Genomic DNA, 57,212 nt, shown 5'->3' on the forward strand with positions numbered 1-57,212 from the left:
CCCTAACCCCCGAGCAGCGCGCCGCCGCTCTCGAGAAGGCAGCCAAGGCGCGTAAGGAACGTGCTGAGGTGAAAAGCCGCCTCAAGCGGAACGCGATTTCCCTGTCCGAGGTGCTCCAGGCGGGGCAGACCGACGACGTCATCGGCAAGATGAAGGTCTCCGCCCTGCTCGAGTCGCTCCCGGGCGTGGGTAAGGTACGCGCCAAGCAGCTCATGGAGCGCCTGGGCATCGCCGAGTCCCGCCGTGTGCGGGGTCTCGGGGCCAACCAGCGCGCTGCTCTGATCCGAGAGTTCGGCGGCGCCGAGGGCTGATCTCGGCTCCGGTCGAGCGACGTCGAACGGGGGTACGGAGTGACCGGCAAGTCCAGGGCCGCTGGAGCCGAGGCCCATCAGGAAGCCGTGCCCAGCGAGTCCCGGGCTCACGGCGGTGGCTCCTCGCCTCGTAAGCCGCGTCTGACGGTCCTCTCCGGTCCGTCGGGTGTCGGCAAGTCCACGGTCGTCGCCGAGCTCCGGCGGTCACACCCCGAGGTGTGGCTGTCGGTCTCGGTGACCACCAGGAAGCCCCGCCCGGGGGAGAGGCACGGCGTCGAGTACTACTTCGTCGATGACGCCGAGTTCGATCGCATGATCGCCTCGGGCGAGCTCCTGGAGTGGGCCGAGTTCGCGGGCCACCGCTACGGTACGCCCCGCACTCCCGTGCTGCAGCGGCTGGCGGCCGGCGTGCCGGCGCTCCTGGAGATCGATCTCCAGGGGGCCCGGCAGGTGCGGGCCGCCATGCCTGATGCCCTGCTCGTCTTCCTGGCTCCGCCCAGCTGGGAGGAGCTGGAGCGCCGGCTGCGCGGCAGGGGCACCGAGCCCGCCGACGTGATCGAGCGCCGGCTCCAGGCCGGGCGGATCGAGATGGCGGCCGAGAAGGAGTTCGACGTCACTTTGGTGAACACGGACGTCAAAGATGTGTGCCGCCGGCTGATAGCCTTGATGACAAATTCGCCGAGCTAGGGGAATCGCAACGTGGCAAGCAGCGCAGGCTACGCGGAAGGCATAACCAACCCGCCGATCGACACGCTTCTCGACGTCGTCGACAGCAAGTACAGCCTCGTGATCATGGCCGCCAAGCGGGCGCGCCAGATCAACGCCTACTACTCGCAGCTTGGTGAGGGCCTGCTGGAGTACGTCGGCCCGCTGGTGGAGACGCACGCCCAGGAGAAGCCGCTCTCCATCGCGCTGCGGGAGATCGCGGAAGGCCTGATCAAGGCCGAGCCGGCCGAGTCGTCCTGAGCGACGCCTTGGACGATCAGCCGGGAGGGCGCGCGTGACCTCCGTGGTGCTCGGCGTGAGCGCCGGGATCGCCGCCTACAAGGCGTGTGAGCTCCTCCGTCTGTTCACCGAGTCCGGCCACGACGTGCGGGTCGTGCCGACCAGGGACGCCCTCCGGTTCGTCGGTGAGCCCGCATGGGCCGCGCTGTCCGGCAACCCGGTGGCGACCGAGGTGTGGCAGTCCGTGCACGAGGTGCCGCACGTCCGGATCGGCAAGGAGGCCGACCTCGTGGTGGTCGCCCCGGCCACGGCCGATCTCCTCGCCAAGGCGGCCCACGGCCTCGCCGACGACCTGCTCACCGCCACCCTGCTCACCGCCCGGTGTCCCGTCGTGTTCGCCCCGGCGATGCACACCGAGATGTGGGAGCACCCGGCCACCCGGGCGAACGTGGCGCTGCTGCGCGAGCGGGGGGCGATCGTCATCGAGCCCGCGGTCGGCAGGCTCACCGGCGCCGACACCGGGCCGGGCCGGCTGCCCGAGCCCACCGAGATCTTCGAGGTCTGCCGCCGGGTGCTCGCCGGGCGCGGTACCGACCTCGCCGGGCGGCACGTGGTCGTCTCGGCCGGCGGCACGCGCGAGGCGATCGACCCGGTCCGCTTCATCGGCAACCGTTCCTCCGGGCTGCAGGGCTACGCCCTCGCCCGTACCGCGGTCGCCCGCGGGGCCGAGGTCACCCTCGTGGCGGCGAACGTCGCGCTGCCCGACCCGGCCGGGGCGAAGATCGTGCGGGTCGAGTCCGCGCTCGAGCTCCGTGAGGCGGTGCTCGCCGCCGCCGAGCAGGCGGACGCCGTGGTGATGGCCGCCGCGGTCGCCGACTTCCGCCCGGAGCGGCGGAGCGACGTCAAGATCAAGAAGACCTCGGCGGAGCCCGAGCCGATCCGGCTGGTCAAGAACCCGGACGTCCTCGCCGAGCTCGTGGCGCAGCGGCGCGCCCGGCGGGAGGCCGGCGGACCGGCCGGCCCGCGGGTGATCGTGGGCTTCGCCGCCGAGACCGACGACGTGCTGGCCAACGGGCGGGCCAAGCTGGAGCGCAAGGGGTGCGACCTGCTGGTGGTCAACCAGGTGGGGGAGAACCTCGGCTTCGGCACGCCCGACAACGCCGCCGTGGTGCTCGCCGCGGACGGCGGGATGGTGGAGGTCCCCCGCGGCCCCAAGGAGGACCTCGCCGATGTGATCTGGGACCTGGTCGCCGAGCGCCTCGGCTGACCGGTCCACCGCGGCGCCGTTCCCGGCCTCCCCGGCCCCTGGATGAGCGGTCGGGGCGAGCGGCCGGTGGGCCCGGCGTCCCGGCCACCGGTTCCGGGCCGGTCCCGGTCCGGCGTTTCCGGGCCGCCACGATGCGGAACGGCTTCGCAGTGCCGTACCTGGTACGGCTAGACTCGCGTGGAGCATCAAAGCGGTCGCCGGGAAGGAGGGCCGGCCCCCGGCCCGGCGTGGCAGGCCGCTTCGCAACGTCAGCAGCCGCTGCATGAGGAGCCACTGAGTTGTCCCGTCGCCTGTTCACCTCCGAGTCGGTTACCGAGGGCCACCCGGACAAGATGGCCGACCAGATCAGTGATGCGATTCTCGACGCCATGCTCCGGGACGACCCGAAGAGCCGGGTCGCCGTCGAGACGTTGATCACCACCGGCCTGGTCCACGTCGCCGGCGAGGTGACGACGGAGACCTACGTCGACATCCCGACCATCATCCGGGAGAAGATCCTCGAGATCGGGTACGACGCCTCGCACAAGGGCTTCGACGGCGCGTCGTGCGGTGTCTCCGTGTCGATCGGCTCGCAGTCGCCGGACATCGCCATGGGCGTGGACGACGCCTACGAGGTCCGCACCGGGGAGGCCTTCGACGCGTTCGACCGCCAGGGCGCGGGCGACCAGGGTCTCATGTTCGGGTACGCCTGCCGGGAGACCCCGGAGCTCATGCCGCTGCCGATCATGCTCGCCCACCGGATGGCGAAGCGGCTGGCCGACGTGCGGAAGAACGGCACCATCCCGTACCTGCGCCCGGACGGCAAGACGCAGGTCACGATCGAGTACGACGGCGACCGCCCGGTCCGGCTCGACACCGTGGTCGTCTCCACCCAGCACGCGGCCGAGATCGACCTGCGGGAGATGCTCGCCCCGGACATCCGCGAGCACGTCGTCGACCCGGTGCTGGCCGACCTCGACATCGAGACCGAGGGGTACCGGCTGCTGGTGAACCCCACCGGCCGCTTCGAGATCGGCGGCCCGATGGGCGACGCGGGCCTCACCGGCCGGAAGATCATCATCGACACCTACGGCGGCATGGCCCGGCACGGCGGCGGCGCGTTCTCCGGCAAGGACCCGTCCAAGGTGGACCGCTCGGCCGCCTACGCCATGCGCTGGGTGGCCAAGAACGTGGTGGCGGCGGGGCTCGCCGACCGGTGCGAGGTCCAGGTCGCCTACGCCATCGGCAAGGCCCACCCGGTCGGCCTCTTCGTCGAGACCTTCGGCACCGAGAAGGTCCCGGTGGAGACGATCCAGGAGGCGATCCTCGAGGTGTTCGACCTCCGGCCGGCCGCGATCATCCACCACCTCGACCTGCTCCGGCCGATCTACTCGCAGACCGCCGTGTACGGCCACTTCGGCCGCGAGGGCTTCCCCTGGGAGGAGACCAACCGCGTCGACGACCTCCGGTCCTACGTCGGCTTCTGAGCCCACCGGCCCGGCCGGCCGGTCCGCACGCGTCCCGGCGGCGCTCGCGTCCACGCGGGCGCCGTCGTCCGCTTCTGGTAGGACGTAGACGTGACCGAGCCGATCAGCGAGCCCAGCCCGCAGGAGGCGCTCCTGCCCGCCGCCGGGCGCGCCGGCGGATCGCCCCGGCCCGGCGGGAAGCCCGGTGGGAAGGGGGCCCGCCAGCCGGCCGAGCGGCTCCCCGTGGCGCGGGTTCTGATCGATTCACCGCTGCCGCACCTGGACCGCCCGTTCGACTACCTCGTCCCCGCGGCGCTGGACGCCGACGCGGTGCCCGGCTGCCGGGTGCGGGTGCGGTTCGCCGGGCAGCCGGCCGACGGGTACCTGCTGGAGCGCGTGGCGCGGAGCGACCACCCCGGGCGGCTCGCCTTCCTGGAGCGCGTGGTCTCCCCGCTGCCGGTGCTCACCCCCGAGATCGCCGGGCTCGCGCGGGCGGTGGCCGACCGGTACGCGGGCACCATGTCCGACGTGCTCCGGCTCGCGATCCCGCCCCGGCACGCCCGGGTGGAGGCCGAGCCGGGCAGCCCCGCGCCCCGGGCCGCCGAAGCGCCGGCGCCGCCGGACTGGCGCACCCCCGGCGACGGGTGGGACGCGTACCCGGCCGGGCCGTCGTTCCTCCGGGCGCTCGCCGAGGGCCGGTCCCCGCGCGCCGTCTGGACCGCCCTCCCCGGCATCGGCCCGGACGGGCCGTCGTGGCCCCTCGCCGTGGCGTCGGCCGTGCGCGCCACCCTGGCCGGCGGCCGCGGCGCGGTCGTGGTGGTGCCGGACGGCAAGGACGTGGCGATGATGGCCCGGGCGCTCGGCGCCACCCCGCACGTGGCGATCACCGCCGACCTGGGGCCGGCCGAGCGCTACCGCCGCTGGCTCAAGCTGCTGCGCGGGGAGGTCCGGGTCGCGGTCGGCACCCGACCGGTCGCCTTCGCCCCGGTGCACCCCCTCGGGCTCGCCGTGATCTGGGACGACGGCGACGACCTGCACGCGGAGCGGCACGCCCCCTACCCGCACACCCGGGAGGTGCTGACGCTGCGCGCCCACCGCGCGCGGGCCGGCCTGCTGGTCGGCGGCTACGCCCGGACCGCCGAGGCCGCCCTGCTCGTGGCGAGCGGCTGGGCCCACCCGCTCGTCCCGGCCCGCGGGGAGCTCCGCGCGCGGGCCCCGCTGATCCGCCCGGCCGGTGACGACGCCGAGCTCGCCCGCGACGAGGCCGCCCGGGCGGCCCGGCTCCCGACCGTCGCCTGGCAGGCCCTCAAACGCGGCCTGGAGCGCGGGCCGGTGCTCGTGCAGGTCCCGCGGCGGGGGTACCTGCCCGCCCTCGCCTGCCTGCGCTGCCGCGCCCCCGCCCGGTGCGGCGGCCCGGCCCAGGGCTCCGGCGCGCCCGGCTCCGGCCCGGTCTGCTCTGGTCCGCTCGCCCTGCGCGGCGGGCACGCCGCGCCGTACTGCCGGTGGTGCGGGCGGATCGCCGGTGACTGGCGCTGCCCCCGGTGCGGCTGCCCCCGGGTGCGCGCCATCGTGGTCGGCGCCCGGCGCACCGCCGAGGAACTCGGGCGGGCGTTCCCCTCGGTGGCGGTGAAGACCTCGGGCCGCGACGGGGTGCTCGCCACGGTCGGCGCCGGCCCGGCGCTCGTCGTCGCCACGCCCGGGGCCGAGCCGGTGCCGGAGGGCGGGTACGCGGCCGCGGTGCTCCTCGACGGGTGGGCCCTGCTCGGGCGGCCCGACCTGCGCGCCGCCGAGGAGACGCTCCGGCGGTGGATGAACGCCGCCGCCCTCGCCCGCCCCCGCGCGGAGATCGTCGTCTGCGCGGACGGGGCCGTCCCCGTGGTCCAGGCCCTGGTGCGCTGGGACCCGGTGACCTTCTCCGAGCGCGAGCTCGGCGAGCGGGCCGAGCTGGGGTTCCCCCCTGCCGCGCGGATGGCCTCGCTCACCGGCCCGGGCGCGGCCGTCCGGGAGATGCTCGCCGAGACCGACCTCCCCGAGGACGCCCAGGTGCTCGGCCCGGTGCCGATCGACGGCGGGCTGGAGCGCGCCGTGATCCGGGTGCCGCGCCGCAGCGGGGCCGCGCTCGCCCGCGCCCTCAAGGCGGCGAGCGGGGCACGCTCGGTACGGAAGGCCACGGATGTGGTGCGTGTGCAGGTAGATCCGCTCGATCTCATCTGACCGATTCGCGATGCCGACGGTGACCCGTTAACGTCTCCCTGTGTCGATCGAATGGGTGAACCGGGCCATTGACAGGCTCCGAGCCTGGGGACGCGAGAAGGGCGTCGAGGTCGACATCGACGAGATACGCCTGCTCTGCGACTACGCCAGCGACTATCTGGACGTGCACCGGCTCGGCGACTTCCGGCCGAGCACCTTCGAGGAGCTCCTGCTGGAGATCTACCCGCGGAAGGTCATCGCCCCGCCGGAGAGCGCGCCGGAGACCATCGCGGCGGCGCGCACCCTGGTCGACTTCCTGCTCGACCAGGGCGAGATCGGCGAGGACGTCGCCGCGCGGATGCGGGAGACCATCGACCGGATCGAGCCGGAGATGCCGCACGCGCTCGCCGACACGAGCAAGTTCGGCATGGCCAAGAGCCTGTTCAGCTCGATCGGCCCGGAGGCGCTGGACGGCCCGATGCCGGGCGAGCTCGCGGCCGAGGAGGGCGGCGCGCCGGACGCCGGCCTGGCGCCCCTCCCGCCGGTGCGGCTCGCCCCCGCCGCCGAGCTGGCCGCGGCGGTCCGGGAGGTCCCGCTGCTGCGCGACGCCTTCCGGGTCGCGGCCTGGCTGACCGAGGGCGGCAGGACCACGACGACGCGCAAGACGCTGCGGGTGCGGGACGCCAAGCAGATCACGGCCGAGCTCGGCATCGCCCGGCCGCAGCTTCCCTGGCGGCTCGCCCTCCACCTCGGCCTGATCCGGCTGGACCGCACCGCGATCGTGCCGGGGGAGGCGTTCCGGCCGCTGCCCGGCCTCCCCGACGACGAGGTGCTCCGGCTGTGGGCGCGCATGGTCGCGTTCCTCGTCGATCCGCCGGTCGCCGTCACCGGGGACGAGGTCGTCGACGACGGGCTCTTCCCCATCCACGACCTGCTCTACCGCATGCAGGCCCCGGTTCCCCAGGACGCCATCGGCGAGTACCTCAAGGAGACGCTCGCGGGGGACCGCCCGATGGGCCCGATCGGCGCGGCGCTCGCCGGGCTGGCCGAGGCAGGAACGGTCCATGTCACCGAGGAGGGGGTCACCCTCACCCCGCACGGCCTGTGGGGGATGCGCGAGCTCTACACCTCCCGGGGCATGGACGCCCCGATCGCGGCCGATCCGTCGGAGGGCGACGCGAGCACGCTGATCGCCGGTCTGGTGACCGACAGCCTCCCCGAGGAGGAGGCCGAGCGGTGCATCCAGGCGTGGCTGGCGCGGCGCGACCCGCAGACGGCCGCCGACGAGCTGCTGTCCGCCGTGGTCGGCGCGCCGGCCGAGGTCCGCGGGGTCGCCGTCTCGATCGTCGACCGGCTCGGGCCCGAGGCCGCCCCCGCGGTGCGGTCGTACCTCGACGACCCCGAGCTGCGGCCGCACGCGATCCACTGGCTCTCCTCCCGCGGCCTGGACGCCCCGCCGCTCACCCACGAGGAGCTGCTGTGGGTGAGCGTCGACATGCTCGCGCTCGCGCTTCCGGCGGCCGAGGCGGACCCCGAGACCTTCGCCGAGAACATCGCGGCCTCCGGCCCCTCGATCGAGCTGATCGAGGAGATGTGGAAGGTCGACCACCCCGACGTGGTCGAGGTGCTGGAGATGCTCAGCGGCACCCTGACCGACCCCGACGCGGCGAAGGCGGCGCGCAAGGCCGCGATGAAGGCCCGCTCCCGCGCCATCCGGCGGCCGCCCGGCGGCCGGGAGTGGAGTAGGTTGCAGGGGTGATCGATCGCGAAGGGCTCAGCTTCCCGCCGGTCGAGCTCGCCCCGGAGGAGGAGCTCGCGCGGGCGGTGCACCGGGTGCCGCTGGTCCGCGACGCGGTCCGCCTGGCCGGGTGGGCCGGCGCCCGCCGCCTCACCGGGGACGGGCGGCCGGCCGGGGCCGACGCGGCGGCCGCGGCCGCCGAGCTCGGCCTGGACCCCGGCGTGCTGCCGCTGGTGTGGGACGTCGCCGCGGGGCAGGGCCTCCTGGCGGCCTCCGGCGGGGAGGCCGGGACCGGCCCCGGGATCGGCGACCCCCTAGAGTTCTGGGACGGCGTGGTCACCGGCCTGCTCCGCCGCGGCGACCTGACCGGTTCACCGGTGATCGACGAGCACCTCGCCGAGACCCTCGCGGCCGTCTACGCGGTGCGCGAGGGCGTCCCGCTCGCCGTGCTCGCCGACGGCCTCCTCCACGCCCACCGGGTGGCGTGCGGGGCGGCCGCGGAGGAGCTGGGCCGGCTGCGCGCGGCCGTCCCGGGCGAGCTCGCCCGGGCGGTCCGCCTGCTGGAGTACTGCGGGATCGCCGAGCGCTCCGGCGACGCGGTACGGCTCACGCCCCTGGGCGTGTGGGCGGTGCGCCGCGACCTGCTCCGCGCCGGCCACGACGCGCCCATCCTGGACCAGGTCGCCGAGTTCGCCGAGGTGACCGCGGCCGAGCTCGTCGACGCCATGCTCGCGGGCAAGGCGCCGCCGAGCGCGGTCCCGCTCTGGCTCGCCCGCCGCGCGCCCGAGGCCGCGGCCCGGGAGCTGATCGCGGTCGCCTCCTCCGGAAACGCTGCCCAGCGCGGGACCGTGGGGACGATCCTGGAGGAGCTCGGCCCGGAGGCCGAGCCGGCCGTGCGCGCGGCGCTCGACGACCCGATGGTCTGGCGGTACGCCGCGGCCTGGCTGGGGGTGCGGGAGCTGCCCGCCCCGGCGCTCGGCGAGGACGACGGCGCCTGGGTGGCCGTGGACACGCTCGCCGCGCTCCGCCACCTCGGCGGCCCGGCCGGCGAGGCGCACTTCGACCTGCTCGGCGAGGACCTGCTCACCCTGATCCCGAGGATGGGGCGGGTGGACCACCCCGACGTGCTCTGGGTGCTCGACACGCTCGGCCGCCACCACCCCGACCCGCTGATCGCCAAGGCGGCGCGCAAGGCCGCGATGAAGGCCCGGTCACGGCCCGTACACTGAAAAACGTCCTGCCTGCCCACGATCTGAACGGAGTCCGCCGTTGGCAATTCGGCAGATCCGCCTCTTCGGTGATCCAGTGCTGCGCACCCCGGCGGAGCCGGTGGTCGACTTCGACAAGGAGCTGCGCAAGCTCGTCAAGGACCTGACCGACACGATGCTCGACGCGAACGGCGCCGGGCTCGCCGCGCCCCAGATCGGGGTGAGCCTGCGGGTGTTCACCTACAACGTGGACGGGCAGCTCGGGCACCTGGTCAACCCGAACCTCGACCTCTCCGATGAGATGGACGAGGAGGGCGAGGAGGGGTGCCTGTCCTTCCCCGGCCTGTCCTACCCGACGCCGCGCGCCATCCGGGCGGTCGCCAAGGGCTTCAACATGTACGGCGAGCCGGTCACGATCGAGGGCACCGAGCTCATGGCCCGCTGCCTGCAGCACGAGACCGACCACCTCGACGGGATCCTGTTCATCGACCGGATGAACCCCGAGCACCGGCGGCTCGCCATGAAGGCGATCCGCGAGGCGGAGTGGAGCGGGCTGTCGGCGCCGGTCGTGAAGATCTCCCCGCACCCGACCTACGGGAAGGCCCTGTAGTGCGCCTGGTCTTCGCGGGCACGCCCGAGACCGCGCTCCCGTCGCTCCGCGCGCTGCTCGGCTCGCCCCGGCACGAGGTGGTCGCCGTGGTCACCCGCCCGGACGCGCCGTCCGGCCGCGGGCGGCACGTCCACCCCAGCCCGGTGGCCCGGCTCGCCGAGGAGGCGGGCCTGGAGGTGCTCAAGCCGGCGAAGGCCTCCGACCCGGTCTTCCTCGACCGGCTCCGGGAGATCGGCCCGGACTGCTGCGCGGTCGTGGCGTACGGGGCGCTGCTCCCGCAGGCCGCCCTGGACATCCCGCCCCACGGGTGGATCAACCTGCACTTCTCCGTGCTCCCCGCCTGGCGGGGCGCGGCGCCGGTGCAGCACGCCATCCTCCACGGCGACGAGATCACGGGCGCCACGACCTTCCGGATCGTCAAGGAGCTCGACGCCGGCCCGGTCTACGGGGTGCTCACCGAGCAGATCCGCCCCGACGACACCAGCGGCACGCTGCTGGAGCGGCTCGCCGAGGCCGGGGCCGGCCTGCTCCTCGCCACCCTCGACGGGATCGAGGACGGCACGCTCGTGGCCCGGCCGCAGCCGGCCGACGGGGTGAGCTACGCGCCCAAGATCGAGCCGGAGGACGCCCGGGTGGACTGGACGGCCCCGGCGATGCGGGTGGACCGGCTGATCCGGGCCTGCACCCCGGCCCCCGGTGCCTGGACCACGTTCCGCGGCGGGCGGCTCAAGCTGGGCCCGGTGCGGCTCGCCCCCGAGGCGGGCGAGCTCGCCCCGGGCGAGCTCCGGGCCACCAAGACCACGGTGCTCGCCGGCACCGGTACGATCCCGGTCGAGCTCGGCGAGGTGCAGCCGCAGGGCAAGCGGATGATGACCGCGGCGGAGTGGGCCCGCGGCGTCCGGATCACGGAGCGGGACCGCGTCGAGTGAGCGGACGACCCCGGAGGCCGGAGGGCATGAACAGAGGCCAGCAGCGCAGCAGCGGACGCGGCGGACGAGGACCGGCCACCGGCGGGCGCGGCCGGCGGCCGAGGCGGGACGAGGCCCGGATCGCGGCCTACGACCTGCTCCGGGCCGTGGACGAGCGGGACGCGTACGCCAACCTGCTGATGCCCACGCTGCTCCGGCAGCGGAAGATCACCGGGCGGGAAGCCGCCCTCGCCACGGAGCTCGCCTACGGCACGCTCCGCGGGCTCGGCACCTACGACGAGATCATCGGCGCCTGCGGGGACCGCGCGCCCGGCGAGCTCGACCCGCCGCTCCGCGACGCGATCCGGCTCGGCGCCCACCAGCTCCTGCGGACCCGCATCCCGGCCCACGCGGCGGTGAGCTCCACGATCGACCTGATCCGGCTCCGCGTGGGGCCGGGCCCGTCCCGGTACGCCAACGCGGTGCTGCGCAAGGTGGCCGGGCGGACCCTGGACGAGTGGCTGGCGATCGTGGCCCCGCCGAAGGAGGAGGACCCGATCGGCCACCTCGCCGTGGTCCACAGCCACCCGCGCTGGATCGTCAACGCCTTCCGGGACGCCCTCGGCGGTGACCTGGACGAGACCACGGCCGCGCTCGAGGCAGACAACGCCCGTCCCCGGGTCGCCCTGGTGGCCCGCCCCGGGCGGTGCTCGCCCGACGAGCTGGTCGCCGCCGGGGCCGAGCGCGCCGCCTACTCGCCGTACGGGTGCTATCTCACCGAGGGGGACCCCGCGGAGATCCCCGCGGTCGCCGAGGGCCGCGCCGCCGTACAGGACGAGGCGAGCCAGCTCGTCGCCCTCGCGCTCACCCGGGTCCCGCTCGACGAGGACCGGCGCTGGCTCGACATGTGCGCCGGGCCCGGCGGGAAGGCCGGGCTCCTCGACGCGATCGCGGCCGAGCGGGGCGCCCGCCTGCTCGCCGCCGACGTGCAGCACCACCGCGCCCGCCTGGTCCGCGGCGCGGTGACCCGGGCCGGGGTGGTGCAGGCGGACGGGACCGCGCCGCCGTGGCGGCCGGGGACGTTCGACCGGGTGATGCTCGACGCCCCGTGCACCGGCCTGGGCGCGCTCCGCCGGCGCCCCGAGGCCCGCTGGCGCCGCCGGCCGAGCGACATCCCCGAGCTCACCGGCCTCCAGCGGAGGCTGCTCGCCTCGGCCCTCGAGGCGGTGCGGCCGGGCGGGGTGGTGGCGTACGTCACCTGCTCGCCGCACCTCGCGGAGACCCGGGTGGTGGTGGGCGACGTGGCACCCGGCCGGGCCGAGGTGCTCGACGCCCGGGAGTACCTGCCGGAGGTGCCCGGCCTGGGGGACGGGCCGTTCGCCCAGTTCTGGCCGCACCGGCACGGCACCGACGCCATGTTCCTCGCCCTGCTCCGCCGCAGGTGAGCCCCGCCGCGCGGCGGACCCGGGGCGGCCGTGCGCTCCGCGCGGCGGCCAATAGACTGCGGCACATGGCCGTACAGATTGCGCCCAGCATCCTCTCCGCCGACTTCGCCCGGCTCGCCGAGGAGGCGGCCCGCGTGGAGGGGGTCGCGGACTGGCTCCACGTGGACGTGATGGACAACCACTTCGTGCCGAACCTCACGATCGGCCTGCCGGTGGTGGAGGCGCTGCTGCGGAGCACCTCGATCCCGCTCGACTGCCACCTCATGATCGAAGACCCGGACCGGTGGGCCCCCGGGTACGCGGAGGCCGGGGCGGCGAGCGTGACCATCCACGCCGAGGCGGCGAAGGCGGTGATCCGGACGCTGCGCGCGATCCGTGCGGCCGGGGCGAGGGCCGGTCTCGCGCTCAACCCGGCCACCCCGGTCGAGGCCTACGAGGACCTGCTGCCCGAGATCGACATGCTGCTGGTGATGACCGTGGAGCCCGGCTTCGGCGGCCAGCGGTTCCTCGACATCATGCTGCCGAAGGTGGCCCGGGCCCGGGCGCTGATCGACAAGCACGGCGGCGAGGTGTGGCTCCAGGTGGACGGCGGGGTGTCCGAGGAGACCATCGAACGGTGCGCCGCCGCCGGCGCCGACGTGTTCGTGGCGGGCAGCGCGGTCTACGGCAGCTCCGACCCGGCCAAGGCGGTGCGGCACCTGCGCGCCCTCGCCGAGCGCGCCTGACGCCCGCCCGGTCCGGCGCGACGCGCCCCCGGTTTGTGGCACACGACAAACGCAGGCCCAAATCCGGTCAACGCGGACTTGACGGCACATGGCACACTAGAAGGCGTACACGCGTGCTCCGGGGTCGGTGAAACTCCGAACCGGCGGTGAAGCCTTTGTGGCGGGGCGAAGTCCGCGACCCGGCCGAAGCCATCGGCCGGTGGATCTGGTGAGAATCCAGAACCGACGGTGAAAGTCCGGATGGGAGGCAGCGCGCGAGGGGACGCCACGGCCTGTTCCGGCCGTGCGCCCGGCCACGAGATGCACTTCGGCATCCCGCGCATCCCCGGGGCCCGCCGTGACGACATAGGTCCGGCAAGGCGAGAGGAAGACCGGGGTGACCTCGCGGGACGACCACTACATGCGGCGGGCGATCGAGCTCGCCGCCCGCGGCCACGGCGGCACCAGTCCCAATCCGGTCGTCGGCTGCGTGGTCGTCGACCCCACCGGTGAGATCGTCGGAGAGGGCTTTCACGCGTACGCCGGTGGGCCGCACGCCGAGATCGTCGCACTGCGCCAGGCGGGTGAGCGCGCCCGCGGCGCCACCGCCTACGTGACCCTCGAACCCTGCGACCACACCGGGAGAACCGGCCCGTGCACCGCCGCGCTCCTGCAGGCGGGCGTCGCGCGGGTGGTGGTCGCCGTCCCCGATCCCAACCCGGTCGCCGCCGGCGGGGCGGAGACGCTCCTGCGGCACGGGGTGACGGTGGACGTGGGGGTGCTCGCGGCGGAGGCCGAGCGGGTGAACGAGGAGTGGCTCACCTACATGCGCGCCCGCCGGCCCTTCGTGACCTGGAAGTTCGCCGCCACCATCGACGGGCGCTCCGCGGCGGCCGACGGCACCAGCAAGTGGATCACCTCGCCGGAGGCCCGCGCCGACGTGCACCGGCTCCGGGCCGCGAGCGACGCCATCGTCGCCGGGATCGGCACCGTGCTCGCCGATGATCCGCGGCTCACCGTGCGCACCCCCGAACCCCGGCGGACGCGGCCGGTGCTGCGCGTCGTGGTCGACTCCGGCGCCCGGACCCCGGCGGGGGCCCGGGTGCTCGACGGCGAGGCCCCCACGCTCGTGGCCGTCGCCGACGACGCCGACCCGCCCCCGCACCTCGGCGACGCCGTACGGCTCCCGCGGGCGGACGGCGGGCTCGACCTGCGCGCGCTCCTCGCCGAGCTGCACCGCAGGCAGGTCGTGAGCGTGCTGCTCGAGGGCGGCCCGACCCTCGCCGGGTCCTTCCTGCGGGAGGGCCTGGTCGACCGGGTCGTCGGCTACCTCGCGCCCGCGCTGCTCGGCGCCGGCTCCGCCGCGCTCGGGCCGGCCGGGGTCACCACCATCGCCGAACGCCACCGGCTCGAGTTCGAGGAGGTCACCCGGATCGGGCCGGACCTCAAGGTCGTCCTCCGGCCGTCCCGTAAGGAGGGGAACTGAAACCGATGTTCACCGGAATCGTCGAGGAGCTCGGCGAGGTCGTCGCGCTCGAGCGGGGAGGGGGCGCGTCCGCGCGCCTCGCGGTCCGCGGTCCCGTCGTCACCGCCGGCGCGGCCGCCGGCGACTCGATCGCCGTGAACGGCGTCTGCCTGACCGTGACCGGCCTGTCGGGCGACGTGTTCACCGCGGACGTGATGAAGGAGACCCTGGATCGTTCCTCCCTGGGGGCGCTGGAGCCGGGATCCCCGGTCAACCTGGAGCGAGCGGTGCCGGCCGGCGGGCGGCTCGGCGGGCACATCGTGCAGGGCCACGTGGACGGCGTGGGCACCGTGCTCTCCCGCGAGCCCGGTGACAACTGGGAGATCGTGCGCTTCTCCCTCCCGCCCGCCCTCTCCCGCTACGTGGTGGAGAAGGGGTCCATCGCGGTGGACGGGGTGAGCCTGACCGTGGTCGAGGCGGCCGGGGACTCGTTCACGGTGAGCCTGATCCCCACCACCCTCGAGCTCACCACCCTCGGCCGGAAGCGCCCGGGCGACCCGGTCAACCTCGAGGTGGACGTGATCGCCAAGTACGTGGAGCGGCTCCTGGAGAGGACGCGCGCATGAGCTGGGCGGAGGCGGGGTTCGAGGTCCTCGGCCAGCGCGTCCTGTGGATCGACCTGGTCGGCAACGCCTGCGCGCTGGGCACGGTCTACCTCGCGATCAAGCGGACCGTGTGGACCTGGCCGGTGCAGCTCACCGGGACCGTGCTGCTCTTCATCGCGTCGGTCAACGCGCACATCACCGGCAACGCGCTCAAGCAGGTGCTGTTCGGGGTGCTCGCCGTGTACGGGTGGGTCAAGTGGGCCAAGGGCACCCGGGACGGCGCGGCGCTGCCGATCCGGCCGGCCACGGCGCGGGAGCGGGCCGCGCTGTGCGCGGCCATGGCGGTGGGGACGGTCGCGGTCGCGCTGACGTTCACCGCGCTCAACGCCCGCGGCTGGCACATCTCGTGGGCGCCCTGGCCGGACGCCTACATCTTCGTCGGCAGCGCGGTGGCCACCTGGGCCCAGGGCCGGGCGCTGGTCGACTTCTGGCTCGTATGGGTCGCCGTGGACCTGGTGGGCGTCCCCCTGGCCTTCTCCTCCGGCCTGGTGGTCTCCGGCCTCGTCTACGGGGTGTTCCTCGTGATGGTGCTGATCGGATTCCGCGGGTGGCTGCGGCAGGCGCGGGTGCTCGCGGTGCAGCGACAGGAGACGGAGGCGATGGCCGCGTGACCGACATCCAGCTGGACCCGATCGAGCGGGCCATCGCCGACATCCGGGACGGCAGGCCCGTGGTGGTCGTCGACGACGAGAACCGGGAGAACGAGGGGGACCTCATCTTCGCCGCCGCCAAGGCGACCCCCGAGCTGCTCGCCTTCATGATCCGGTACACGAGCGGCGTGATCTGCGTCGCCATGGAGGGGACCGCGCTCGACCGGCTCGGCCTGCCGCTCATGGTGCGGGAGAACCGCGACCGGCTCGGCACCGCGTACACGGTCACCGTGGACGCGGCGGAGGGGGTGACGACCGGCATCTCCGCGGCCGACCGGGCGCGGACCATCCGCCTGCTCGCCGACCCGGCGACCCGGCCGGAGGACCTGGTGCGGCCCGGGCACATCTTCCCGCTCCGCTACCGGGAGGGCGGGGTGCTGGTCCGGCGCGGCCACACCGAGGCGGCCGTGGACCTCGCCCGGCTCGCCGGCCTGCCCCCGGCCGGCGCGCTCGCGGAGATCGTGAACGACGACGGCACCATGGCGCGCCTGCCCCGGCTGCGTGAGTTCGCCGACGAGCACGGCCTGGCGCTCGTCACGATCGAGCAGCTCGCCGAGCACCGCCGCCGCTCGGAGCGGATGGTCACCCGGGTCGCCGAGACCCGCATCCCCAACCGGTACGGGGTGTGGCGCGCCTACGGGTACACCAGCCTGCTCGACGGCGGCGAGCACCTGGCCCTGGTCTACGGCGACCTGGCCGACGGGGAGAACGTCCTGGTCCGGCCGCACTCGGAGTGCCTCACCGGCGACGTGCTCGGCTCGCTGCGGTGCGACTGCGGGGCGCAGCTCGACCACGCGATGCGGGTGATCGCCGAGGAGGGCCGCGGGGTGGTCGTCTACCTCCGCGGGCACGAGGGCCGGGGGATCGGCCTGACCGCCAAGCTCCAGGCCTACAGCCGCCAGGACGCCGGGAGCGACACCGTCGACGCCAACCTGGAGCTCGGGCTGCCGGTCGACGCGCGGGAGTTCTCCAACGCCGGGCACATCCTCGCCGACCTCGGGGTGCGGTCGGCCCGGCTGCTCACCAACAACCCGGCCAAGGTGCGGGGCATGGACGGTTACGGGGTCAAGGTGCTCGGCCGGGAGCCGATGCCCGTGGCCGTGACCCCGTACAACCGGGGCTACCTGGCGGCCAAGCGCGACCGGCTCGGCCACCACATTCCCATCGAGGAGGACCGATGAGCGGAACTGGGCGTCCCGGCGTCGCCCCGGTGGACGCCGAAGGGCTCACCGTCGGCATCGTGGCGGCGCGGTGGAACGCGGAGGTCACCGACCGGCTGCTCGAGCGGGCGGTGCGCGCGGCCGAGGACAGCGGCGCCCGGGTGATCACCGCGCGGGTGGCCGGGGCGATGGAGATCCCGGTGGTGGCCCAGGCGCTCGCCCGGCGCTGCGACGCCGTGGTCGCGCTCGGCGCGGTGATCCGGGGGGAGACCCCGCACTTCGACTACGTGTGCGACTCGGTGACCGCGGGGCTGACCCGGGTGGCGCTGGACGAGTCGACCCCGGTGGGAAACGGCGTGCTCACGTGTGACACTCTTGATCAGGCGATCGCGCGGTCCGGCGTGCCCGGGAGCAAGGAGGACAAGGGCTACGAGGCGACCATCGCCGCCCTTGAGACGGCCCTGGTACTGCGCCGCCTGAACTCCTGAACCGGCACGCGGCCGCCCGGAGAGGAGTGAACGTACGGGGTGAGCCGTTTGCCCGAGGATGAGCCGCCCTCGCTGCCGCTGACCTGGCGTCCCCGGTGGGCCCCGATCGTCGCGTACGGCCTCGCCGTGGTGATGGTCGTCGGCATGGCCGCGCTCGCCTTCACCCTGCCGCCCGAGTACGGCACCGGCGACCGGGCCGGGATTGTGATCTTCGGCCTGCTGGTGGCCGCGGTGCTCCACCTCCTGGGCCGGCTCCGGGTGGAGGCGGACGAGCGGGGGATCACCGTGGTCAATCCGCTCCGGGTGCATCGCTTCGAGTGGCCCCAGGTGATCGACGTGACCATGGCCGAGGGCGACCCGTGGCCGAGGCTCGACCTGGCCGACGGCAGCACCGTGGGCGCGATGGGCATCCAGAGCGCCGAGCGGAGGCGGGCGGAGCGGGCGGTCGCCGAGCTGAGCGCCCTCATCCGCGCGCACGGCGAGGCCCCCGACCGCTAGGCGCGGCGCGCCCGAACCGGGATGCTCCGCGGCGGGCCCGGCCGATCCGGGTGCGCGGCGACGCTCATGGCGCGGCGGCCGGCCGGAACGGCGAAAGCCCCCGGCCGCGGGGCGGCCGAGGGCTCAGGGGGACGGGCGCCGGATCAGGCGCTGAGCGGCAGCGCCTCCTCGGCGGTCTTGATCCGCCCCCGCCGCCGCAGCTCGGGGAGCACCCCCTCGGCGAACCAGTAGGCCTCCTCCAGGTGGGGGTAGCCGGAGAGCACGAACTCCTCGATCCCGAGCGAGGCGTACTCCTCGATCAGGTCGGCGACCTCGGCGTGGCTCCCGACCAGGGCGGTGCCGGCGCCGCTGCGGACGAGGCCGACACCCGCCCAGAGGCCCGGGTAGACCTCCAGGTCCCGGGCCGAGCCGCCGTGGAAGCCCGCGTTCAGGGCGAGCATCCGCTGCTGCCCGACCGACTCGCTCTCGCCGAGGATCGCCCGGGCGGTCTCGATGTCCTTCGGGTCGATCCGCTCGAGCAGCCGCTCGGCGAAGTCCCAGGCCTCCTTGGACGTGTCCCGCGTGATCACGTGCAGGCGGATGCCGAACCGCAGCGTGCGGCCCTCCCGCTCGGCGAGCGACCGGATCCAGGCGAGCTTCTCCGCGACCTGCGCCGGGGGCTCCCCCCAGGTGAGGTAGACGTTCACGTGCCGCGCCGCGACCGGCCCGGCGGCCGCCGACGAGCCGCCGAAGTAGAGCTCGGGGACGGGGTCGGGGCGCTCGGCGACCGTGGCCCCCTCGACGTGGTAGTAGCGTCCCTTGAAGTCGTACGGCCCGGCCCAGGCGCCGCGCACGATGCTGAGGAACTCGTCGGTGCGCGCGTACCGCTCGTCCTTGGTGAGGTGGTCGCCGAACCGCCGCTGCTCGGTCGCCTCCCCGCCGGTGACCACGTTGAGCAGGAGCCGCCCGCCGGAGATCCGCTGGTAGGTGGCGGCCATCTGGGCGGCGAGGGTGGGCGACATCAGCCCGGGCCGGAACGCGACCAGGAACTTCAGCCGGGTGGTGACCTGGGAGAGCGCCGCCGCGACGAGCCAGGCGTCCTCGCACCAGGTGCCGGTCGGGGTGAGCACGGCCTCGAACCCGAGCCGTTCGGCCGCCTGGGCGACCTGGCCGAGGTAGTCGATGGAGGGCGGCCGGTACGGCACGTCGTCCGGCCGGCCGTGCCCCCGCTGGAGGCCGCGCCCGCCGCCGATGATCGCCCGGCCGTCGCCCGAGGTGGGCAGGAACCAATGGAATCTCACTGCTGTCCCTTCCCGAGAATGTCGTTGAACCGGTCGTCGACGAACTCCGCGAAGTCGATGGCGCGGGGGATCAGGCCCTCGGCCGCGAACGCGTCGGCCATCTCCTGCTCGGAGGAGACGACGGAGCCGTCGATGGGGATGGGGCGCATGACGTAGTTGGCGGCCGCGGCCTCGGTCACCCGCAGGGGCAGGCCGGTCTCCGCCGACCAGACCTTCGCCCATTCGGATTGGTGCGATATGGCCCAGGTCCGCGCCTTGGCGAGCCGCTCGAGGAAGTCGCGGATCGCCGCCTCCTTGGCCGGGTCCTGGAGCGCGGCCGGGGAGGCGACCTGGAAGTTGAGGCCGTTCACGTAGGCGGTGCCGTCGGTCAGCACCCGCGCCTTGTGCTCGAGCCGCGCCTGCGAGGTGAACGGCTCCCAGATCGCCCAGGCGTCGACGGTGCCCGAGGAGAACGCGGCGAGCGCGTCGGCCGGCTGGAGGTACTGCGGCTGGATGTCGGCGAAGGAGAGCCCGGCCTGCTTGAGCACGGCGAGCAGGTGGTAGTGCGCCGAGCTGCCCTTGGCCACCGCGACCCGCTTGCCCTTGAGCTGGGCGGGGGTGGTGATCGGGGAGCCGTCGGGCACGAGGATCGCGGCCCCGACCGGGTTCTGCCGGAATGCCGCCACCACGGTGATCCGCGAGCCCGCCGCCGCGGCGAAGATCGGCGGGGTGTTGCCGACGCCGCCGATGTCCACGGCCCCGGCGTGGACCGCCTCGAGCAGCGGCGGGCCGGAGGTGAACTGGGCCCAGGTGATCCGGTACGGGGTGCCCTCGAGGAGACCCGCGGCCTCGAGCACGGCCCGGGAGCCGGCCTTCTGGTCGCCGATGCGGAGGGTCACGGTATCGGCCGGGGCGCCGCCGCCGTTCCCCGCCGTGGCGCAGGCCGTGCCGGTGGCGACGAGCAGGAGCACGGCGAGCAGCTTCTTGATCATGAGGTTCCTTCCGGGGACACGCCGAGCGCGGTCAGGAGCTGGGTGCGGAGGGCGGTGAGCCCGGGGTGGTCCCGGCTCCGGGGGCGGGGCACGGTGACCGCCCACTCGTGGCCGATCCGCCCGCGCTCGAGCACGAGGACCCGGCCGGCGAGCAGCAGCGCCTCGTCCACGTCGTGGGTGACGAGCAGGACGGCCGGGCGGTGGGCCGCCCACAGGTCGAGCACGAGGCGGTGCATGGTGATCCGGGTCAGGGCGTCGAGCGCGCTGAACGGCTCGTCGAGCAGGAGCAGGGCGGGCTCGCGGACGAGGGCGCGGGCGAGGCTCGCCCGCTGCGCCTCGCCGCCGGAGAGGGTGAGCGGCCAGGCGTCCGCCCGTTCGGCCAGCCCCACCTCGGCGAGCGCGGCCCGGGCCCGCTCGTCCGGGTCGGGGACGTCGAGGCCGAGCGCGACGTTGGCCCGTACCCGCTTCCACGGCACGAGCCGGGGCTCCTGAAAGGCCACGGCGACCGACCCGGTGACGGTGAGGTCGCCCTCGATCTCCCGGTCGAGCCCGGCCAGCGCCCGTAACAGGGTCGACTTGCCCGAGCCGCTGCGGCCGAGGAGCGCGACGAACTCGCCGTGCCGGATCTCCAGGTCGAGCCCGTCGAGCACCGCGCGGTCCCCGAACCTCCGGGTCAGGCCGCGGACGCTGACCAGCGGCCGGGTGGCCGTCAGCCCGTCAGGAAGCCGCGCCGCCACGACAGCGCCCTCCTTTCGAGCAGCCGGACGAGCGCGTCGGTGAGCAGGCCGAGCGCGCTGTAGACCAGCAGGCCGACGACGACCACGTCGGTGCGGAGGAACTCCCGCGCGTCGTTGATCATGAAGCCGAGCCCGGCGTCCGCGTTGATCTGCTCGGCCACGATCAGGGCGAGCCAGGCCACGCCGAGGCTCTGCCGGAGGCCGACGAGCGTCTGGGGGAGCGCGCCGGGGAGCACGATGTGGCGGATGAGCTGTGCCCTGCTCAGCTTCAGGGTCTGCGCGACCTCGGCGAGCTTGCCGTCCACGCCGCGGATCCCGGCGAACGTGTTGAGGTAGAGCGGGACGGACACCGCGAGGGCGACCAGGAGCACCTTCGGCGTCTCGCCGATGCCGAACCAGAGGATGAACAGGGGGATGAGCCCGAAGAACGGCAGCGTCCGGATCATCTGCATGAGCGGGTCGACCGCGTTCTCCCCGGCCCGGCTCAGCCCGGCGATCAGCGCGAGCCCGATGCCCGCCACGGCCCCGGCGGTGAAGCCCACGAGCACCCGCTGAAGCGAGACGGAGATCGCGGCCGGCAGGGTCCCGGTCTGGATCAGCTCCACGGCCGTCGCCGCGATCGTGGAGGGGGCGGCGAGCAGGCGGGCGGGGAGCAGGCCGGTGGAGCTCGCGACCTGCCAGATCAGCAGGACGGCGATCGGGCTGATCCAGCGCTGCAGCCGCTTCCCCGGCAGCCGCCAACCCCGGGGGCGGGGGCCGGCCCAGGGCTGCGCCCGGGCGTGGTTCCCGATGTGCACAACGGACATGAGCGACCTCACACGCGACGAACGGACGACTTTCAGGGTTGCCCATATTTCCTACCAAGTCAATAGGAATATCTCTCGGTTAGGGTGCTCCCTGAACCGCGAGATCCGAGGAGGTCGCCGTGGCGGTGCTCATCGACCCGCCCTCCTGGCCCGGCCCTGGCGGGCTGCTCTGGTCGCACCTGGTGAGCGACGGCTGCTACGAGGAGCTGCACGAGTTCGCCCGCCGGCTGGGCGTCCCCGAACGGGCCTTCGACCGGGACCACTACGACGTGCCGGAGACCGTCTACGGCCGGGCCGTGCTGCTCGGCGCCGAGCCCGTCTCCAGCCGGGAGCTGGTGCGCCGGCTACGCGCGGCCGGCCTGCGCCGGCCCAAGTTCCGTTCCCCCGCCGGACAGCCGCCCCGTTTCCCCGCCGGACGGCCGCCCCGGTCCTCCGGCGGATAGCCGCCCCGTTTCCCCGCCGGACGGCCGCCCGGCGCCACCGGCGGACGGCCGCTCCAGCTCGGCCAGCTCCCGGCGCAGGTTCTCCCGGGCCCGGGCCTCCCACAGCCGGCGCGCCTCCGCCGTGCCGTACAGCGCGTCCCGCGCGAGCAGCCGGCGCAGCACGGCCGCCCGCCCGGCGCGGAACTCCGCGTCCGGCACGTGCCGGTACTCCTCCCGCACGGCCGCCGCGTACGCCGCGTACTCCGCGGGGGAGCCGGCGAGCACGGCCAGATCCGCGTCGCACAGCACGGCGGCGTTCGCGTCGCCCGGCGCGTAGGCGTGGGAGGCGGTCACCCGCACCAGCCGCGCCACCTCCCGCACCCGGTCCGCGGGGACTCCGCAGGCCGGCAGCCGGGCCTCGGCGAGCTGCGCGCTGCGCTCCTCGTCCCAGCCGGGACGGCCCTCGTAGCAGACGTCGTGGAACCACGCGGCGAGCCGTACCGCGTCCGCGTCGGCGGCGTGGGCGGCGAGCCGGTCGACGGCCGCGAGCACCGCCCGGAGGTGCGCGACGGTGTGGTAGCGGCGGTGCGGCTCCGCCCACCGCGCGATCAGCTCCGCGGTCAGGGCGCGGCCCGCGGGCGTGCCGGACAGGCCCGGGGGAGCGGGAAGGCCGAGCGCCATACCCGGGACTCTATCCCGGGACCCGATCCGGCGACCGGGCTCTGTCCCCGGCCCCGTTCCGGATCCCCGGCCCCGTTCCGGCGACGCCGGAGCGCTGGCAACCGGCTTCGCCGTGATCGTCAGGTATTTGGCGGATTCGGCCAGAGCCATGACGGCGACCGCGGCGTAGCCTGGTCGTGTGCTGCGGCGGACAATCACGGTTGCTGAGATCGACTCGCCGGCGAGGCTGGCGGAAGTCCTCGATCACCACGACTACCTGGCGGACGACGGGCTCGTCACCGCGGTCTTCCTCGCGCTGAAGATGGGGCGGCCCCTCCTCCTCGAGGGCGAGCCCGGCGTGGGCAAGACGGAACTCGCCAAGACGCTCGCCGCCGTTCTCGGCGCACCCCTGATCCGGTTGCAGTGCTACGAGGGCATCGACGCCGCCCAGGCCCTCTACGACTGGGACTTCGCCCGGCAGCTCCTCCACCTCAAGGCCGCGGAGGCGGCGGGCGCCACCGACGCGGCCGCGCTCGAGGACGAGATCTACCAGCGGCGCTTCCTCATCGCCCGGCCCCTGCTGCGGGCGCTGGAGACCCAGCCGAGCGTCCTGCTCATCGACGAGATCGACCGGGCCGACGACGAGTTCGAGGCGTTCCTGCTGGAGATCCTCTCCGACTACACGATCTCCATCCCGGAGCTGGGCACGATCAAGGCGGAGCGCCCGCCGGTGGTGGTGATCACCTCCAACCGGACCCGCGAGGTCCACGACGCCCTCAAGCGGCGCTGCCTCTACCACTGGCTGGAGCATCCCGGCTTCGAACGCGAGGTGGCGATCCTGCTCCGGCGGCTGCCGGGCTGCACCGAGCGGCTCGCCCGGGACGTGGCGGCCGCCGCGCAACGGCTCCGCGAGGCCGACCTGGTCAAGCCGCCCGGCGTGGCGGAGACCCTCGACTGGGCCGAGGCGCTGCTCAACCTCGGCGCCACCGAGCTCGACCCCGGCCTCGCCGCCGCCACCCTCGGCGCGGTGCTCAAGTACCGGGAGGACCAGACGGCGGTCCTCACCGGCGGCCTCCTCGACGGCGTGCGCGAACCGGCCGCGCGCACCGGTGACACCCGGCCCGCCGTGCCGGGGCCGGCCGGCCGCCATGGCTGACGACGCCGGCGGGCGGGCGGCCCGGCCGCAGGGCATCACCGCACTGCTCACCGGGTTCGCCCGGGCGCTCCGGTCCGCCGGGGTGCCGGCCGACCACCAGCGTACCCAGGCCTTCCTCACCGCGCTCGGCCACCTCAGCGTGGCCGAGGAGCGCCACGTGTACTGGGCCGGCCGGCTCACCCTCTGCGCCGGGCCCGCCGACATCCCCGTCTACGACCGGTGCTTCGCCGCGTACTTCTCCGGCGCCTGGCCGCGCACCGGCCGCGGTATCCCGCCGGTGCGGGTGGACCGGGTGGTCGCCCTGCCGTACGGCTCGCCCGAGGACCCGGGCGGGTCGGAGGACGGCACCGATCGCGTGGTGCCGGCCACGGCGAGCACGATCGAGGTGCTCCGCCACCGCGACGTCTCCCGGCTCACCCCGGAGGAGCGGCGGGAGGTGCACCGGATGATCGCGCTGCTCGACGGCGCCCGGGAGCCGCGGGTGTCGCGGCGGCTCCGCCCGGCGCACCGGGGCGACCTCGACGTCCGCCGCACGGTGCGGGAGGCGGTCCGCAGCGGAGGCGAGCCGGCCCGGCTGCGCCGCCGGGCCCGCCGGACGCGGCCGCGCCGCGTCGTCCTGGTGGTCGACGTGAGCGGCTCGATGTCCCCCTACGCGGACACCCTGCTGCGCTTCGCCCACGCCATGGTCCAGGCCGAGCCGCGGGCGACCGAGGTGTTCAGCGCGGGGACCCGGCTCACCAGGATCACCGCCGAGCTGCGCCACCGGGACCCGGAGAGGGCCATGAACGCCTGCTCGGCCGCCATCCCCGACTGGAGCGGCGGCACCCGGCTGGGCGAGGAGCTCAAGGCCCTGCTCCGGCTGCCCTTCCCGCGCGGCGCCACCGTCGTGATCGCCTCCGACGGGTGGGAGCGCGGCTCCGCCGAGCTGCTCGGCGCGCAGATGGCCCGGCTCTCCCGGATCGCGCACCGGGTGATCTGGGTCAACCCGCACAAGGGAGACCCGGCCTACCAGCCGCTCACCGCCGGGATGCGGGCCGCGCTGCCGTACGTCTCCGACTTCGTGGCCGGGCACAGCCTGGCCGCTTTCGAGAACCTGGCCGGCCTGCTCGCCGGCGGGCGGGGCGGTCGCAGGGGCCGCCGCACCCCAAGGAACGGACGTGGCCTTCGGGAGGTGCGTTCCGATGCGTGACGTTCTGCCGCAGCTCATGGAGTGGTGGGAGAACGGGGAGGTCTTCGGGCTCGCCACGGTGGTGAACACCTACCGGAGCGCGCCCCGCCCGCCCGGCGCCGCCCTGGCCGTGCGCGGCGACGAGGTGGTCGGCAGCGTGTCGGGCGGCTGCGTCGAAGGCGCGGTCTACGAGCTCGCCCGCGAGGTGGTGGCCAGCGGGCGGCCGGTGCTCGAGCGGTACGGGGTGAGCGACGACGACGCCTTCGCCGTGGGCCTCACCTGCGGGGGGATCATCGACATCTACGTGGAGCCGGTCTCCCGGGACACCTTCCCCGAGCTGGGGGAGGTCGCCGCGGCCGTCGCCGAGGGCGACCCGATCGCCGTGGCCACGGTGGTGGCCGGGCCGGGGACCGGCGCCCGCCGCGTCGTCCGGCCGGACCGCGCCACCGGCTCGCTCGGGTCGCCGGGCCTCGACCGGGCGGTCGACGACGACGCGCGCGGCATGCTCGCCCAGGGGATCACCGGGCTGCGCCGGTACGGCACGCAGGGGGAGCGGCTCAAGGACGAGGTGCAGGTCTTCGTCAGCTCCTTCGCGCCCCCGGCGCGGATGCTCGTCTTCGGCGCGATCGACTTCGCCGCCGCGGTCGCGCGGATCGGCAAGTTCCTCGGGTACCACGTCACGGTCTGCGACGCCCGCCCGGTGTTCGCGACCCGCAAGCGCTTCCCCGAGGCGGACGAGGTCGTGGTGGAGTGGCCGCACAGGTACCTCGCCCGCACCCGGGTGGACGAGCGGACGGTCATCTGCGTGCTCACCCACGACCCCAAGTTCGACGTGCCGCTGCTCGAGGTGGCGCTGCGCACCCCGGCCGCGTACGTGGGCGCGATGGGCTCGCGGCGCACCCACGAGGACCGGCTGGCCCGGCTGCGCGAGGCCGGGCTCACCGACGAAGAGCTCGCCCGGCTGCGGTCGCCGATCGGGCTCGACCTGGGGGCGCGCACCCCGGAGGAGACCGCGGTCTCCATCGCCGCCGAGCTGATCATGACGCGGTGGGGCGGGACCGGGCGGCCGCTCCGCACGACCGAGGGCCCGATCCACCGCGAGAGCGCGGCATGACCGCGGGCGGGCGCCGGCACGGCGAGGTGGCGGGGGTCCTGCTCGCCGCCGGCGGGGGCAGCCGGCTGGGCACGCCGAAGGCGATCGTCGAGTACCGGGGGGAGCGGCTCGCCGACCGGGGCGCGCGGCTCCTCGCCGAGGGCGGCTGCCATCCGGTCGTGGTGGTGCTCGGCGCGGTGCTGGTCCCGGTCCGGGGCGCGATCACCGTGTGCAACCCGGACTGGGCCACGGGCATGGGCTCATCACTCCGCGCCGGCCTGCGCGCCCTCCCCGGCTCGGCCCGCGCCGCGGTGATCGCGCTGGCGGACCAGCCGCTGATCCGGCCCGCGGCGATCGCCCGGCTGATCGCGGCGTTCCACACCGGGGCCACGGTCGCCGTCGCCGCCTACGGCGGGGTGGGGCGGAACCCGGTGCTCATCGCCCGGGAGCACTTCGCCGAGGTGGCGGAGCTCGCCGAGGGCGACGTCGGGGCGCGCCCGTTCCTGCGCGCCCACCCGGAGCTGGTCACGCTCGTCCCCTGCGACGACGCCGGTGACCCGGCGGACGTCGACACGCCCGAGGACCTGCGCTCGCTCGATCCGTGACCGGGGACCGGCCGGCACACGGGCGGGGCGAGCGGTCCGGTGCCGCAGCGGTCCAGGGGGAGCGGACGGCCGCCCGCGCCCGCCGGCGCCCATGGAGCCGATCGCCGGCCCGCGTGGCACGGGCCGCGCCGGCCCCGCGTCCACCGCGGCGTGGCCAGGGGGCCGAGCGCCTCCGGCCGATGGGACCACCGCGCCCGATCGCCGGCCGCGCGGCGGCGGAACGAGAGCAGGCCGGTGACGGATCGGGGAAACCCCTGTGGCGGGCGGGCCCGCGGGCGTAAGATCACCGACACCGCATCCGGTAAAACGGCGTCAAACCCGGATCAAGGAGTGAGCGGTGACGGACCAGCAGCGTCTCGGCGATTTCGACGTCCCGAACGTCGCGCGGATGTACGACTACTACCTGGGCGGCAAGAACCACTTCCCGGCCGATCGCGCGGCGGCGGAGAAGGTGATCGAGCTGTCGCGCGGGTACGTCAAGGAGGCCGCGCTGGAGAACCGTCTCTTCCTGCGCCGCGCGGTCCGGTTCCTCGCCGGCGAGTGCGGCGTCCGCCGCTTCCTCGACCTCGGCACCGGGCTGCCGACCCAGGGGAACGTGCACGAGATCGCGCTCGCCGAGGCGCCGGACGCCGAGGTGGTCTACGTGGACATCGACCCGCTGGTCGCCGCGCACGGCCGGGCGCTGCTCGCCGGTGACCCGCGGGTGGAGTTCCTCGAGGCGGACCTGCGCGACCCGGACCGGATCTTCGCCATGCTGCCCGAGCGGTTCACGCTCGACCGGCCGGTCGGCCTGCTCCTGGTCGCCTGCCTCCACTTCATCCCCGACGAGGAGGACCCGGCCGGGATCGTGGCGCGCTACCGCGAGCTGCTCCCGCCGGGCAGCTACATCGTGATCTCCCACGTGTGCTCCGACTCGCTCCAGGAGATCATGGCGGCCGCGGGCAACGTGTACGGCAACGCCAACGCCCCGTTCGAGGCGCGGCCCCGGGCGGCGATCGAGCGGTTCTTCGCCGGGCTGGAGCTGGTCGAACCCGGCCTGGTCCCGGTGCACGAGTGGCGGCCCGAGCCGGACGCGCTGCCGCCGCGGGCGGACATCATGGCGGTGCTCGGGGGAGTGGGCCGCCGCCCCTAGTGTTGGCCGGCCGCATCCCGCTCGTTAGCCTGGGCACGGAAAGAGAACATCATTCTGCTATCTGCGCACCGGAAAGGGCGGAGTGGGATGCGGATCGGAATGACCCTCAACTACGCCGGGGGCTTCAAGGAGACGGTGGCCGAGCTGGCCGACTATGAGAAGGCCGGGCTCGACATCGTCTTCGTCGCCGAGGCGTACAGCTTCGACGCGGTGAGCCAGCTCGGCTACATCGCGGCCAAGACCGAGCGGCTGCAGATCGCGTCGGGCATCCTGCCCATCTACTCCCGCACGCCCACGCTGCTCGCGATGACGGCCGCCGGGCTGGACTACGTCTCCGATGGGCGGTTCACCCTCGGCATCGGCGCCTCGGGGCCCCAGGTGATCGAGGGCTTCCACGGCGTGCCGTACACCGCTCCGCTCGGCCGGACCCGGGAGATCATCGAGATCTGCCGGAAGGTGTGGCGGCGGGAGCGGGTGGAGTACCAGGGCAAGTACTACACCCTGCCGCTGCAGGGCGGGACCGGCCTCGGCAAGCCGCTCAAGCTGATCAACCACCCGGTGCGGGAGCGGATCCCGATCGTGGTCGCCGCGATCGGCCCGAAGAACGTCCAGCTCGCCGCGGAGCTCGCCGAGGGCTGGCTGCCGATCTTCTTCGTGCCGGAGAAGTGCGCCGAGGTGTGGGGCGACGCGCTCGCGGCCGGCAAGTCCCGCCGGGACCCCGCGCTCGGCGAGCTGGACCTGATCGCCAGCATGCCGCTCGCCATCGGCGACGACGTCGCCGACCTGGTGGAGTTCGGTAGGGACATGGCCGCCCTCTACATCGGCGGCATGGGGGCCAAGAGCAAGAACTTCTACAACGACCTGGCCCGCCGGTACGGCTACGAGAAGGAGGCCGAGCAGATCCAGGACCTCTACCTCGCCGGCAAGAAGAAGGAGGCGGCCGCCATGGTCCCGCGCGAGCTGCTGGAGAAGACCTCGCTCATCGGCTCCGAGGGGTACATCCGCGAGCGGATCGCCCTCATGCGCGAGGTCGGCGTCACCACGCTCTGCGTGACCCCGATGGCCGCCACCCATGAGGAGCGCGTGCGGCTGATCGAGAGGATCAAGGAGCTCGTCTCCTGACGCCCGGCCACCGCCCCGCGGCCGGCGCCGCGGGGCGGGCGGGACGGCCGCGGCGCCGGTGGGCGTAGAGTCCACTCCGTGACCCAGTCCGTGAACCATGCCGAACGACGCGCCCGGTTCGCCGCGGCCCTCGCCGAGCGCGGGGTGGAGACCGCGCTCATCACCTGGCCGGTCAACGTGCGCTACCTGACCGGCCTGGCCAGCTCCAACGCGGCGGTGCTCGTCACCGCCTCCGGCGGGGCGGTGCTCGCCACCGACGCCCGGTACGCGGAGACCGCCCGGGCGCGCTGCCCCGACCTGGAGGTGATCGAGCACCGCGACGTGGCCGGCGTGCTGCTCGCCCGCGCGGCGGGGGAGGTCGCGGTCGAGGCCGACCACATGCCGGTCGCCGAGTACCGCAGGCTCTCCGACGGGCACCGCCTCATCCCGGTGAGCGCGCTGGTGGAGCCGGTCCGGGCGGTGAAGGACGAGGCCGAGATCGCGGCGCTCCGGCTGGCCTGCGAGATCACCGACCGGGCGTTCGCCGCGGTCCTCGAACGGCTCGCGCCCGGGGTGACCGAGCGCCGGATCGCCCGCTGGCTCGACACCGCCATGCTCGAGCTGGGCGCGGACCGGCCCGCCTTCGACACGATCGTCGCCAGCGGGCCCAACGGCGCGATCGCCCACCACGCGCCCACGGACCGCGAGATCCGGGCGGGCGACCTGGTGACCATGGACTTCGGCGCGTGCTGCGACGGCTACCACGCCGACATGACCCGGACCGTGGCGGTCGGCCGGCCGGCCGGATGGCAGCGCGACCTCTACGATCTGGTCCGGCGGGCCCAGCGCGCCGGGTGCGACGCGGTACGGCCGGGCGCGACCGTGCACGAGGTGGACGCGGCCGCGCGCGCGGTGATCACCGAGGCCGGTCACGGGGAGCACTTCCACCACGGGCTCGGCCACGGGGTGGGCCTGGAGATCCACGAGCTGCCGTACTTGGGCCCCGGCAAGCCCGGTAAACTAGAACCTCGGGTTCCGATCACCGTCGAGCCGGGGGTCTACCTCCCGGGAAGAGGCGGTGTGCGCATCGAGGACACGCTTGTCACGCGTGATGACGGGCCGGAGCTTCTCACACTGACCACCAAGGACCTGCTCATTCTCTAAGGGCAGCCGCACGCGGGAGAACCTACGTGGCGACGACGAACGACCTTAAGAACGGACTCGTGCTCAAGCTCGAGGGCGGCGAGCTGTGGACCGTCGTCGAGTTCCAGCACGTCAAGCCCGGCAAGGGCGGTGCGTTCGTCCGTACCAAGCTCAAGAACGTCCTGTCCGGGAAGGTCGTCGACCGGACCTTCAACGCCGGCGTCAAGGTCGACGTGGCGAACGTCGACAAGCGCGAGATGCAGTTTTCCTACCTCGACGGTGACGAGTTCGTCTTCATGGACACCCAGACCTACGACATGGTCCACGTCCCCCGGTCGGTGGTGGGAGACGCTGCCAACTACATGCTCGAGAACATGACGGCGACGGTCGCCTTCCACGAGGGCACCCCGCTCTACGTGGAGCTCCCCGCCTCCGTCGAGCTGGTGATCGCGCACACCGAGCCGGGCGTGCAGGGCGACCGCTCCACCGGCGGGACCAAGCCGGCCACCCTCGAGACCGGTGCCGAGATCAAGGTTCCGCTGTTCATCACCACCGGTGAGAGGGTCAAGGTGGACACCCGGACCGGCGAGTACCTCGGCCGGGCCTGACGTGACGACGGTACGGGGGAAGGGCCGCCAGGAGCGGACGCAAGCCCGCCAGCGGGCCCTGGACATCCTGTTCGAGGCCGAGGCCCGGGCGGTGAGCCCGCTGCAGGTGCTCGACGAACGGGCCAAGGAAGCGGATCCTCCGGTCCTCGAGTACACGGTCACCCTGGTCGAGGGCGTGGTGCGGCACCAGGACCGCATCGACGAGCTCATCTCCACCTACGCGCAGGGGTGGACACTCGACCGGATGCCGGCCGTAGACCGGAACATCCTCCGTGCCGGCACCTATGAGATGCTCTGGTCGACGGACGTGCCGGAGAACGTGGTCATCAGCGAATGGGTCCGGCTCGCGGCCGAGCTGTCGACCGACGAGTCTCCGCACTTCGTCAACGGCCTGCTCGCCCGGTTCAAGGAGCTCAAGCCGTCGCTGACGATCTAGGCCGCCCGCCCGGCGACCCGGCGGGCGGCGCCCGCTGATCCGGGACGGCGCGCCAGGCGCCGGGGAGCGGCGGCGCGGCAAGGCGGCAGGCGCGGGGCACGCCCCGGGTAAGGAGGGGAAATGCGGGACGCCACACGGCAGACCGTCGTCTGGGAGGCGCTGCGCGCCGTCCTCGCCGAGCGGGCCGCGGCCGCCGGCACCGGTTCGCTCGACATCGTCGACGCCGGCGGCGGCACCGGTGGCTTCGCCGTCCCCCTCGCCGGGCTCGGGCACCGGGTGACCGTGGTCGACCCCTCGCCCGACGCGCTCGCCGCGCTGGAACGCCGGGCCGCCGAGGCCGGGGTCCAGGTGAAGGGCCTCCAGGGCGACGTGACCGACCTCGGCGAGCTGCTCCCGCCGGGCTGCGCCGACGTGGTGCTCTGCCACTGCACGCTCGAGCACGTGGACGATCCGGCCGGCGCGCTCGCCGCCATCGGCCGCGTCCTCCGCGACGACGGCGTGATCAGCGTGATCGCGGCGAACTCGGTCGCCGCCGCGCTCCACCGCGCGCTCGCGGGCCGGTTCGACGAGGCGAGCCGCGTTCTCGGCGAGCCGGGCGGGCGCTGGGGCGACCGGGATCCGATGCCGCGCCGGTTCACCCGCGAGGAGCTCGTCGGGCTGCTCACCGCGGCCGGGTTCACCGTCGGGGACGTGCACGGCGTGCGGATCTTCACCGACATCGTGCCCAGCATGCTCGCCGAGAGCGATCCCGGCGCGCTGATCGCGCTGGAGCGGGCCGCCGCCTCCCACCCGGTGTTCCGCGACATCGCCACCCAGCTCCACGTCATCGGGCGCAAGCGGCGGCCGGCCGGAGATTAGAAACTCTGTTCGGTTAGGCTGCTGGTATGTCCAGGCAGCCCATCCGCGGATCGGTGCCGGACGGCCCGGCCGGCGACACCGGCTGCCCGATCCTGCACGTGGACATGGACGCCTTCTACGCCAGCGTCGAGCTGCTCGACCGGCCGGAGCTGCGGGGCGCCCCGGTGATCGTCGGGTCGCCCGGTCCCCGGGGCGTGGTGCTGAGCGCCAGCTATGAGGCCCGCCGGTACGGCGTCCGCTCGGCGATGCCGATGACGCAGGCCCGCCGCCGCTGCCCGGCTGCCGTGATCATCCCGCCGCGCCACGCCAAGTACGCCGAGGTCTCCCGGGGGATCATGGAACTCCTCCGGGACATCACCCCGCTGGTGGAGCCGATCGCGCTGGACGAGGCGTTCCTCGACGTCGGCGGCGCCCGCCGCAGGCTCGGCCCGCCCGCCGCGATCGCCCGCATGATCCGCGAGCAGGTGGCCGGGCGCTTCGGCATCACCTGCTCGGTCGGGGTGGCGAACAGCAAGTTCGTGGCGAAGCTCGCCTCGCGGCGGTGCAAACCGGACGGCATGCTGGTCGTCCCCGCCGACAAGGTGATCGAGTTCCTCCACCCGCTCCCCGTCGCCGAGCTCTGGGGGGTGGGGGAGCGCACGGAGCAGGCCCTGACCCGCCTCGGCATCCGGACCGTCGGCGATCTCGCCCGGGTTCCGGTGGCCACCCTCCGGCGCGAGTTCGGCGCGCTGGGGGAGCGCCTCGCCGAGCTGGCCTGGGGCCGGGACGACCGCCCCGTGGTCCCGGACGCCCCCGACAAGAGCATCGGCAGTGAGGAGACGTTCTCCCACGACGTCGACGACCCGGAGACGATCAAGCGGGAGCTGCTGCGGCTGTCGGAGCGGGTCGCCGCCCGGCTCCGGGCGGGCGGGTACGTCGGCCGCACGGTGAGCGTGAAGCTCCGCCGCTCCGACTTCACCACCATCACCCGGTCGCGGACCCTGCGCGAGCCGACCGACGTGGCGCGGGAGATCTACGGGACGGCGCGCGGCCTGTACGAGTCCTCCGGCCTGGAGCGGGCGCGGCTGCGGCTGGTCGGGGTGCGCGTGGAGAACCTCCGCCCGGCCGCCACGGCCGCGCACCAGCTCAGCCTGGGCGAGCGGGAGAAGGGCTGGCGCGACGTGGAACGGGCCATGGACCGGGTGATCATGCGATTCGGCCCGGGAGCGGTACGCCCGGCGTCGCTGGTGGAGCCCCCGCATGATGAGATGGGTCTATGACGCGCCGCCGGTTTGTGGCATGTTGAACGTTTTCTTTCGCCCACGTCTACGGGCTCGTATTCTGGGGATAACCGACCGCGAGGTTGGGCATCCCGAGCCGTCCGTTGCCGTCTTCCCCTGAATGGGGCCGTCCTTGGGAGGCGCCGTGCCGCTGTCTGAGCACGAGCAGCGCTTGCTCGACCAGATCGAGCAGGCCCTCTACGCGGAGGACCCGAAGTGGGCGCACAGCGTCCGGATCAGTGACCCCCGCAACCACTACAAGCGCCGCCTGATCAAGGCGGCGATCGGCTTCGCCTTCGGTGTGGTGCTGCTGATGGTCGGCGTGGTGGCGCAGCAGATCCCGCTGGGCGTCGCCGGCTTCGTCGTGATGCTCGCCGCCTCGCTGTGGGGCCTGTCGAGCTGGAAGCGGATGAACGGCTTCGCGTACCCCCCGTCGCCGGACGAGGGGAGGCCGCCGATGCGCCGGCCGAAGCAGACCTTCATGGAGCGCATGGAGGAGCGCTGGCGCCGCCGCCAGGAAGAGCGCTGACCCGGGCGCGCCGCCGGGGAACGCTCCGCTGAGGCCCTCTCCCCCTCCGCCTCGGCGAGCGGCACCGCGCCGGGCGTGCCCACCCGGGACCTCTCAGACGAGACGCCGGCCGCGCCCACGGCGTGGCCGGCGGACGGCCGTGCACGGCCACGGTTCGGCAGGGCGGATCCGCCCGCGCCCATCCGGCGAGCGCGTGCGCCCGTGCCTGCGATCGACGCCGCGGGCCATCGGACACGAAGGGGCGATGGGCCCCGTCCGCCCGCGCACGCGAGATCCGCTCGACGCTCTCGCACCGCCGCGGTGGCGAGGCGCCCGTGCGCCCGCGCACGCGATGCCCTCCATTCAGCGGGCGTGACATGGCTCGGCCGCGTGTCCCCGGGCCCGCGCGCACGCGATGCCTTGCGGGCCTGCCGGCTTTCCGGCGCGCGGACGGTCACGGCCCCTGGCGGGGACGGGGGCCGGTTCCGGGACTGACGACGCCCGGGGCCATGCCCGGGGCGGGACGCCGCGGCCCAAGGCCGGACGGATGCCCCTGACGCGACACCGCGGCCCGGCCCGCCCAGCCGGCTCATCCCCGGGCCCGGCCGATCCTGACCGCCTCGAGCATGTCGAACAGGTCGAGCGCGCGCTCGGCGAGCGCCCGGGCGCGCCGGAACGTCGAGGCCGGGGCGAGGACCGCGCCGGCCCGCCGCCATCGGGACACGGTGCGGGCGAGCGCGCGCCGCACCCGCCGGAGGTCCTCGGCCGTGGGCGCCGCGCCGCCGGGGGAGGGGGCGTAGCTGAGCCGCTCCTGCGCGGCCCCGATCGCCGCGAGCGAGGCGGCGTCCGCGCCACCGAGCCCGTGGCGCTCGGAGATCCGCCGGCAGAGCGCCCGCGGGCTCTCGCTGGGCAGCCTGGCCAGCCCGAGGTCGGTGAGCGTGTCGCAGAGCTCCGCCCAGGCCGCCTCGATCGCCGGGGCGGGCGCGCCGCCGCCGAGCACCCGGCGCCGCCGCAGCCAGACGGCCCGCCGCACCCCAGCGGGGATCAGCGCGACCAGCAGGACCAGGACCGCCACGAGCCCCGCCTTGACCGCGCCGGGCACGCCGGTGTCCTGGCCGGTGGGGACCGCGCCGAGGTCGGGATCGTCGATCGCGCGGCGGCCGGCCGCGGTCGGGGCGGCCGTGGGCTCCGCCTCGTCCGGCTCCGCCGAGGCGGCCGCCGACGGGCCGGCGTTCGGCGTCACGGTGGGCGGCGCCGGGAGCGTGTACGACGGCGGCTCGGCCGTGCCCTGCCCGGTGGCGCCGGAGGGCGTCGGCTCGAACCGCAGCCACCCGATGCCGTCGAAGTACAGCTCGGGCCAGGCGTGGGCGTCGTGCGTGGTGACGACCCAGGAGTCCTCCGACCGGGTGCCGCCGGTGTACCCGATCGACACCCGGGCCGGGATCCCGAGGATCCGGGCCATCACCGCCATCGCGCTCGCGAACTGCTCGCAGTACCCGGCGCGGGAGGTCAGCAGGAACCGGGCGATGGCCCGGGACCCGGAGCCGGAGGCGAGCAGGCTGTAGGTGAACCCGCCCGTCTCGGTGAACCACCGCTGCAGGGCGACCGCCTTCCGGTACGGGGTGTCGGCCTCCTGGGTCACCTCTTCGGCGAGCGCGGCGATCCGGGGGTCGAGGTCGTCGGGGAGCGCCAGGTACCGCTCGTCGGGTGGCTCGACGCCCGCCGCGTCGAGCTGGTCGGCCGTGGGCCGCGGCTCGCCCATCTCGACCCGGTACTCCAGCCCGGCCGCCTCGTCGCTGGGGGAGAACACGGTGAGCGTGGCCCGGTCCGCCCGCCAGTCGCCCTCGGCCTCGACCCGGGTCGCCGGGTACGGCAGCGGGAGGAACCTCAGCTCACTGATCTCGTCACTGATCTTGATCTCCATCTCCGCCCGGGCCACCTCGACATCCGGGCCGAGCCCGGGGGCCGGGGGGAGCGGCCCGGCGGAGACCCGGTCCTGCGGCCGGCCCCGCAGCGAGCCCACCGTCCACTTCACCCCGTCGAAGACGTCGAGGGCGTAGATGCGCAGGTATCTCGGCCGGTCGTCGCTGCTGGTGTAGGTGAGGACGATCCGGTTCTCGAACCGGCGGAGCTGCCCGCCCAGCTCGGCGACCGCGTCGGGGATGCCGATGGTGCCACCGCCCGCCCCGGTGCCGTTGCCCGCGCCGAAGCCGGCCACGGGGTTGGGCGTGAGCGTCGGCAGCAGCGCGGGGACCACGACGGCGAGCGCGACCGCCGCCGCGCCGATCCGCTTGCCCGGCAGCGCCGGCCGGACGAGATCGCGACGGCGGCTCACCGCCCTGGCCCGGTGCAGCGTGATCACCGGGCCCCAGCCGTGCAGCCGCTCCCGGCCGTCGGCGGCGAGCAGCCCCAGGTACCCGGCGGCGGCGAGCACGAACACCGGCCAGGCGATCGGCTCGGTGAGCACGGCCGCCGGCACGGTGAAGAGCGCGAGCAGGGGCATCCCGGCCGCGGCCGCGCTGCGCAGCCGGATCGCGAGCCAGTCGACGAGGATGGCGATGAGCGCGACCCCGCCCGCGGTGATCAGGCGGACGCCCGGGGTGGCCGGCACCGGTGCGCTGTACCGCTGGATCTCGCCGAACCCGGTGGAGACGAGATCGCCGAGCCTGCCGAGCGACTCCTCGGTCGGGACGATCCGCAGCCACGCCTCGCCCGGGGCGAAGGCCGCGGTCAGGAACACCAGGGTGACGGCGAGCATGACCGGCGGCACCGCCCACGGCCGGAGGCGCAGCCGGGAGGCGGCGATCCCGGCCCCGGTCACCACGAGGATCGCGCCGAGGCAGTCCCACCACCAGGAGCCGCCGGCGATGAGCGGCTGCAGGGTCGCCGTGACGGCGGCCGTGGCCAGCGCCCCCGCGATCGACAGCCGGATCATCATGCCGCGCGCCTCCTCCCCGCCTGGGGCCAGACCGCGGCGAGCGGGGTGTCCTTGGCCAGGTCGAGCACCCGCCACCCGGCGCCGGTGAGCAGCGCCCGGGCCTGACCGGCCGTCTCGTCGGGGTGCCCGCCCCAGGTGGCGACGTCGAGCAGCACCGCGACCGCGTTCACGCCGTGCCGCCGCAGCCCGGCGAGGGCGCGCGCGTCCTCGGGGTGGAGCGCGCCGAGCACGGCGATGATCAGCCCGTCGCCGTCCTGCCGGAGGGCGGCGATCCCCTGCTCCAGGGAGTACAGCGGGCTCTCCCGCACCACCGCGAGCATGTCGAGGAGCGGCCACGCCCCGGCCTCGGCCGGCCGCCGGCGGCCCTCGTCGGTGACGAGCCGCAGGGTGAGCCCGTCCTGGGCGAGGGCCGCGCCGATCGAGGCCGCGGCCGAGACCGCCGCCTCGAACGAGGAGGCGGCCCCGTCGCCCCGGTGCGCCCACCGGCGGGTGTCGAGCAGCAGCGTCCCCCGGCTCTCCCACTGCTGCTCCTCGCGCCGGACCATCAGCTCCCCGCGCCGCGCCGTGGACCGCCAGTGGACCCGCCGCAGCTCGTCGCCGTGCCGGTACTCGCGCGGCGCGACGTCGTCGTCCCCGGCTGTGGCGATCGACCGGGTACGGCCCTCGCCGCCGTCGCCCCACTCCCCGGACAGCCGCACCCTGGGCAGCGGCTCGATCCGCGGCGTCACGGTGAGGGTGTCGACGAAGGTGAACGACCGCACCAGCTCGACCAGGCCGAAGGGGTCGGTGATCCGCACGGTGAGCGGGCCGATGGGGTAGCGCCCGCGCACGGCCGGCCGTACCGTGTAGCGGATCTCCCGGACCCCGTGCGGCTCCACCCGGTCGAGCGCGTACCTGGGCGCGGCCTCGAGTGCGGAGGGGAGCGTGTCCTCCACCAGCAGCAGCCCGGTGGGCAGCCGCGTGGCGTTGGAGAGCCGGATCATGACGGTGCTCGTCGCCCCGGCCTCGACCCGGGCCGGCTCCAGGCGGCGGGCGCAGGTGAGCCGGTAGCGGGTCCGCGCCACCACCAGGGCGGCGAGCAGCGGCAGCGCGAGCACCAGCACGGCGATCCGCACCAGGTCCTGCTCGCCGAGGACGATCGCGCAGGCCAGCGCGGCCACCCCGGCGGCGAGGAAGGAGCGCCCCCGGGACGTCAGGGCCTTCAACCCGGTCATGGCGCCCTCCGGTCAGCGGGAGTCGGGCACCGGGACCTGACGGACCAGATCGGCGATGATCTGCTCGGGATCGTGGCGCAGCCCCTGCGCGTCGAGGCTGGGGAGGACGCGGTGCGCCAGCACCGGGACGGCGAGCTCCTGCAGGTCGTCCGGGATCACGTAGTCCCGGCCGGCGAGCGCGGCGTGGGCGCGGGCGCTGCGCACCAGGTGCAGGGTGGCGCGCGGGGACGCGCCGAGCCGCAGGTCACGGCTGCTCCGGGTGGCCGAGACCAGGTCGACGGCGTACCGCTTCACCGCCGGCGCGACGTAGACCGTGCGCACGGCCCGGATCAGGGCCCGGATCTCGGCGGTGGTCGCCACCGGCTTGAGCTTGTCGAGCGGCTGCTCGGCGCCGTGCACGTCGAGCATCTCCAGCTCGGCCGCGGGATCCGGGTACCCGATGGAGATCCGCGCGGTGAACCGGTCGCGCTGCGCCTCGGGCAGCGGGTAGGTGCCCTCCATCTCGACCGGGTTCTGGGTCGCGATGACCATGAAGGGGGAGTCGAGGGGGTAGGTGCGGCCGTCGACGGTGACCTGGCGCTCCTCCATGCACTCGAGCAGGGCCGACTGGGTCTTGGGCGAGGCCCGGTTGATCTCGTCGCCGACGACGATGTTCGCGAAGACCGGACCGGGCTTGAACTCGAACTCCCGCGTCTGCTGGTTGTACGCGCTCACCCCGGTGATGTCGCTCGGCAGCAGGTCGGGGGTGAACTGGACCCGTTTGACCGTGCAGTCGATCGAGCGGGCGAGGGCCTTGGCGAGCATCGTCTTCCCGACGCCCGGAACGTCCTCGATGAGCAGGTGTCCTTCGGCGAGGAGCACGGTGAGGGTGAGGCGCACCACGTCACCCTTGCCCTCGATCACGGATTCGATCGCCCGGCGGATCCGCTGGGCGGTGTCGACCAGCGCCTCGAGCCGGGTTTCCACATCGGTGACGTCGGGGGTCGCTGTCACCAGGCCTCCATCAGGGTGCGTCCCCGGTAATGGGGCGTTAAACGGTCGTTATCCATTCTGAGATGCCCACTGTGCCGCAGCGGGAGGTACGTGCACGACTTTGTCAGGAAATCCCGGTGAATAACAGCAGTGTTCGCCGGTCGTGTTCGCCATCCGGTCCCGTGTGCGTTCGAATCCCGTGACAATCGCGCTCCACTTTTCCCCACCAGGGCACGCCGGACGCGCTCTCGCCCCATGGCGTACGGCCTCCGCGGCGCCCCTGGGGCGGGGGAGAGGCCTCGCTCTTTACCGTGAATAAGCTGCGAAAACGCGGACGAATTACCGCGAGTGATCACAGTTACACGGTTGACGGTGGGGAGAAGTGGAGTATCGTGGTGCGCAGTGGAGGGCTGAGGCTGAAGCGCTGAGCGCTCCCAAGGCACGGGGGGTGGGCGATGTTCCTGGGAACCCACCACCCACGCCTTGATGACAAAGGACGGCTGTTCCTCCCGGCGAAGTATCGCGAGGAGCTGGCGGAGGGTCTGGTGATAACCAAAGGCCAGGAGCGCTGCCTCTACGTCTTCCCGGTAGAGGAGTTCCGGCGCATCACCGAGGCTCTCCGTGCCGCGCCGCTCACCGCGAAGGCGGTGCGCGATTACAGCAGGGTCTTCTTCGCCAGCGCTTCCGACGAGAAGCCGGACAAGCAGGGCCGGATCACGATCCCCCAGAGCCTGAGAGAGTACGCGGGCCTGGAGCGCGACTGCGTGGTCATCGGGGCGAACACGCGGCTCGAGATCTGGGACGCCAAGGCGTGGGAGACCTATCTGGCCGCACAGGAACAGGCGTTCTCCGAGCTGTCCGAGGAGGTGCTGCCGGGGATCCTGTGACGCTGACCAGTGAACGTGAGACCCGTCGATGACGTTCGGCGAGGTCTCCACCCGCTCCCGCGTGGGTTCTGATGCACCTTCCCCGGTGTCAGAGGCCACGCACCGGGAAGCGGATGGGGGCCTGGCCGCACGGGTCGGCTCGTTGAGAGCCCGCATGGGTGGGGTCCGTTGCGTGGTCATCGACGGCAGCCGCGGTCCGCAGCGCTGAAGCGGCGATATGGGGGTACGAGGGGCGTTGGCGCAACATCCGGGACAGGTGAACGGTCACGTTCCGGTCATGCTCGGTCGCGTGCTGGAGTTGCTCGCACCGGCGCTGACCGGACCGGACCCGGTGCTCGTCGACGCCAACGTAGGCCTGGGCGGCCACGCCGAGGCGCTGCTGAAGGCACATCCCGCGCTGCACCTCATCGGGATCGACCGCGACCCCACGGCGATCGAGCGCTCCACCGCACGGCTCGCACCCTACGCGGAACGGGTCACGCTGGTTCACGCGGTCTCCGATGAGCTGCCCACCATCCTCTCGCGCGCCGGGCGCCCGCGCATCAACGGCGCCCTGTTCGACCTCGGCCTCTCCTCCCCGCAGATCGACGAGGCGGCGCGAGGCTTCGCCTACTCGTACGACGCCCCCCTCGACATGCGGATGGACCCGGGGCAGGAGCTGACGGCCGCCGACGTGGTCAACGGCTACTCCGTCGCCGAGCTCACCCGCATCCTGCGCGAGTACGGCGAGGAGCGGTTCGCCGCGCGCATCGCGAACGCCATCGCGAGAGAACGCGCGCGTTCCCCCATCACCACGACCAAGCGGCTCGCCGATCTCGTCCGTGACGCGATCCCCGCCGCCACGCGCCGGACCGGGGGTAACCCGGCAAAGCGCACCTTCCAGGCGCTGCGCATCGAGGTGAACCAGGAGCTCGCCGCGCTGGAGCGCGCGCTCCCCGCCGCCCTCGACGCGCTGGCGGTCGGCGGGCGCGTCGTCGTGCTCGCCTACCACTCGCTGGAGGACCGGCTCGTCAAGCGGGTCCTCGCGGAACGGAGCACCGAGAGCGGTCCCCCCGGGCTGCCGGTCCCCCTGGAGGCGCACCTGCCCACGTTCCGTCTCCTGACCAAGGGAGCCGAGCTTCCGGATGACGAGGAGGTGGCCCGCAACCCGCGGGCCGCTTCGGCACGTTTGCGGGCGGCAGAGAGGATCCGCGAGGGATGAGGATAGAGCAGGAGAACAGGAGGACCGCGGAGCGGGCGCCGCAGGGCGGCGGCCGTGTGCGGTCCGCGGCGGTCAAGGAGCCGTTCGCCGGGAACGGCCGGCCCACCCGGGTGCCCGGACGGGCGGGGGCCACGGCCGCCGCCCGGTCCCGCGGCCGCACCGGGGGCGCCGCGGTCAGGGGACGGGTGCCCGCCGGAGGCGCCGCGTCCCGGGGTCCCGCCGCGGGATCGGCCGGGAGGCGTATCGCGGCCACGGGCGCCGGCCGCACCGTCCGCCCGCCGGCCGCGCGCCGGCCGGCGCAGGCGAGGCCCGCGCTCCAGCGGCCGCCGAAGGCCCCGTTCGTGCTGCTCATCGCCGGACTGCTCTGCGGCGGCCTCGTCACCCTGCTGCTGCTCAACACCGTGCTCGCCCGGGACTCCTTCAAGCTGAACGACCTGCGGGCGAGCATCAACGAGCTCCAGGAGCTCGCGGCCGCTCAGGAGAACCAGCTCCGCGAGCGGAGCCAGCCCGGGCACCTCGACGAGGCCGCCAGGCGGCTCAACCTCCGGGAGGACGACTCGCCGCCGATGTTCCTCACCCCCGGGCCCGCGGATGAGCCGGAGACCGGCCGGGAGGGCGTGCTCCGGTGAGGGACGGCGGCCGGAACCCGGGTCCCGGCCGCGGTGGTCCTGGTTCGCGCGGCGGCAGAGGTCCGGGCGGCGGCCGGAGGCATCCGGGGACGCCGGGCAGGCCGGCCCGCTCCGAGGGTCCTCCCCGGCCGCACCGGCCGGATCGCGCCGCGCCCCCGCACCCGCCGTCCGCCGGACGGGACGACCTCGCCGGGCGCCGTGGCGGCACGCCTCCGCGCCCCGGGGAGCCCACGCCCCGCCGCGGCCCGCGACCCGAGCCGGGCGGGCGGGTACCGCCCGGCCGCGGTGCGCGGCAGCCGGGTTCCGGGGCACGCGCGGCCGGGCCGCGGCGGCCGGTCGCCCGGACCGCATCGGGTGGGCGGCCGCCGGAGCGGCGGCCCCGCTGGCCCTGGCCGGCCGGCCCGGACCGGCGCCGGTCCCGCGCGCCGGAGCCGCCCCGCCAGCCCGCCGTGCTGCGGCTGGGGAACCCGGTCCGGCGGCTGAACGCCGGGCTGATCGCGATGGCGTTCGTGCTGTCGATCTTCGCCGGGCGGCTGGTGCAGCTCCAGGGGTTCGACTCCAAGGTGCTGCAGGCGAAGGCGGCGCAGCAGCGCGTGCAGCCGGAGACCCTGCCGGCGCGGCGGGGGTCGATCACCGACGTGCACGGGCACGAGCTCGCCGTGACGGTGGACGCCCGGGAGATCTACGCCGACCCGAAGGTGATCGACCCGGCCCAGCGCGACCAGATCGCCGAGACGCTCGCGGCCGAGCTGAGCAAGCCGAAGGAGGAGATCGCCGCGAAGCTGGCGCGGACCTCCTCCCGGTACGTGGTGCTCGCGCGCGGGGTCGAGCCGCTGCGGGCCAAGCGCATCCTGGGCTTCGGGTTCAAGGGGGTGGGCGCCAAGCACTCCTACCGGCGGCTCTACCCGGGCGGCACGCTCGCCGGGAGCCTCATCGGGTTCGTGGGCACCGACGGCTACGGCCTGGAAGGGCTGGAGAGCGCGTACAACCACGTGCTCGCGGGCCGGGACGGCCTGCAGAGCATCGAGATCGGCCGGGACGGGCAGCGCATCCCGATGACGCGCAGCGAGCGCCGCCCGCCGCAGCCGGGCCGGGACGTGCGGCTCACCATCGACCGGGACATCCAGTGGGCCGCCCAGAAGGCGATCGCCGAGCAGGTGAAGGCGACCGGCGCGCGCAGCGGCAGCGTCATCGTCATGGAGGTGCGGACCGGGCGGATCGTCGCCATGGCGAACGCCCCCGAGCCCGACCTGAACAACTGGCAGGACGTCCCGCCGGAGCAGCGCGCCAACCGCGCCGTCTCCGAGGTGTTCGAGCCGGGGAGCACGAACAAGGTGATCACGGCGGCCGCCGCGATCGAGGCGGGCGTGGTCACCCCGGAGACCGTGTTCCGGGTGCCCGACACCATCCAGTGCGCCGACCGGCGGCTCAAGGACTCCCATCCGCACCCGACCGAGCGGCTCACCTTCACCGGGGTCATCGCCGAGTCGAGCAACGTCGGCACGATCATGGCCGCGGAGCGGGTGGGCAGCCAGCGCCTGTACGAGACGTTCCGCGCGTTCGGCTTCGGGGAGCGGAGCGGCTCCGGCCTCCCCGGCGAGGAGGCCGGCCTGCTGCCGGAGTGGCAGACCTGGTCGGGGAGCCAGCGCTGCACCATCGCGTACGGCCAGGGCATCTCGGTGACCGCGCTGCAGATCGCGAGCGTCTACCAGACGATCGCCAACGGGGGAGTGCGGGTGACCCCGACGATCGTCGCCGGCATCACGGACGAGCGCGGCCGGCTGGTGCCCGCGCCGGAGCCGAAGCGGACCCGGGTGGTGAGCGAGCAGACCGCGCGGCAGGTCACGATGATGCTGGAGGCCGCGGTCGGCAACGACGGCACGGGCACGGCGGCCGCGATCCCCGGCTACCGGGTGGCGGGCAAGACCGGCACCGCGCTGCGGTATGACGAGAAGTGCCAGGGGTATTGCGGGTACACCGCGACCTTCGTCGGGTTCGCTCCCGCGGACGCGCCGCGGCTGGTGGTGCTCGCCGTGATCCAGGATCCGAAGAAGGGCCGGTACGGCGGGCGGATCGCCGCGCCCGTGTTCCGGGACGTGATGACGTTCGCGCTGAAGACCAAGAAGATCCCGCCGACCGGGACGAAGCCGCCCCGCGTGGCCCTGCGCGCGGGCGGGTGAGCGCCCGGGTGACCAACGGGTGACCAAAAGAAAGGGTACGCTCACGCCGTGCATCCCCCGACATCGATGCGTCCGGCAGCCGTCGAGGCCCGCCCGATCTCCGGGCTGGCCGCGCTCCTCGGCGTGCCCTCCGCAGTCCACCCGCCTCATCCCCGGGGCACCCGGGGAGTGATCACCGGGATATCGATCGACTCGCGCCGCGTGCAGCGCGGCGACCTGTACGTGGCCCTGCCGGGCAGCACGGCGCACGGCGCCGACTTCGCCGCGGAGGCGAGCGCCGCGGGCGCCGTCGCGATCCTGACGGACGCGGCCGGGCGGGAGCGCGCTGTCGCGACCGGGCTGCCCGTGCTCGTCGTGCCCGATCCCCGGGCCGTGCTCGGGCGGGTGGCCGCCTGGGTGTACGGCAACCCGACCGCCGACCTGACGATCATCGGCGTGACCGGGACCAGCGGCAAGAGCACCACGACCTTCCTGACCGAGGCGGGCCTGCGGGCGGCCGGCCACCGCACCGGCCTGATCGGCGGGGTGGAGATCCGGGTGGGGGACCTGCGGTTCCCCGCGCGGCTGACCACCCCGGAGGCGAGCGAGCTGCAGGCCCTGTTCGCGCTCATGCGGGAACAGGGGGTCACCGCGGCCGCGATGGAGGTGTCCAGCCACGCCCTCGCTTTGGGGCGGGTGGCCGAGATCATTTACGATGTCGCCATCTTCACCAACCTCTCCCAAGATCATCTTGACTTCCATCGCGACCTCGACGACTACTTCGCCGCCAAGGCGCGGTTGTTCACCCCGGACCACTCCCGGCTGGGCGTGGTGAACATCGACGATCGGTACGGCCGCGAGCTCGCCGAGCGGGCGAAGATCCCGATCACCACCTTCTCCCCGTCCGGCGACGCCGACGCCGACTGGCGGGTGGCGGACGTCCGCCTCGGCGCCGACGGGAGCGTCTTCCGGGTCGTCGGCCCGGGCGGCGTGGAGACCGACGTGAGCGTCGCCCTCCCGGGCGCCTTCAACGTGGCCAACGCGCTCGCCGCGCTGGTCGCGCTGGTGGAGGCGGGCGTGCCCGTCCCGGCGGCGGTGGCCGGCATCGGCATGACGACCTGCGTCCCCGGCCGCATGGAGCGGGTCCCGGGCCCGGGGGACATCCAGGTGTTCGTGGACTACGCGCACAAGCCCGCCGCGGTCGAGTCGGTGCTCCGCTCGCTCCGCGCGGTGATGGGCTCCGGCCGCCGTCTCGTGATCGTGGTGGGGTGCGGCGGCGACCGCGACCGGGGGAAGCGGCCGCTCATGGGAGAGGCGGCCGCGCGGCTCGCCGATGCGGCGATCTTCACGAATGACAACCCCCGGAGCGAGGACCCGCTCGCGATCCTCGCCGCCATGCTCTCCGGGGCGCTCCGGGTCCCGGCGGCGGAACGGGCCCACGTGATCGTGGAGCCGGACCGGGCCGCCGCCATCGACCTGGCGATTTCCACTGCCAGGTCCGGAGATGTGGTACTTGTGGCGGGTAAGGGGCACGAGCAAGGTCAGTATGTCGGAGGCCGGGTCATCCCCTTCGACGACCGTGAGGTGGCCGCGCAGGCCATCGCGCGACGAGCCAGGGCGCACGCGGCCGGGCTGGTCGGCGAGAGGGCCGGCGGTGGGTGAGACGGCCACCGAGACGACGTGGGCGGGCGCGCGACGCCCCGCGCGCCGCCGGTGGAGTGGCGTGAAAGAGAGCAGGACAGACGCATGATCCCGTTGCCGCTGGCGCGGGTGGCCGAGATAACCTCGGGCGCCCTGAACGGCCTGGCCGACCCCGAGGCCGTGGTCCGAGGTCCGGTTGTGATCGACTCGCGGGCCGTGGAGCCGGGCTCGCTGTTCGCGGCCATCAAGGGGTCGCGGGCCGACGGCCACGACTTCGCCCAGGAGGCCTGCGCGGCCGGGGCGGTGGCCGTGCTCGCCTCCCGGCCCGTGGACGCACCCGCCGTGATCGTGAGGGACGTGGTCGCCGCCCTCGCCGACCTGGCGGCCGCCGTGGTGGCCGAGCTGCCGTCGGTGACCGTGGTCGGCGTGACCGGATCCCAGGGGAAGACGACGACCAAGGACCTGCTCGCCGGGCTGACCGAGCGGATCGGCCCGACGGTCGCGCCGGTCGGCTCCCACAACAACGAGATCGGCCACCCGCTCACCGTGCTGAAGGCCGATGAGCGCACCCGGTTCCTCGTCCTGGAGCTGAGCGCGCGGAACGTCGGGCACATCGCCTACCTCACCCGGATCGCCCCGCCCCGGATCGGCGTCGTGCTCAACGTGGGCGCGGCCCACATCGGCGTCTTCGGCGGCCGGGAGGCGATCGCCAAGGCCAAGGGCGAGCTGGTCGAGGCGCTGCCCGAGGACGGGGTGGCCGTGCTCAACGCGGACGACCCGTACGTCCGGGAGATGGCCGGCCGGACCCGCGCCAGGGTGACCTGGTTCGGGCGCTCGGCCGAGGCGCGGATCCGGGCCGAGAACGAGACGCTCGACGAGCGGGGCCGCGCCTCGTTCACCCTGTGCACGCCGTCCGGATCGGCCCCGGTACGGCTCCGCCTGCACGGCGCGCACATGGTGCCCGACGCGCTCGCCGCGGCCGCGGTCGCGTACGAGCTGGGGCTGCCGGTCGTGGCGATCGCCGAGGAGCTCTCCCGGGCCGAGCCGCGCAGCCGCTGGCGCATGGAGGTGACCGACCGGGCCGACGGGGTCACCGTGATCAATGACGCCTACAACGCGAGCCCCGACTCGGTGCGGGCCGCCTTCGCCGCCCTGCGGGCCATGGGGGACGGCCGGCGGCGGTTCGCCGTGGTCGCGGCCATGCGGGAGCTCGGCGAGGCCGGTGCGGAGCTGAACGAGGAGTTCGGCCGGATCGCCGCCGGGTCGGGATTGGAGGCCCTGATCGTGGTCGGTGACGACGCCGGGCCGATCCTCGCCGGCGCGCCCGGCGCCATCCACGTCCCGGACACCGACGCGGCCGCCCGGGAGCTCGCCTCCCGGCTAGCCCCGGGCGACGTGGTGCTGGTGAAGGGGCCGCGCGCGGCCGGGCTGGAACGGGTCGCCGCCGCCGTTCTCGGGGGTGACGCCCGGTGAGGCTCATCCTCATCGCGGCGGCGGTCTCGCTGCTGCTCTCCATGGTGGGCACGCCCCTCGCCATCCGGATCTTCGCCAGGCGCGGCTACGGCCAGAACATCCGGGAGGAGGGGCCGTCCGGCCACTACGACAAGAAGGGCACCCCGACCATGGGCGGCACGGTGATCGTCATCGCGTCGCTCTGCGGGTACTTCACCGCCCACCTGGTCAGCATGGTGTCCTTCGACTCCGACCCGCCGACAGCGTCCGGGCTGCTGGTGCTGTTCCTGATGACCGGCCTGGCGGTCGTCGGCTTCATCGACGACTTCATCAAGATCTACAAGCAGCGGAGCCTGGGGCTGCGCAGCGGCGCCAAGGCCCTCGGCCAGCTCATCGTCGGCGCGGTCTTCGCCGCGCTGGTGATCCGGTTCCCCAACGCCTACGCGCTCACCCCGGCCGAGACCCGGCTCTCCTTCCTCCGCGACTTCGGGCCGTCGATCGGCATCATCGGCTTCACCCTCTGGGTGCTCTTCTTCATCGTCGGGTTCTCGAACGCGGTGAACCTCACCGACGGGCTCGACGGCCTCGCCACGGGCGCCACCTGCCTGGTCCTCGCCGCGTACGTGCTGATCGGCAACTGGCAGCTCCGCAACAGCTGCACCAGCGTCGGGTTCGGCCCCAACTGCTACTGGGTGCGCGACCCGCTCGACCTGGCCGTGGTCGCGGCGGCCGTGCTCGGCGCCTGCCTGGGCTTCCTGTGGTGGAACGCGCCCCCGGCCAAGATCTTCATGGGGGACACCGGGTCGCTCGCGCTCGGCGGCGTGATCGCCGGTCTCGCGTTCACCACCCGGACCCAGCTCCTGCTCGTGATCCTCGGCGGCCTCTTCGCGATCATCACCATGTCGGTGATCATCCAGGTCGGCTTCTTCAAGCTGACCGGCAGGCGGGTGTTCCGGATGGCCCCGCTCCAGCACCACTTCGAGCTCTCCGGCTGGGCGGAGACCACCATCGTGGTGCGCTTCTGGCTTATCGCCGCGCTCTGCGTGGCCGCCGGGCTGGTCCTCTTCTACGTGGAATGGATGCCGAAGTAGTGAGCGTCGTCGTCGCCGGACTGGGGGTCTCCGGCCTCGCCGCCGCCCGGGCGCTGGCGAGGCGGGGAGAGCGCGTCATCGTGCTCGAGGGGAACGACGGGGAGCGGCAGCGGGCGGCCGCGGCCGAGCTCGCCCCGCTCGGCGTGGAGGTGCGGTTCGGCGAGCCCGAGCTCCCCGAGGGCGCGTCCCTCGTCGTCACCTCCCCCGGATGGCGGCCGGACCACCCGCTGCTCGCCGCGGCGGCCGCCGCCGGGATCGAGGTGATCGGCGAGGTGGAGCTCGCCTGGCGGCTGCGCGGCGACGGCGCGGCCCCCTGGCTCGCGCTCACCGGCACCAACGGCAAGACCACGGCCGTCCGCATGCTCACCTCGATGCTCACCGCGGCCGGCCTCAAGGCCCTCGCCGTGGGGAACGTGGGCGTCCCCATCGTCGAGGCGGTGCGCGAGCCGTACGACGTGCTCGCCGTCGAGCTGTCCAGCTTCCAGCTCCACTGGTCGTCGGGCATCGCCCCGCTGGCGGCCGCGGTGCTCAACGTGGCGCCGGACCACATCGACTGGCACGGCTCGCTGGAGGAGTACGCGGCGGCGAAGGCGAAGATCTTCCGCAACGCGCCGACCGTGATCTACAACGCGGACGACGAGCGGTGCGCCCGGCTCGCCGAGCCGTACCGCGCCGCCGGGCGCCGGGTGGTGGGCTTCACCCTGGGCGCGCCGCGGCCCGGCCAGCTCGGCGTGGTGGAGGACCTCCTCGTCGACCGGGCGTTCGTGCCCGACCCGCGGCACACCGCCGAGGAGCTCGCCACGCTCGCCGACGTGCGCCCGCTCGCCCCGCACAACGTCGCGAACGCGCTCGCCGCCGCTGCGCTCGCCCGGGCCCACGGCGTGCCCACCGGCGCGGTACGGCGCGGCCTGGCCGAGTTCGTCCCGGACCCGCACCGCATCGCCCACGTGGCCCGGATCGGCGACGTCGACTACGTGGACGACTCCAAGGCCACCAACCCGCACGCCGCGGCCGCCTCCCTGTCGGCGTTCCGGTCCGTGGTGTGGATCGCCGGCGGCCAGCTCAAGGGCGCCGACGTCGACGACCTGGTACGGCAGGCGGCCGGGCGGCTCCGCGGCGTGGTCCTCCTCGGCGCCGACCGGGCGCGGATCCGGGAGGCGCTGGAGCGACACGCCCCGCACATCCCCGTGGTGGAGGTGCCCGGCCAGGACACTGGAGTCATGGATCGCGTGGTGACCGAGGCCGCGAAACTCGCCGCCCCCGGCGACACCGTGCTCCTCGCCCCGGCGGCGGCCTCCTACGACATGTTCGCCGGCTACGCCGCGCGCGGCGACGCCTTCGCCGAGGCCGTGCGCCGGCTGGCGAAGCGGTGACCGCCCCCGCGGCCGGGAGCGAGCCGGGCCTGATCCGCACCCTGACCGGCTCCTTCCGGGAGCTGCTCGCCCGCCCGCTGACCTCGTACTACCTGGTGCTCGGCAGCAGCGCGCTCCTGCTCGCGCTCGGCCTGATGATGGTGCTCAGCGCGTCGAGCATCGAGGCCCTGCAGCGCACCGGCAACCCCTTCTACTGGTTCGCCAAGCAGTCGATGTCGGCGGCGATCGGCATCCCGCTGATGTGGATCTGCTCCCGGCTGCCGCCGCGGTTCTTCCGCCTCGCCGGGTACCCGGTCATGGCGCTGTCGCTGCTCGGCCTCGTCATGGTGATCTTCGTCGGCGAGGAGCTGCTCGGCGCCCAGCGGTGGATCACCGTCGGCCCGTTCTCCATCCAGCCGTCCGAGCCGGCCAAGCTCGGCCTGGTGCTCTGGGGCGCCGACGTGCTCGCCCGCAAGGCGCGCGGCCGGTACATCGAGTGGCGCCACCTGCTGCTCCCGCTGATGCCCGGTACGGCGCTCCTCGCCGTGATGGTCATGTTCGGGCGGGACCTCGGCACCACGATCGTGCTGATGCTGATCTTCCTGTCCCTGCTGTGGGTGGTCGGCACGCCGGTCCGGCTGTTCCTCGGCATCCTCGGGCTCATCCTGCTCTCCAGTGCCGCTATGATCATCGCCGAGCCGTACCGCTTGGAGCGGCTGAAGAGCTTCCTCGACGTCTGGAGCCACGCCCAGGACGGCGGTTACCAGGCCGTCCAGGGCCTGATCGCGATCGGGTCGGGGGGCTGGTTCGGCATCGGCCTGGGGGGCAGCCGTCAGAAGTGGAACTGGGTCCCCCACGCGGAGAGCGACTTCATCTTCGCCATCCTGGGGGAGGAGCTCGGCCTGATGGGCACGCTCATCGTGGTCGCGCTGTACGGCCTGCTCGGCTACGCCGGGCTGCGCATCGCCTCCCGGATCGACGACCCGTTCATCCGGCTCGCCTCGGCCGCCACGGTCGCGTGGATCACCGGGCAGGCGATCGTGAACATCGGCGCGGTGATCGGCGTCCTGCCCATCACCGGCATCCCGCTGCCCCTGGTCTCGTACGGGGGCTCGGCGTTGTTGCCCATGCTCGCCGCGCTTGGCATGTTGTTGTCGTTCGCCAAGCGGGAACCCGGCGCCGCCGAGGCGCTGGCGGCGCGAGGCCCTGGATTCGCCGCCCGGGCTCTAAGCTGGCTTGGCTTGGGTGGCCGCCCGAAGCGTGACGGCACGGCTACGCCGGCGCAGCCGCGGCAGCGTCGGGCGGCGATTCGGACGACTCAGAACAGGGAGTGACATGAGGGTGGTCCTCGCCGGCGGCGGGACGGCCGGCCATATCGAACCGGCACTGGCGCTTGCCGATGCGCTACGCGAGATCGACTCGGCGATCGGGATCACCTGCCTCGGCACCGAACGGGGCCTGGAGACCCGGCTGGTGCCCGCCCGCGGCTACGAGCTCGAGCTCGTGCCGGCCGTACCGCTGCCACGCTCGCTCACACCGCAGCTCCTCACCGTCCCCGGCCGGCTCGCCGGCGCGATCGGCGTCGCCGGCGGCATCCTCGACCGGGTCAAGGCCGACGTGCTCGTCGGCTTCGGCGGCTACGTCGCCACCCCCGGCTACCTGGCGGCGCGGCGCCGGGGCATACCGATCGTCGTCCACGAGGCGAATCCGCGGCCCGGGCTCGCCAACCGGCTCGGCGCCCGGCTCACCGAGCACGTCTTCACCGGGCACCCCGACACGCCGCTGCCGAACGCGCAGTACATCGGCATCCCGCTCCGCCGGGACATCGTCAACATGGACCGCATGGCCCTCGGCGACAAGGCCCGGTCCTACTTCGGGCTGGAGTCCGATCGGGTCACGCTGCTCGTGTTCGGCGGCTCGCAGGGCGCCCGCTCGATCAACAAGGCGGCCCTCGACGCGGCGCCCCGGCTCCGTGAGGCCGGCATCCAGGTGCTGCACGTGATCGGGCCGAAGAACACCGTCGAGAAGGAGCCCCCGCCGGGCGACCCGCAGTACGTCATCCTGCCGTACATCGACCGGATGGACCTCGCCTACGCCGCCGCCGACTTCGTGCTCTGCCGCAGCGGCGCGCTCACCTGCGCCGAGCTGACCGCCGTGGGGCTGCCCGCGGCGTACGTCCCGCTCCCGCACGGCAACGGCGAGCAGCGGCTCAACGCCCAGCCGATCGTCCAGGCCGGCGGCGGGATCATGGTGGAGGACGCCGAGCTGTCGGCGGACTGGATCATCGAGACGCTGCTGCCGATCCTCAACGACCCGGAGCGGGTGGTCGCCATGTCGGAGGCCGCCTCGCGCATGGGCCGGAAGGACGCGGACGTGGCACTCGCCAGGAAGGTTCTGGAGATCGCGTCCAAATGAGCCTGGTCAAGCCCGTGGACCCCGTCCCGGCCGCCGAGCTGGGCCGGGTCCACTTCATCGGCATCGGGGGAGCGGGGATGTCGGGCATCGCCCGCATCCTGCTCAAGCGCGGCGTGCGGGTCTCGGGGAGCGACGTGCGCGACTCCGCGGTGCTCGCCGAGCTCCGCGAGCTGGGCGCCACCGTGCACATCGGCCACGCCGCCGGGAACGTCGGGGACGTGGACACGGTCGTCGTCTCCACGGCGATCCGGGACTCCAACCCCGAGCTGCAGGAGGCGCGCCGCCGGAACCTGCGCGTGATCCCCCGGGCCGCGGCGCTCGCCGCCGTGATGGAGGGACGGACCGGCATCGCGGTGGCCGGGACCCACGGGAAGACCACCACCACCTCGATGCTCACCGTGGCGCTGCAGAAGTGCGGCGCCGACCCGTCGTACTGCGTGGGCGGCCTGCTCGCCACCACGGGCCTCGGCGCCGACGACGGCGCCGGGGACCTGTTCGTGGCGGAGGCCGACGAGAGCGACGGGTCGTTCCTCATGCTCCGGCCCGCCATCGCGATCGTCACGAACGTCGAGGCGGACCACCTCGACAACTACGGCGACGTGCGGGCGGTGCACGAGAGCTTCGCCCGGTTCGTGGAGCGGGTCGGGTCGCTGCTCGTGCTCTGCGCCGACGACCCCGGCTCGGCCGCCCTCGCCGCCCCGGCGCGCGAGCGCGGTCTCACCGTCGTCACGTACGGCGAGTCCGCCGGCGCCGACTACCGGACCGTCGACGTCGTGCCCGAGGGCCTCGGGGTGGAGTTCGCGGTGGCGGCGGGCTCGCCCGGCCCCGGGTGGCCGCTCCGGGTGCGCCTCGCCGTACCGGGCCGGCACAACGCGCTCAACGCGACCGCGGTGATCGCCGTGGCCGACCGGCTCGGGCTGCCGCTCGGCGAGGTCGCGGCGGGCCTGGCCGCCTTCGGCGGGGCCAAGCGCCGCTTCGAGGCCAAGGGCGAGGCGGGCGGCGTGGCGGTGTTCGACAGCTACGCCCACCACCCGACCGAGCTCACCGCGGACCTGCGCGCCGCCCGGGAGGTGAACGCCGGCCGGGGCCGCGTGATCGCGGTGTTCCAGCCGCACCTGTACTCGCGGACCAGGTTCTTCGCCGACGCCTTCGGCGCGGCCCTGGGGCTCGCGGACGAGGTGATCGTGCTCGACGTGTACGGCGCGCGGGAGGACCCCGAGCCCGGGGTCACCGGCGCGCTCATCGCGGAGCGGGTGCCGCTCCCGGCCGACCGGGTGGTCTACGCCCCGGACCGGGAGAGCGTGCCCGCCCTCGTCGCCGGCCGGGCGCGTCCCGGGGACATCGTGCTCACCATGGGCGCCGGTGACGTGACCGAGCTCGGCCCGCGGATCGTGGAGGAGCTGGCGGCCCGGTGATCCCCGCCCTGCGGCGAGCGGCGCTGGTGATCCTGCTCACCGGCGCGGTGGCCGGTGCGGCCGCCTGGGTCGTGTTCTTCTCGCCCCTGCTCGGGGTGCGCGAGATCGAGGTGACCGGGGGTTCGGCGGCGCTCGCGGAGCGGGTCCGCGCCGCCGCCGGGGTGCCCACCGGAACCCCGCTCGCCGCGGTCGACCTCGGCGAGGTCGAGCGCCGGGTGCGCGGCGTGCTCGAGGTGGAGTCGGCCCGCGTGGCGCGCGGATGGCCCGGCACGCTCCGGATCTCCGTGGTCGAGCGGACCCCGATCGCCGTGATCCCCGCGGGCGACCGCGTGCTGGTGGTCGACCGGTTCGGCGTGGTGCTCGGCCGGGTGGCCAACGCGCCGCGGCTTCCGGTGCTGCGGGGCGGACCGGACCCCGGTGATCCCGCGGTCCGCGCCGCGCTCAGCGTGCTCCACGCGCTCCCGCCCGGCCTGGCCGCGCGGGTGGCCGAGGTGCGCGCGCCGTCGGCGAAGTCGATCACATTGCGGCTCGCCGATGGCCGTACAGTGCTGTGGGGGGATGCGAGGCACGCGGCTCAGAAGAGCAGAAACCTCGCCTCCACACTCAGCAAGCCCGGAACCTTTTACGATGTCAGCTCACCGCGGGTGGTGACGGTGAAATGACACGTCTCACATTCCGCGAGGCCCGGCATCGCGCGAAAAGGACAGTGCGCGACACGCCGGGCGGCATTGCGGCGCGGTTAGTTGACCCGTGGGGATGGGCGACCCTACTGTCCGTATCAATCCTCAGGTTGACATAACTCTAAATCTCAACTTGAGGGTGAGAGTTTACGTAGTCAGCGCGGGCATTGCCCGCTAGGAAACGCAAGAGCGGAAGGGCCCCTCGTCGTGGCAGCACCGCAGAACTACCTCGCGGTCATCAAGGTCGTCGGCATCGGCGGCGGCGGTGTCAACGCCGTCAACCGGATGATCGAAGAGGGACTCAAGGGCGTCGAGTTCATCGCCATCAATACGGACGCCCAGGCGCTGCTGATGAGTGACGCCGACGTCAAGCTCGACGTCGGCCGTGAGCTCACCAGGGGCTTGGGCGCAGGCGCCAACCCGGAAGTGGGCCGTAAGGCGGCCGAGGACCACCGTGAGGAGATCGAAGAGGTCCTCAAGGGCGCCGACATGGTCTTCGTCACCGCCGGTGAGGGCGGCGGCACCGGCACCGGCGGCGCACCCGTCGTGGCCAACATCGCCCGGTCCCTCGGCGCGCTGACGATCGGGGTGGTCACCCGGCCGTTCAGCTTCGAGGGCAAGCGCCGGGCCATGCAGGCCGAGGCGGGCATCGAGGCGCTTCGCGAAGAGGTGGACACGCTGATCGTCATTCCCAACGATCGGCTGCTGTCGATATCGGACCGCCAGGTCAGCGTGCTCGATGCGTTCAAGGCGGCCGACCAGGTGTTGCTGTCGGGTGTGCAGGGCATCACCGACCTGATCACCACCCCGGGTCTGATCAACCTTGACTTCGCCGACGTCAAGTCGGTCATGTCCGGGGCCGGGTCGGCCCTCATGGGCATCGGCCAGGCCAGGGGGGACGACCGCTCCGTCGCCGCGGCCGAGATGGCGGTGTCGAGCCCGCTGCTCGAGGCGAGCATCGACGGCGCCCACGGGGTGCTGCTCTCCATCGCGGGCGGCTCCGACCTCGGCCTCTTCGAGGTCAACGAGGCGGCGCAGCTCGTCGCCAACGCCGCGGCGCCGGACGCGAACATCATCTTCGGCACCGTGATCGACGACGCGCTCGGCGACGAGGTGCGGGTGACGGTGATCGCCGCCGGCTTCGACGAGCCCGTGCACAAGAAGTCGTCGAACGTCACGCCGATGCCCCGGTCCCAGCAGCCCTCCCGGCCCGCCGTGCCATCGCGGCCGAGCGTGACGCTCACCTCGCCGACGCGGTCGGAGCAGCGGTCCGAGCAGTCCTCCGCCGAGCCCGCGGAGCGCTCGGAGCCCGACCCGGCCGGGCGGCTCTCGTCGCGCCAGACCACCGGGACGGCCCCGGCGGCCGCGCCGGAGCCCGCATCGGGCGCCGCCGTGTCGGTCCCGGCGCAGGCGGCACCGGCGGATCCGCCGCTCTCCGCCCCGGCGGCGCAGGAGGCGGATCCGGAGCCGGCCGACAAGGCGCAGCCTGCCGCGGCCCAGCAGGAGAAGCCGGTCGCGGCGCCGTTCCCCCGGGAGCCGGAGGACGGCAGGACCGAGGCGGGCACGGCCACCGGGCCGGTGTCGATCCCGCGGCCCACGCCCGAGCCGCCGACCCCGATCACCTCGCGGATCGGCCAGCCCGGGCCCCGGCGCCCGGTGGTGTTCGAGGAGCAGGAGGAGGAGCTCGACGTGCCGGACTTCCTCAAGTGAGCTCCCATCCGTACGGCACCGGAACCGTCGCGGAGGCCGAGCGCCGGGAGGAGCTCGCCTCGGCCCTGGCCCGGGTCGAGCAGCGGATCGAGGAGGCCTGCCGGGCCGCCGGGCGGCGGCGCTCCGAGATCACGCTGATCGCGGTGACCAAGACCTACCCGGCCTCCGACATCCGGCTCCTCGCCGGGCTCGGCGTGACGGACATCGGGGAGAACCGCGATCAGGAGGCGTCGGCCAAGGTCGCCGAATGCGCCGATCTCGACCTGACCTGGCACTTCATCGGCCAGTTACAGACCAACAAGGCCCGGTCGGTGGTCCGGTACGCCGATCTGATCCACTCGGTGGATCGTTCCCGCCTGGTGACGGTGCTCAGCCGGGAGGCGGTGCGGGCCGGCCGTGAGGTCGGCTGCCTCGTGCAGGTCTCGCTGGATCCGCCCACGCCCGAGGGGACGAGTGGGCGGGGCGGGGCCCGGCCGGAGGAGGTGCTCGACCTCGCCGGGCAGATCGCGGCGGCCGAAGGGCTCCGCCTGCGCGGGGTCATGGCCGTCGCACCGCTCGGCGGGGACCCGGCCGAGGCGTTCGCACGGCTACGGGAGATCGCGCGCGCCGTCCAGGCCGAGCACCCGGACGCCGGGATCATCTCCGCTGGCATGAGCGGCGATCTGGCCGAGGCGATCGCGTGTGGTGCGACACACGTGCGGATCGGTACGGCGTTGCTCGGCCGCAGGAAGACCTTCGTCAGGTAATGTCCCCCAAGTGGACCTTGAACATCTCCGATAGAGGCCGTCAGCGGGAGCTCCAAGGTGACGGCTGCCGCCTGGCCTGCCCCGACGGACCTTGACGGCACGCACGACGCGGGAGGACGACGAGCGATGGCCGGCGCGATGCGCAAGATGGCGGTCTACCTCGGTCTGGTGGAGGACGACCGCTACGAGGACAGGTACTCGGGCGAGTTCGCCGACGAGGAGTACGGCGACGGCGACGCCGAGGAGTACGAGCAGCCGCGGCGCGGCTCGAGGGCCTCTGAGGCGCACGCGGCGGAGGCCGCCGGCGAGGACGCCGCCGCGGCCGAGCCCGCCGCCCATGCGCAGAGCCCCGCTCCCGAGCGCCGGACCGCGGATCTGGCGCGGATCACCACCGTCCATCCCCGCAGCTACAGCGAGGCGCGGATGATCGGCGAGCACTTCCGGGCGGGCACGCCGGTCATCATGAATCTGACCGAGATGGCTGACAGCGATGCGAAGCGCCTCGTCGATTTTGCGGCAGGTCTCATCTTCGGCCTGCACGGCACCATCGAACGTGTTACGAACAAGGTGTTCCTGTTGTCCCCTGCCAACGTCGAGGTGACCGCCGAGGACAAGGCCCGAATCGCTGAACGCGGCTTCTTGAACGAGGGTTAGAGTTCCACCATGAGCAATGACCGGTTGAACGGTACCCGAGAGGACCGGAGGCAGCGGAACCGGATGGAAGCGGGGCTGGACAGTGGCGATCGTTAGAGAGCTCTTGATCTTCGCCCTGACCATCTATCTGCTGCTGCTCATCGGCAGGATGATCTTCGACATGGTCCTGGCGTTCGCCCGCTCCTGGCGCCCCACCGGGGTCGTCCTGGTGCTGGCGGAGGCCATATACACGGTGACCGATCCCCCGCTCAAGTACCTCCGCCGTTTCATCCCGCCACTCCGGTTGGGTACGGTGGCGTTGGACCTGAGCTTCACAGTGTTGTTCATTGTGGTCTTGGTCTTGATCCAAATTATGTCCGCGCTTCGCTGATCGGGTACCGTCCCGCCGGACAGACTCCAAGCGCGCCAAGGAG

55 protein-coding genes and 1 riboswitch (1 of these 56 only partly in view) are annotated in these 57,212 nt (G+C 74.0%); of the genes, 47 read left to right on the plus strand and 8 right to left on the minus strand.

The window, feature by feature from the left end; genetic code table 11:
- From mihF to TBIS_RS06890, 18 genes are all read left to right on the plus strand, one after another.
- Window positions 1-311: the 3' portion of an integration host factor, actinobacterial type gene (gene mihF, locus TBIS_RS06805; protein WP_013131610.1), read on the plus strand. The gene continues 13 nt to the left of window position 1, outside the view; 311 of the gene's 324 nt are visible here — the last part of the coding sequence; its start codon lies off the left edge, out of view; it ends in the stop codon at window positions 309-311.
- Window positions 312-398: 87 nt separating this feature from the next.
- Window positions 399-998: a guanylate kinase gene (gene gmk / locus TBIS_RS06810; RefSeq protein ID WP_050760459.1), complete on the plus strand. Its 600-nt coding sequence runs from the start codon at window positions 399-401 to the stop codon at window positions 996-998.
- A gap of 12 nt (window positions 999-1,010) precedes the next feature.
- Complete coding sequence (gene rpoZ / locus TBIS_RS06815) at window positions 1,011-1,277, plus strand: DNA-directed RNA polymerase subunit omega (RefSeq protein ID WP_013131612.1); 267 nt, start codon at window positions 1,011-1,013, stop codon at window positions 1,275-1,277.
- A 34-nt stretch (window positions 1,278-1,311) separates the two neighbouring features.
- Window positions 1,312-2,523, plus strand: coding sequence for a bifunctional phosphopantothenoylcysteine decarboxylase/phosphopantothenate--cysteine ligase CoaBC (gene coaBC, locus TBIS_RS06820; RefSeq protein ID WP_013131613.1), 1,212 nt, complete (start codon window positions 1,312-1,314; stop codon window positions 2,521-2,523).
- A 278-nt stretch (window positions 2,524-2,801) separates the two neighbouring features.
- Window positions 2,802-3,989: a methionine adenosyltransferase gene (gene metK, locus TBIS_RS06825; protein WP_013131614.1), complete on the plus strand. Its 1,188-nt coding sequence runs from the start codon at window positions 2,802-2,804 to the stop codon at window positions 3,987-3,989.
- Between the two features lie 90 nt (window positions 3,990-4,079).
- Window positions 4,080-6,182: a primosomal protein N' gene (locus TBIS_RS06830; RefSeq protein WP_013131615.1), complete on the plus strand. Its 2,103-nt coding sequence runs from the start codon at window positions 4,080-4,082 to the stop codon at window positions 6,180-6,182.
- A gap of 40 nt (window positions 6,183-6,222) precedes the next feature.
- On the plus strand, window positions 6,223-7,920 hold the full coding sequence (locus TBIS_RS06835) for a hypothetical protein (protein ID WP_013131616.1): 1,698 nt from the start codon (window positions 6,223-6,225) through the stop codon (window positions 7,918-7,920).
- Window positions 7,917-9,128, plus strand: coding sequence for a hypothetical protein (locus tag TBIS_RS06840; protein WP_013131617.1), 1,212 nt, complete (start codon window positions 7,917-7,919; stop codon window positions 9,126-9,128). Before TBIS_RS06835 ends, TBIS_RS06840 begins: the two co-directional genes overlap by 4 nt.
- 40 nt (window positions 9,129-9,168) lie before the next feature.
- Window positions 9,169-9,717, plus strand: a complete 549-nt coding sequence (def, locus tag TBIS_RS06845) for a peptide deformylase (RefSeq protein ID WP_013131618.1) — start codon at window positions 9,169-9,171, stop codon at window positions 9,715-9,717.
- Window positions 9,717-10,646, plus strand: coding sequence for a methionyl-tRNA formyltransferase (fmt, locus tag TBIS_RS06850; RefSeq protein ID WP_013131619.1), 930 nt, complete (start codon window positions 9,717-9,719; stop codon window positions 10,644-10,646). Before def ends, fmt begins: the two co-directional genes overlap by 1 nt.
- A gap of 26 nt (window positions 10,647-10,672) precedes the next feature.
- The gene (locus tag TBIS_RS06855; RefSeq protein ID WP_013131620.1) at window positions 10,673-12,070 is read left to right on the plus strand and encodes an RsmB/NOP family class I SAM-dependent RNA methyltransferase; all 1,398 of its coding nucleotides are present in this window, start codon (window positions 10,673-10,675) and stop codon (window positions 12,068-12,070) included.
- 65 nt (window positions 12,071-12,135) lie between these two features.
- Window positions 12,136-12,795, plus strand: coding sequence for a ribulose-phosphate 3-epimerase (gene rpe / locus TBIS_RS06860; protein ID WP_013131621.1), 660 nt, complete (start codon window positions 12,136-12,138; stop codon window positions 12,793-12,795).
- Window positions 12,796-12,904: 109 nt separating this feature from the next.
- A riboswitch (FMN riboswitch) is annotated at window positions 12,905-13,053 on the plus strand.
- A gap of 118 nt (window positions 13,054-13,171) precedes the next feature.
- The gene (ribD, locus tag TBIS_RS06865) at window positions 13,172-14,260 is read left to right on the plus strand and encodes a bifunctional diaminohydroxyphosphoribosylaminopyrimidine deaminase/5-amino-6-(5-phosphoribosylamino)uracil reductase RibD (protein ID WP_013131622.1); all 1,089 of its coding nucleotides are present in this window, start codon (window positions 13,172-13,174) and stop codon (window positions 14,258-14,260) included.
- Window positions 14,261-14,265: 5 nt separating this feature from the next.
- On the plus strand, window positions 14,266-14,865 hold the full coding sequence (locus TBIS_RS06870; protein ID WP_013131623.1) for a riboflavin synthase: 600 nt from the start codon (window positions 14,266-14,268) through the stop codon (window positions 14,863-14,865).
- Window positions 14,862-15,515 (plus strand): nicotinamide riboside transporter PnuC, encoded by a 654-nt coding sequence (gene pnuC, locus TBIS_RS06875; RefSeq protein ID WP_013131624.1) that lies wholly within the window; start codon window positions 14,862-14,864, stop codon window positions 15,513-15,515. Before TBIS_RS06870 ends, pnuC begins: the two co-directional genes overlap by 4 nt.
- Window positions 15,512-16,735, plus strand: coding sequence for a bifunctional 3,4-dihydroxy-2-butanone-4-phosphate synthase/GTP cyclohydrolase II (locus TBIS_RS06880; protein ID WP_013131625.1), 1,224 nt, complete (start codon window positions 15,512-15,514; stop codon window positions 16,733-16,735). Before pnuC ends, TBIS_RS06880 begins: the two co-directional genes overlap by 4 nt.
- Window positions 16,732-17,202 (plus strand): 6,7-dimethyl-8-ribityllumazine synthase, encoded by a 471-nt coding sequence (ribH, locus tag TBIS_RS06885; RefSeq protein ID WP_013131626.1) that lies wholly within the window; start codon window positions 16,732-16,734, stop codon window positions 17,200-17,202. Before TBIS_RS06880 ends, ribH begins: the two co-directional genes overlap by 4 nt.
- A gap of 39 nt (window positions 17,203-17,241) precedes the next feature.
- The gene (locus TBIS_RS06890) at window positions 17,242-17,700 is read left to right on the plus strand and encodes a PH domain-containing protein (protein WP_013131627.1); all 459 of its coding nucleotides are present in this window, start codon (window positions 17,242-17,244) and stop codon (window positions 17,698-17,700) included.
- Between the two features lie 143 nt (window positions 17,701-17,843).
- Here TBIS_RS06890 and TBIS_RS06895 read toward each other — a convergent pair whose 3' ends face one another.
- Genes TBIS_RS06895 through TBIS_RS19765 form a run of 4 tightly spaced genes read right to left on the minus strand, consistent with a single transcriptional unit; the run spans window position 17,844 to window position 21,494 of the window.
- Window positions 17,844-18,980 (minus strand): LLM class flavin-dependent oxidoreductase, encoded by a 1,137-nt coding sequence (locus TBIS_RS06895; protein ID WP_013131628.1) that lies wholly within the window; start codon window positions 18,978-18,980, stop codon window positions 17,844-17,846.
- A complete protein-coding gene (locus tag TBIS_RS06900; RefSeq protein WP_013131629.1) occupies window positions 18,977-19,951 on the minus strand; it encodes an ABC transporter substrate-binding protein in 975 nt (324 codons plus the stop codon). The genes TBIS_RS06895 and TBIS_RS06900 overlap by 4 nt, the downstream gene beginning before the upstream one ends.
- Window positions 19,948-20,688: an ABC transporter ATP-binding protein gene (locus tag TBIS_RS19760; protein WP_013131630.1), complete on the minus strand. Its 741-nt coding sequence runs from the start codon at window positions 20,686-20,688 to the stop codon at window positions 19,948-19,950. The genes TBIS_RS06900 and TBIS_RS19760 overlap by 4 nt, the downstream gene beginning before the upstream one ends.
- Window positions 20,661-21,494 (minus strand): ABC transporter permease, encoded by an 834-nt coding sequence (locus tag TBIS_RS19765; RefSeq protein ID WP_013131631.1) that lies wholly within the window; start codon window positions 21,492-21,494, stop codon window positions 20,661-20,663. Before TBIS_RS19765 ends, TBIS_RS19760 begins: the two co-directional genes overlap by 28 nt.
- Window positions 21,495-21,613: 119 nt before the next feature.
- On the opposite strand from TBIS_RS19765, the gene TBIS_RS06915 reads away from it, so the two are divergent.
- On the plus strand, window positions 21,614-21,937 hold the full coding sequence (locus TBIS_RS06915; protein ID WP_013131632.1) for a DUF4031 domain-containing protein: 324 nt from the start codon (window positions 21,614-21,616) through the stop codon (window positions 21,935-21,937).
- Here the strand turns inward: TBIS_RS06915 and TBIS_RS06920 are convergent.
- Window positions 21,839-22,597 carry an HD domain-containing protein gene (locus TBIS_RS06920; RefSeq protein WP_013131633.1) on the minus strand — a complete coding sequence of 253 codons (759 nt, stop codon included), beginning with the start codon at window positions 22,595-22,597 and terminating at the stop codon, window positions 21,839-21,841. The two genes, TBIS_RS06915 and TBIS_RS06920, sit on opposite strands and share 99 nt — an antisense overlap.
- Before the next feature lie 178 nt (window positions 22,598-22,775).
- On the opposite strand from TBIS_RS06920, the gene TBIS_RS06925 reads away from it, so the two are divergent.
- The 12 genes from TBIS_RS06925 (at window position 22,776) to TBIS_RS06980 (ending at window position 33,664) form a co-directional block, all read left to right on the plus strand.
- A complete protein-coding gene (locus TBIS_RS06925; protein ID WP_013131634.1) occupies window positions 22,776-23,732 on the plus strand; it encodes an AAA family ATPase in 957 nt (318 codons plus the stop codon).
- Window positions 23,725-24,921: a vWA domain-containing protein gene (locus TBIS_RS06930; protein ID WP_013131635.1), complete on the plus strand. Its 1,197-nt coding sequence runs from the start codon at window positions 23,725-23,727 to the stop codon at window positions 24,919-24,921. The genes TBIS_RS06925 and TBIS_RS06930 overlap by 8 nt, the downstream gene beginning before the upstream one ends.
- Window positions 24,914-26,014, plus strand: coding sequence for an XdhC family protein (locus tag TBIS_RS06935; RefSeq protein WP_013131636.1), 1,101 nt, complete (start codon window positions 24,914-24,916; stop codon window positions 26,012-26,014). Before TBIS_RS06930 ends, TBIS_RS06935 begins: the two co-directional genes overlap by 8 nt.
- Complete coding sequence (locus TBIS_RS06940; protein WP_013131637.1) at window positions 26,011-26,598, plus strand: nucleotidyltransferase family protein; 588 nt, start codon at window positions 26,011-26,013, stop codon at window positions 26,596-26,598. Before TBIS_RS06935 ends, TBIS_RS06940 begins: the two co-directional genes overlap by 4 nt.
- A 337-nt stretch (window positions 26,599-26,935) precedes the next feature.
- Window positions 26,936-27,730 (plus strand): SAM-dependent methyltransferase, encoded by a 795-nt coding sequence (locus TBIS_RS06945; RefSeq protein ID WP_013131638.1) that lies wholly within the window; start codon window positions 26,936-26,938, stop codon window positions 27,728-27,730.
- Between the two features lie 87 nt (window positions 27,731-27,817).
- Window positions 27,818-28,852: an LLM class F420-dependent oxidoreductase gene (locus TBIS_RS06950; RefSeq protein ID WP_013131639.1), complete on the plus strand. Its 1,035-nt coding sequence runs from the start codon at window positions 27,818-27,820 to the stop codon at window positions 28,850-28,852.
- Between the two features lie 78 nt (window positions 28,853-28,930).
- Window positions 28,931-29,995 carry a M24 family metallopeptidase gene (locus TBIS_RS06955; protein ID WP_013131640.1) on the plus strand — a complete coding sequence of 355 codons (1,065 nt, stop codon included), beginning with the start codon at window positions 28,931-28,933 and terminating at the stop codon, window positions 29,993-29,995.
- 26 nt (window positions 29,996-30,021) lie between these two features.
- Window positions 30,022-30,582, plus strand: coding sequence for an elongation factor P (efp, locus tag TBIS_RS06960; protein ID WP_013131641.1), 561 nt, complete (start codon window positions 30,022-30,024; stop codon window positions 30,580-30,582).
- 1 nt (window position 30,583) lies between these two features.
- On the plus strand, window positions 30,584-31,018 hold the full coding sequence (nusB, locus tag TBIS_RS06965) for a transcription antitermination factor NusB (protein WP_013131642.1): 435 nt from the start codon (window positions 30,584-30,586) through the stop codon (window positions 31,016-31,018).
- Between the two features lie 120 nt (window positions 31,019-31,138).
- A complete protein-coding gene (locus TBIS_RS06970; protein ID WP_013131643.1) occupies window positions 31,139-31,876 on the plus strand; it encodes a methyltransferase domain-containing protein in 738 nt (245 codons plus the stop codon).
- Between the two features lie 26 nt (window positions 31,877-31,902).
- Window positions 31,903-33,135, plus strand: coding sequence for a DNA polymerase IV (locus TBIS_RS06975; protein WP_013131644.1), 1,233 nt, complete (start codon window positions 31,903-31,905; stop codon window positions 33,133-33,135).
- A gap of 145 nt (window positions 33,136-33,280) precedes the next feature.
- Window positions 33,281-33,664, plus strand: a complete 384-nt coding sequence (locus tag TBIS_RS06980) for a DUF3040 domain-containing protein (protein ID WP_013131645.1) — start codon at window positions 33,281-33,283, stop codon at window positions 33,662-33,664.
- Between the two features lie 568 nt (window positions 33,665-34,232).
- Here TBIS_RS06980 and TBIS_RS06985 read toward each other — a convergent pair.
- From TBIS_RS06985 to TBIS_RS06995, 3 genes are read right to left on the minus strand one after another with little or no spacing between them, the layout of a single operon-like run.
- Window positions 34,233-36,581 carry a transglutaminase TgpA family protein gene (locus TBIS_RS06985; protein ID WP_013131646.1) on the minus strand — a complete coding sequence of 783 codons (2,349 nt, stop codon included), beginning with the start codon at window positions 36,579-36,581 and terminating at the stop codon, window positions 34,233-34,235.
- Window positions 36,578-37,795, minus strand: a complete 1,218-nt coding sequence (locus TBIS_RS19410; protein WP_013131647.1) for a DUF58 domain-containing protein — start codon at window positions 37,793-37,795, stop codon at window positions 36,578-36,580. Before TBIS_RS19410 ends, TBIS_RS06985 begins: the two co-directional genes overlap by 4 nt.
- Before the next feature lie 12 nt (window positions 37,796-37,807).
- Complete coding sequence (locus TBIS_RS06995) at window positions 37,808-38,788, minus strand: AAA family ATPase (RefSeq protein ID WP_013131648.1); 981 nt, start codon at window positions 38,786-38,788, stop codon at window positions 37,808-37,810.
- A 434-nt stretch (window positions 38,789-39,222) separates the two neighbouring features.
- Here TBIS_RS06995 and mraZ point away from each other — a divergent pair, with 434 nt between their 5' ends.
- The 16 genes from mraZ (at window position 39,223) to TBIS_RS07075 (ending at window position 57,169) form a co-directional block, all read left to right on the plus strand.
- Window positions 39,223-39,654, plus strand: coding sequence for a division/cell wall cluster transcriptional repressor MraZ (mraZ, locus tag TBIS_RS07000; protein ID WP_013131649.1), 432 nt, complete (start codon window positions 39,223-39,225; stop codon window positions 39,652-39,654).
- Window positions 39,655-39,871: 217 nt separating this feature from the next.
- Complete coding sequence (gene rsmH / locus TBIS_RS07005; protein ID WP_013131650.1) at window positions 39,872-40,855, plus strand: 16S rRNA (cytosine(1402)-N(4))-methyltransferase RsmH; 984 nt, start codon at window positions 39,872-39,874, stop codon at window positions 40,853-40,855.
- Window positions 40,852-41,484, plus strand: a complete 633-nt coding sequence (ftsL, locus tag TBIS_RS18095) for a cell division protein FtsL (protein ID WP_013131651.1) — start codon at window positions 40,852-40,854, stop codon at window positions 41,482-41,484. Before rsmH ends, ftsL begins: the two co-directional genes overlap by 4 nt.
- 449 nt (window positions 41,485-41,933) lie before the next feature.
- Window positions 41,934-43,664, plus strand: coding sequence for a peptidoglycan D,D-transpeptidase FtsI family protein (locus TBIS_RS07015; protein ID WP_241019917.1), 1,731 nt, complete (start codon window positions 41,934-41,936; stop codon window positions 43,662-43,664).
- 66 nt (window positions 43,665-43,730) lie between these two features.
- The gene (locus tag TBIS_RS07020) at window positions 43,731-45,305 is read left to right on the plus strand and encodes a UDP-N-acetylmuramoyl-L-alanyl-D-glutamate--2,6-diaminopimelate ligase (RefSeq protein WP_013131653.1); all 1,575 of its coding nucleotides are present in this window, start codon (window positions 43,731-43,733) and stop codon (window positions 45,303-45,305) included.
- An 84-nt stretch (window positions 45,306-45,389) separates the two neighbouring features.
- Window positions 45,390-46,757, plus strand: a complete 1,368-nt coding sequence (locus TBIS_RS07025; protein WP_013131654.1) for a UDP-N-acetylmuramoyl-tripeptide--D-alanyl-D-alanine ligase — start codon at window positions 45,390-45,392, stop codon at window positions 46,755-46,757.
- Window positions 46,758-46,798: 41 nt separating this feature from the next.
- A complete protein-coding gene (mraY, locus tag TBIS_RS07030; protein ID WP_050760641.1) occupies window positions 46,799-47,827 on the plus strand; it encodes a phospho-N-acetylmuramoyl-pentapeptide-transferase in 1,029 nt (342 codons plus the stop codon).
- A complete protein-coding gene (murD, locus tag TBIS_RS07035) occupies window positions 47,812-49,200 on the plus strand; it encodes a UDP-N-acetylmuramoyl-L-alanine--D-glutamate ligase (protein WP_013131656.1) in 1,389 nt (462 codons plus the stop codon). Before mraY ends, murD begins: the two co-directional genes overlap by 16 nt.
- Window positions 49,197-50,513 (plus strand): putative lipid II flippase FtsW, encoded by a 1,317-nt coding sequence (gene ftsW, locus TBIS_RS07040; RefSeq protein WP_013131657.1) that lies wholly within the window; start codon window positions 49,197-49,199, stop codon window positions 50,511-50,513. The genes murD and ftsW overlap by 4 nt, the downstream gene beginning before the upstream one ends.
- 1 nt (window position 50,514) lies before the next feature.
- On the plus strand, window positions 50,515-51,594 hold the full coding sequence (gene murG / locus TBIS_RS07045) for an undecaprenyldiphospho-muramoylpentapeptide beta-N-acetylglucosaminyltransferase (protein WP_013131658.1): 1,080 nt from the start codon (window positions 50,515-50,517) through the stop codon (window positions 51,592-51,594).
- The gene (gene murC, locus TBIS_RS07050) at window positions 51,591-53,009 is read left to right on the plus strand and encodes a UDP-N-acetylmuramate--L-alanine ligase (RefSeq protein ID WP_013131659.1); all 1,419 of its coding nucleotides are present in this window, start codon (window positions 51,591-51,593) and stop codon (window positions 53,007-53,009) included. The genes murG and murC overlap by 4 nt, the downstream gene beginning before the upstream one ends.
- Window positions 53,006-53,671 (plus strand): cell division protein FtsQ/DivIB, encoded by a 666-nt coding sequence (locus TBIS_RS07055; RefSeq protein ID WP_013131660.1) that lies wholly within the window; start codon window positions 53,006-53,008, stop codon window positions 53,669-53,671. Before murC ends, TBIS_RS07055 begins: the two co-directional genes overlap by 4 nt.
- A 225-nt stretch (window positions 53,672-53,896) precedes the next feature.
- Window positions 53,897-55,399: a cell division protein FtsZ gene (gene ftsZ / locus TBIS_RS07060; RefSeq protein WP_013131661.1), complete on the plus strand. Its 1,503-nt coding sequence runs from the start codon at window positions 53,897-53,899 to the stop codon at window positions 55,397-55,399.
- Window positions 55,396-56,145, plus strand: a complete 750-nt coding sequence (locus TBIS_RS07065) for a YggS family pyridoxal phosphate-dependent enzyme (RefSeq protein ID WP_013131662.1) — start codon at window positions 55,396-55,398, stop codon at window positions 56,143-56,145. Before ftsZ ends, TBIS_RS07065 begins: the two co-directional genes overlap by 4 nt.
- A 126-nt stretch (window positions 56,146-56,271) precedes the next feature.
- Window positions 56,272-56,799, plus strand: a complete 528-nt coding sequence (locus TBIS_RS07070) for a cell division protein SepF (RefSeq protein WP_013131663.1) — start codon at window positions 56,272-56,274, stop codon at window positions 56,797-56,799.
- Between the two features lie 82 nt (window positions 56,800-56,881).
- Window positions 56,882-57,169, plus strand: coding sequence for a YggT family protein (locus TBIS_RS07075; protein WP_013131664.1), 288 nt, complete (start codon window positions 56,882-56,884; stop codon window positions 57,167-57,169).
- The last annotated feature ends 43 nt before the right edge of the window (window positions 57,170-57,212 follow it).

The sequence above is a fragment of the Thermobispora bispora DSM 43833 genome (genome assembly GCF_000092645.1).
Classification (GTDB): Bacteria; Actinomycetota; Actinomycetes; order Streptosporangiales; family Streptosporangiaceae; genus Thermobispora; species Thermobispora bispora.

Excerpts from the sequence above, each read along its gene's own strand:
- TBIS_RS06855 (WP_013131620.1), top strand. The coding sequence starts at position 10,673 with ATGAACAGAGGCCAGCAGCGCAGCAGCGGACGCGGCGGACGAGGACCG.
- rpe (WP_013131621.1), top strand. The coding sequence starts at position 12,136 with ATGGCCGTACAGATTGCGCCCAGCATCCTCTCCGCCGACTTCGCCCGG.
- TBIS_RS06870 (WP_013131623.1), top strand. The coding sequence starts at position 14,266 with ATGTTCACCGGAATCGTCGAGGAGCTCGGCGAGGTCGTCGCGCTCGAG.
- pnuC (WP_013131624.1), top strand. The coding sequence starts at position 14,862 with ATGAGCTGGGCGGAGGCGGGGTTCGAGGTCCTCGGCCAGCGCGTCCTG.
- ribH (WP_013131626.1), top strand. The coding sequence starts at position 16,732 with ATGAGCGGAACTGGGCGTCCCGGCGTCGCCCCGGTGGACGCCGAAGGG.
- TBIS_RS06900 (WP_013131629.1), bottom strand. The coding sequence starts at position 19,951 with ATGATCAAGAAGCTGCTCGCCGTGCTCCTGCTCGTCGCCACCGGCACG.
- TBIS_RS19765 (WP_013131631.1), bottom strand. The coding sequence starts at position 21,494 with ATGTCCGTTGTGCACATCGGGAACCACGCCCGGGCGCAGCCCTGGGCC.
- TBIS_RS06920 (WP_013131633.1), bottom strand. The coding sequence starts at position 22,597 with ATGGCGCTCGGCCTTCCCGCTCCCCCGGGCCTGTCCGGCACGCCCGCG.
- TBIS_RS06930 (WP_013131635.1), top strand. The coding sequence starts at position 23,725 with ATGGCTGACGACGCCGGCGGGCGGGCGGCCCGGCCGCAGGGCATCACC.
- TBIS_RS06935 (WP_013131636.1), top strand. The coding sequence starts at position 24,914 with ATGCGTGACGTTCTGCCGCAGCTCATGGAGTGGTGGGAGAACGGGGAG.
- TBIS_RS06940 (WP_013131637.1), top strand. The coding sequence starts at position 26,011 with ATGACCGCGGGCGGGCGCCGGCACGGCGAGGTGGCGGGGGTCCTGCTC.
- TBIS_RS06950 (WP_013131639.1), top strand. The coding sequence starts at position 27,818 with ATGCGGATCGGAATGACCCTCAACTACGCCGGGGGCTTCAAGGAGACG.
- TBIS_RS06970 (WP_013131643.1), top strand. The coding sequence starts at position 31,139 with ATGCGGGACGCCACACGGCAGACCGTCGTCTGGGAGGCGCTGCGCGCC.
- TBIS_RS06975 (WP_013131644.1), top strand. The coding sequence starts at position 31,903 with ATGTCCAGGCAGCCCATCCGCGGATCGGTGCCGGACGGCCCGGCCGGC.
- TBIS_RS06985 (WP_013131646.1), bottom strand. The coding sequence starts at position 36,581 with ATGATGATCCGGCTGTCGATCGCGGGGGCGCTGGCCACGGCCGCCGTC.
- TBIS_RS19410 (WP_013131647.1), bottom strand. The coding sequence starts at position 37,795 with ATGACCGGGTTGAAGGCCCTGACGTCCCGGGGGCGCTCCTTCCTCGCC.
- mraZ (WP_013131649.1), top strand. The coding sequence starts at position 39,223 with ATGTTCCTGGGAACCCACCACCCACGCCTTGATGACAAAGGACGGCTG.
- rsmH (WP_013131650.1), top strand. The coding sequence starts at position 39,872 with ATGGGGGTACGAGGGGCGTTGGCGCAACATCCGGGACAGGTGAACGGT.
- ftsL (WP_013131651.1), top strand. The coding sequence starts at position 40,852 with ATGAGGATAGAGCAGGAGAACAGGAGGACCGCGGAGCGGGCGCCGCAG.
- TBIS_RS07020 (WP_013131653.1), top strand. The coding sequence starts at position 43,731 with ATGCGTCCGGCAGCCGTCGAGGCCCGCCCGATCTCCGGGCTGGCCGCG.
- TBIS_RS07025 (WP_013131654.1), top strand. The coding sequence starts at position 45,390 with ATGATCCCGTTGCCGCTGGCGCGGGTGGCCGAGATAACCTCGGGCGCC.
- mraY (WP_050760641.1), top strand. The coding sequence starts at position 46,799 with ATGGTGGGCACGCCCCTCGCCATCCGGATCTTCGCCAGGCGCGGCTAC.
- murD (WP_013131656.1), top strand. The coding sequence starts at position 47,812 with ATGGATGCCGAAGTAGTGAGCGTCGTCGTCGCCGGACTGGGGGTCTCC.
- murG (WP_013131658.1), top strand. The coding sequence starts at position 50,515 with ATGAGGGTGGTCCTCGCCGGCGGCGGGACGGCCGGCCATATCGAACCG.
- murC (WP_013131659.1), top strand. The coding sequence starts at position 51,591 with ATGAGCCTGGTCAAGCCCGTGGACCCCGTCCCGGCCGCCGAGCTGGGC.
- TBIS_RS07070 (WP_013131663.1), top strand. The coding sequence starts at position 56,272 with ATGGCCGGCGCGATGCGCAAGATGGCGGTCTACCTCGGTCTGGTGGAG.